The sequence below is a fragment of the Vicinamibacterales bacterium genome (assembly GCA_035699745.1).
In the GTDB taxonomy this organism is placed as follows: Bacteria; Acidobacteriota; Vicinamibacteria; order Vicinamibacterales; family 2-12-FULL-66-21; genus JAICSD01.
Genome location: DASSPH010000069.1, coordinates 230,686 through 287,408 on the forward strand (window position 1 = coordinate 230,686; position 56,723 = coordinate 287,408).

At 68.6% G+C, this 56,723-nt stretch carries 56 protein-coding genes (2 of these 56 only partly in view); 33 read left to right on the forward strand and 23 right to left on the reverse strand.

All coding sequences use genetic code 11. The features are described 5' to 3' along the window. The 8 genes in view from VFK57_16325 to VFK57_16360 are tightly spaced (at most 7 nt apart) and all read left to right on the forward strand, a layout consistent with a single transcriptional unit that may run on beyond the window. Positions 1-130 carry the final stretch of a cytochrome c gene (locus VFK57_16325; protein ID HET7697281.1) on the forward strand. The gene continues 518 nt to the left of window position 1, outside the view, so the window shows 130 of its 648 coding nt (coding positions 519-648); the start codon falls outside the window, past its left edge; its stop codon occupies positions 128-130. A gap of 7 nt (positions 131-137) precedes the next feature. After that, the gene (locus VFK57_16330; GenBank protein ID HET7697282.1) at positions 138-1,349 is read left to right on the forward strand and encodes a hypothetical protein; all 1,212 of its coding nucleotides are present in this window, start codon (positions 138-140) and stop codon (positions 1,347-1,349) included. A 1-nt stretch (position 1,350) separates the two neighbouring features. Continuing rightward, the gene (locus tag VFK57_16335) at positions 1,351-1,935 is read left to right on the forward strand and encodes a hypothetical protein (GenBank protein ID HET7697283.1); all 585 of its coding nucleotides are present in this window, start codon (positions 1,351-1,353) and stop codon (positions 1,933-1,935) included. Further along, positions 1,932-2,843 (forward strand): SCO family protein, encoded by a 912-nt coding sequence (locus VFK57_16340; GenBank protein ID HET7697284.1) that lies wholly within the window; start codon positions 1,932-1,934, stop codon positions 2,841-2,843. Before VFK57_16335 ends, VFK57_16340 begins: the two co-directional genes overlap by 4 nt. Then, positions 2,844-3,818 (forward strand): cytochrome c oxidase subunit II, encoded by a 975-nt coding sequence (gene coxB, locus VFK57_16345; GenBank protein ID HET7697285.1) that lies wholly within the window; start codon positions 2,844-2,846, stop codon positions 3,816-3,818. Between the two features lie 2 nt (positions 3,819-3,820). Beyond that, positions 3,821-5,434, forward strand: a complete 1,614-nt coding sequence (gene ctaD, locus VFK57_16350) for a cytochrome c oxidase subunit I (GenBank protein ID HET7697286.1) — start codon at positions 3,821-3,823, stop codon at positions 5,432-5,434. Further along, a complete protein-coding gene (locus VFK57_16355) occupies positions 5,427-6,152 on the forward strand; it encodes a cytochrome c oxidase subunit 3 family protein (protein ID HET7697287.1) in 726 nt (241 codons plus the stop codon). The genes ctaD and VFK57_16355 overlap by 8 nt, the downstream gene beginning before the upstream one ends. Continuing rightward, positions 6,153-6,452 (forward strand): cytochrome C oxidase subunit IV family protein, encoded by a 300-nt coding sequence (locus VFK57_16360; GenBank protein ID HET7697288.1) that lies wholly within the window; start codon positions 6,153-6,155, stop codon positions 6,450-6,452. Positions 6,453-6,488: 36 nt separating this feature from the next. Here the strand turns inward: VFK57_16360 and VFK57_16365 are convergent, their stop codons facing one another. Beyond that, positions 6,489-6,617, reverse strand: a complete 129-nt coding sequence (locus VFK57_16365) for a hypothetical protein (GenBank protein ID HET7697289.1) — start codon at positions 6,615-6,617, stop codon at positions 6,489-6,491. Positions 6,618-6,809: 192 nt separating this feature from the next. On the opposite strand from VFK57_16365, the gene VFK57_16370 reads away from it, so the two are divergent. The 5 genes from VFK57_16370 (at position 6,810) to VFK57_16390 (ending at position 11,912) form a co-directional block, all read left to right on the forward strand. Further along, entirely contained in the window at positions 6,810-8,045 is a 1,236-nt protein-coding gene (locus VFK57_16370) for an efflux RND transporter periplasmic adaptor subunit (GenBank protein HET7697290.1), read from the forward strand. After that, positions 8,046-8,738 (forward strand): ABC transporter ATP-binding protein, encoded by a 693-nt coding sequence (locus VFK57_16375; GenBank protein HET7697291.1) that lies wholly within the window; start codon positions 8,046-8,048, stop codon positions 8,736-8,738. It abuts the gene before it with no gap. Beyond that, on the forward strand, positions 8,735-9,895 hold the full coding sequence (locus tag VFK57_16380) for an FtsX-like permease family protein (GenBank protein HET7697292.1): 1,161 nt from the start codon (positions 8,735-8,737) through the stop codon (positions 9,893-9,895). Before VFK57_16375 ends, VFK57_16380 begins: the two co-directional genes overlap by 4 nt. A 3-nt stretch (positions 9,896-9,898) precedes the next feature. After that, entirely contained in the window at positions 9,899-11,080 is a 1,182-nt protein-coding gene (locus tag VFK57_16385; GenBank protein HET7697293.1) for an ABC transporter permease, read from the forward strand. A 73-nt stretch (positions 11,081-11,153) separates the two neighbouring features. Then, the gene (locus VFK57_16390) at positions 11,154-11,912 is read left to right on the forward strand and encodes a hypothetical protein (protein ID HET7697294.1); all 759 of its coding nucleotides are present in this window, start codon (positions 11,154-11,156) and stop codon (positions 11,910-11,912) included. A gap of 168 nt (positions 11,913-12,080) precedes the next feature. Here VFK57_16390 and VFK57_16395 read toward each other — a convergent pair whose 3' ends face one another. The 7 genes from VFK57_16395 to VFK57_16425 form a co-directional block, all read right to left on the reverse strand. Continuing rightward, entirely contained in the window at positions 12,081-12,308 is a 228-nt protein-coding gene (locus VFK57_16395; protein ID HET7697295.1) for a hypothetical protein, read from the reverse strand. 221 nt (positions 12,309-12,529) lie between these two features. Continuing rightward, positions 12,530-13,447 carry an MBL fold metallo-hydrolase gene (locus VFK57_16400; GenBank protein ID HET7697296.1) on the reverse strand — a complete coding sequence of 306 codons (918 nt, stop codon included), beginning with the start codon at positions 13,445-13,447 and terminating at the stop codon, positions 12,530-12,532. Positions 13,448-13,703: 256 nt separating this feature from the next. After that, positions 13,704-15,410: an acido-empty-quinoprotein group A gene (locus VFK57_16405; protein ID HET7697297.1), complete on the reverse strand. Its 1,707-nt coding sequence runs from the start codon at positions 15,408-15,410 to the stop codon at positions 13,704-13,706. Beyond that, on the reverse strand, positions 15,407-16,390 hold the full coding sequence (locus VFK57_16410; GenBank protein ID HET7697298.1) for a c-type cytochrome: 984 nt from the start codon (positions 16,388-16,390) through the stop codon (positions 15,407-15,409). The genes VFK57_16405 and VFK57_16410 overlap by 4 nt, the downstream gene beginning before the upstream one ends. 7 nt (positions 16,391-16,397) lie before the next feature. Then, positions 16,398-17,633 (reverse strand): TIM barrel protein, encoded by a 1,236-nt coding sequence (locus VFK57_16415; GenBank protein HET7697299.1) that lies wholly within the window; start codon positions 17,631-17,633, stop codon positions 16,398-16,400. 1 nt (position 17,634) lies between these two features. Continuing rightward, the gene (locus tag VFK57_16420; GenBank protein HET7697300.1) at positions 17,635-18,807 is read right to left on the reverse strand and encodes a Gfo/Idh/MocA family oxidoreductase; all 1,173 of its coding nucleotides are present in this window, start codon (positions 18,805-18,807) and stop codon (positions 17,635-17,637) included. A 55-nt stretch (positions 18,808-18,862) separates the two neighbouring features. Beyond that, positions 18,863-19,900, reverse strand: a complete 1,038-nt coding sequence (locus VFK57_16425) for a M14 family metallopeptidase (protein HET7697301.1) — start codon at positions 19,898-19,900, stop codon at positions 18,863-18,865. A gap of 54 nt (positions 19,901-19,954) precedes the next feature. Here VFK57_16425 and VFK57_16430 point away from each other — a divergent pair, with 54 nt between their 5' ends. Beyond that, complete coding sequence (locus VFK57_16430) at positions 19,955-21,463, forward strand: Gfo/Idh/MocA family oxidoreductase (GenBank protein HET7697302.1); 1,509 nt, start codon at positions 19,955-19,957, stop codon at positions 21,461-21,463. Between the two features lie 175 nt (positions 21,464-21,638). Then, positions 21,639-22,538: a PIG-L family deacetylase gene (locus tag VFK57_16435; protein HET7697303.1), complete on the forward strand. Its 900-nt coding sequence runs from the start codon at positions 21,639-21,641 to the stop codon at positions 22,536-22,538. A gap of 17 nt (positions 22,539-22,555) precedes the next feature. On the opposite strand, the gene VFK57_16440 is transcribed toward VFK57_16435, so the two are convergent. Then, entirely contained in the window at positions 22,556-23,923 is a 1,368-nt protein-coding gene (locus tag VFK57_16440) for a class I SAM-dependent methyltransferase (GenBank protein ID HET7697304.1), read from the reverse strand. A gap of 6 nt (positions 23,924-23,929) precedes the next feature. After that, positions 23,930-24,724: a creatininase family protein gene (locus VFK57_16445; GenBank protein HET7697305.1), complete on the reverse strand. Its 795-nt coding sequence runs from the start codon at positions 24,722-24,724 to the stop codon at positions 23,930-23,932. 21 nt (positions 24,725-24,745) lie between these two features. On the opposite strand from VFK57_16445, the gene VFK57_16450 reads away from it, so the two are divergent. The 7 genes from VFK57_16450 to VFK57_16480 are packed head-to-tail and all read left to right on the forward strand — an operon-like array spanning position 24,746 to position 31,413. Beyond that, positions 24,746-25,891: a TIM barrel protein gene (locus VFK57_16450; protein ID HET7697306.1), complete on the forward strand. Its 1,146-nt coding sequence runs from the start codon at positions 24,746-24,748 to the stop codon at positions 25,889-25,891. Further along, a complete protein-coding gene (locus VFK57_16455) occupies positions 25,891-26,607 on the forward strand; it encodes a DUF1080 domain-containing protein (protein ID HET7697307.1) in 717 nt (238 codons plus the stop codon). Before VFK57_16450 ends, VFK57_16455 begins: the two co-directional genes overlap by 1 nt. After that, positions 26,604-27,491, forward strand: coding sequence for a hypothetical protein (locus VFK57_16460; GenBank protein HET7697308.1), 888 nt, complete (start codon positions 26,604-26,606; stop codon positions 27,489-27,491). Before VFK57_16455 ends, VFK57_16460 begins: the two co-directional genes overlap by 4 nt. A 50-nt stretch (positions 27,492-27,541) precedes the next feature. Beyond that, positions 27,542-27,856 (forward strand): ATP-dependent Clp protease adapter ClpS, encoded by a 315-nt coding sequence (gene clpS / locus VFK57_16465; protein HET7697309.1) that lies wholly within the window; start codon positions 27,542-27,544, stop codon positions 27,854-27,856. A 15-nt stretch (positions 27,857-27,871) separates the two neighbouring features. Next, positions 27,872-30,208 carry an ATP-dependent Clp protease ATP-binding subunit ClpA gene (gene clpA, locus VFK57_16470; GenBank protein ID HET7697310.1) on the forward strand — a complete coding sequence of 779 codons (2,337 nt, stop codon included), beginning with the start codon at positions 27,872-27,874 and terminating at the stop codon, positions 30,206-30,208. After that, positions 30,201-30,812: a nucleotide exchange factor GrpE gene (locus VFK57_16475; GenBank protein HET7697311.1), complete on the forward strand. Its 612-nt coding sequence runs from the start codon at positions 30,201-30,203 to the stop codon at positions 30,810-30,812. Before clpA ends, VFK57_16475 begins: the two co-directional genes overlap by 8 nt. Before the next feature lie 37 nt (positions 30,813-30,849). Beyond that, positions 30,850-31,413, forward strand: a complete 564-nt coding sequence (locus tag VFK57_16480) for an outer membrane beta-barrel protein (GenBank protein HET7697312.1) — start codon at positions 30,850-30,852, stop codon at positions 31,411-31,413. A gap of 85 nt (positions 31,414-31,498) precedes the next feature. Here VFK57_16480 and VFK57_16485 read toward each other — a convergent pair whose 3' ends face one another. Then, a complete protein-coding gene (locus tag VFK57_16485; GenBank protein ID HET7697313.1) occupies positions 31,499-32,467 on the reverse strand; it encodes a YncE family protein in 969 nt (322 codons plus the stop codon). Between the two features lie 18 nt (positions 32,468-32,485). Next, entirely contained in the window at positions 32,486-32,662 is a 177-nt protein-coding gene (locus tag VFK57_16490) for a hypothetical protein (protein HET7697314.1), read from the reverse strand. Between the two features lie 75 nt (positions 32,663-32,737). Between VFK57_16490 and VFK57_16495 the strand changes: the two genes are divergently transcribed. The 3 genes from VFK57_16495 to VFK57_16505 are packed head-to-tail and all read left to right on the forward strand — an operon-like array spanning position 32,738 to position 34,266. Continuing rightward, on the forward strand, positions 32,738-32,959 hold the full coding sequence (locus tag VFK57_16495; GenBank protein HET7697315.1) for a zinc ribbon domain-containing protein: 222 nt from the start codon (positions 32,738-32,740) through the stop codon (positions 32,957-32,959). A 5-nt stretch (positions 32,960-32,964) separates the two neighbouring features. Further along, positions 32,965-33,831, forward strand: a complete 867-nt coding sequence (locus VFK57_16500; GenBank protein ID HET7697316.1) for a sulfurtransferase — start codon at positions 32,965-32,967, stop codon at positions 33,829-33,831. Between the two features lie 9 nt (positions 33,832-33,840). Beyond that, positions 33,841-34,266, forward strand: a complete 426-nt coding sequence (locus tag VFK57_16505) for a SufE family protein (GenBank protein HET7697317.1) — start codon at positions 33,841-33,843, stop codon at positions 34,264-34,266. Positions 34,267-34,416: 150 nt separating this feature from the next. Here VFK57_16505 and VFK57_16510 read toward each other — a convergent pair whose 3' ends face one another. Further along, positions 34,417-35,043: an alpha-ketoglutarate-dependent dioxygenase AlkB gene (locus VFK57_16510; protein HET7697318.1), complete on the reverse strand. Its 627-nt coding sequence runs from the start codon at positions 35,041-35,043 to the stop codon at positions 34,417-34,419. A 21-nt stretch (positions 35,044-35,064) separates the two neighbouring features. On the opposite strand from VFK57_16510, the gene VFK57_16515 reads away from it, so the two are divergent. After that, positions 35,065-35,901 carry a hypothetical protein gene (locus VFK57_16515; protein ID HET7697319.1) on the forward strand — a complete coding sequence of 279 codons (837 nt, stop codon included), beginning with the start codon at positions 35,065-35,067 and terminating at the stop codon, positions 35,899-35,901. Here VFK57_16515 and VFK57_16520 read toward each other — a convergent pair. The 5 genes from VFK57_16520 to VFK57_16540 form a co-directional block, all read right to left on the reverse strand. After that, a complete protein-coding gene (locus tag VFK57_16520) occupies positions 35,887-36,654 on the reverse strand; it encodes an RNA methyltransferase (GenBank protein ID HET7697320.1) in 768 nt (255 codons plus the stop codon). The two genes, VFK57_16515 and VFK57_16520, sit on opposite strands and share 15 nt — an antisense overlap. Before the next feature lie 56 nt (positions 36,655-36,710). After that, a complete protein-coding gene (locus VFK57_16525) occupies positions 36,711-37,307 on the reverse strand; it encodes a hypothetical protein (protein HET7697321.1) in 597 nt (198 codons plus the stop codon). 42 nt (positions 37,308-37,349) lie between these two features. Continuing rightward, on the reverse strand, positions 37,350-39,749 hold the full coding sequence (locus tag VFK57_16530; protein HET7697322.1) for an ABC transporter permease: 2,400 nt from the start codon (positions 39,747-39,749) through the stop codon (positions 37,350-37,352). A 187-nt stretch (positions 39,750-39,936) separates the two neighbouring features. Beyond that, positions 39,937-40,503 (reverse strand): SprT family zinc-dependent metalloprotease, encoded by a 567-nt coding sequence (locus tag VFK57_16535; protein HET7697323.1) that lies wholly within the window; start codon positions 40,501-40,503, stop codon positions 39,937-39,939. Further along, complete coding sequence (locus VFK57_16540; protein HET7697324.1) at positions 40,500-42,491, reverse strand: S9 family peptidase; 1,992 nt, start codon at positions 42,489-42,491, stop codon at positions 40,500-40,502. Before VFK57_16540 ends, VFK57_16535 begins: the two co-directional genes overlap by 4 nt. 98 nt (positions 42,492-42,589) lie before the next feature. Here VFK57_16540 and VFK57_16545 point away from each other — a divergent pair, with 98 nt between their 5' ends. Genes VFK57_16545 through VFK57_16555 form a run of 3 tightly spaced genes read left to right on the forward strand, consistent with a single transcriptional unit; the run spans position 42,590 to position 47,561 of the window. Further along, positions 42,590-43,354 (forward strand): ABC transporter ATP-binding protein, encoded by a 765-nt coding sequence (locus VFK57_16545; GenBank protein HET7697325.1) that lies wholly within the window; start codon positions 42,590-42,592, stop codon positions 43,352-43,354. Further along, entirely contained in the window at positions 43,335-45,158 is a 1,824-nt protein-coding gene (locus VFK57_16550; protein HET7697326.1) for a hypothetical protein, read from the forward strand. Before VFK57_16545 ends, VFK57_16550 begins: the two co-directional genes overlap by 20 nt. An 18-nt stretch (positions 45,159-45,176) precedes the next feature. Next, complete coding sequence (locus VFK57_16555; GenBank protein HET7697327.1) at positions 45,177-47,561, forward strand: ADOP family duplicated permease; 2,385 nt, start codon at positions 45,177-45,179, stop codon at positions 47,559-47,561. Here VFK57_16555 and VFK57_16560 read toward each other — a convergent pair. Genes VFK57_16560 through VFK57_16575 form a run of 4 tightly spaced genes read right to left on the reverse strand, consistent with a single transcriptional unit; the run spans position 47,554 to position 51,811 of the window. After that, on the reverse strand, positions 47,554-48,669 hold the full coding sequence (locus VFK57_16560) for a sterol desaturase family protein (GenBank protein HET7697328.1): 1,116 nt from the start codon (positions 48,667-48,669) through the stop codon (positions 47,554-47,556). The two genes, VFK57_16555 and VFK57_16560, sit on opposite strands and share 8 nt — an antisense overlap. Beyond that, a complete protein-coding gene (locus VFK57_16565; protein HET7697329.1) occupies positions 48,632-49,393 on the reverse strand; it encodes a fatty acid desaturase family protein in 762 nt (253 codons plus the stop codon). Before VFK57_16565 ends, VFK57_16560 begins: the two co-directional genes overlap by 38 nt. 13 nt (positions 49,394-49,406) lie before the next feature. Beyond that, a complete protein-coding gene (locus VFK57_16570) occupies positions 49,407-51,041 on the reverse strand; it encodes an amidohydrolase family protein (protein ID HET7697330.1) in 1,635 nt (544 codons plus the stop codon). Beyond that, positions 51,038-51,811 carry a phosphatase PAP2 family protein gene (locus VFK57_16575; protein HET7697331.1) on the reverse strand — a complete coding sequence of 258 codons (774 nt, stop codon included), beginning with the start codon at positions 51,809-51,811 and terminating at the stop codon, positions 51,038-51,040. Before VFK57_16575 ends, VFK57_16570 begins: the two co-directional genes overlap by 4 nt. Positions 51,812-51,906: 95 nt before the next feature. On the opposite strand from VFK57_16575, the gene VFK57_16580 reads away from it, so the two are divergent. The 4 genes from VFK57_16580 (at position 51,907) to VFK57_16595 (ending at position 56,091) form a co-directional block, all read left to right on the forward strand. Beyond that, on the forward strand, positions 51,907-52,248 hold the full coding sequence (locus tag VFK57_16580; GenBank protein HET7697332.1) for a PadR family transcriptional regulator: 342 nt from the start codon (positions 51,907-51,909) through the stop codon (positions 52,246-52,248). A 1-nt stretch (position 52,249) separates the two neighbouring features. Next, positions 52,250-54,952, forward strand: coding sequence for an ABC transporter permease (locus VFK57_16585; protein ID HET7697333.1), 2,703 nt, complete (start codon positions 52,250-52,252; stop codon positions 54,950-54,952). Positions 54,953-55,042: 90 nt separating this feature from the next. After that, positions 55,043-55,426: a VOC family protein gene (locus VFK57_16590; protein ID HET7697334.1), complete on the forward strand. Its 384-nt coding sequence runs from the start codon at positions 55,043-55,045 to the stop codon at positions 55,424-55,426. After that, positions 55,423-56,091 (forward strand): HAD-IA family hydrolase, encoded by a 669-nt coding sequence (locus VFK57_16595; GenBank protein HET7697335.1) that lies wholly within the window; start codon positions 55,423-55,425, stop codon positions 56,089-56,091. The genes VFK57_16590 and VFK57_16595 overlap by 4 nt, the downstream gene beginning before the upstream one ends. Positions 56,092-56,115: 24 nt before the next feature. On the opposite strand, the gene VFK57_16600 is transcribed toward VFK57_16595, so the two are convergent. Beyond that, a protein-coding gene (locus VFK57_16600; protein HET7697336.1) for an IMP dehydrogenase crosses the window boundary here: on the reverse strand, positions 56,116-56,723 show its 3' end. 922 nt of this gene lie beyond the right edge of the window; the window shows 608 of its 1,530 coding nt (coding positions 923-1,530); the start codon falls outside the window, past its right edge — the gene reads right to left on this strand; the stop codon is at positions 56,116-56,118.

Here is a 56,723-nt window from a genome sequence, read left to right on the forward strand (position 1 = left end):
CGCCTACGTGCGCGCGCTGCAATTGAGCCAGCACGCGACCGCCGCGGACATCCCGGCCGACGAACGGCAGAAGCTCGGACAGCCGGCGGCCAGGCCCGAAGGCGGCGCGGCGGCGGGCCAGCACAAGTAATCACTAAATGCATACACACGATCTGACGACCATCGACACGGCAGGGCTCGGCGCCCTGCAGCGGCGCGGCCTGATCGTCGGCGCGGTCGGCCTGGTGCTGGGCGCCGTCGGCGTCGTGCTGCATCCCGCGGATTTCCTGCCGTCGTGGTTGATCGGCTTCCTGTTCTTCACCGGCCTGTCGCTCGGCTGCCTCGCGCTCCTGATGCTGCAGCACATGACGGGCGGCCAGTGGGGCATGGTCGGCCGGCGCGTGTTCGAAGCGGGCAGCCGGATGCTGCCGCTCGCGGCGCTGTTCTGCGTCCCGATCGTGGTGTTCGCGCCGAAGCTGTTTCTCTGGGCGCGCCCGGAGGCGGTGCAGGCGGATCCCATCCTGCAGGCGAAGGCGCCGTACCTGAACGTCCCGTTCTTCACGGTGCGCGCGGTCATTTACTTCGCCGTGTTCCTGGGGCTCGCCTATTTCCTCAACAAGTGGTCGGCCGAGCAGGACCGCGGCGCGGTGGCGCAGACGGATGCGGACACGCGGCGGTTCCGGGTCGTCAGCGCGCCCGGACTGCTCATCTACGTCCTTTTGATGAGTCTCGCGGCGGTGGACTGGATCATGTCCCTCGACCCGCACTGGTACTCGACGATCTTCGGGCTCACCATCGTCGTCGGCCAGGGGCTCTCGGCGTTGTCGTTCACCGTGGCGGTGCTGGCACTGTTGGTCGGGCGCGAGCCGATGAACGGCGTCCTCAAGGCGCGCCACTTCCACGACTTCGGCAAGCTGATGCTGGCGCTGGTGATGCTGTGGGCCTACTTCTCCTTCTCCCAGTTCCTCATCATCTGGGCGGGCAACCTGCCGGAGGAGATTCCCTACTATCTCGAGCGGCTGCGCCACGGCTGGCAGTACCTGAGCGTGGCGCTGGTGTTCGGCCACTTCATCCTGCCGTTCTGCCTGCTGCTGTCGCAGGATCTGAAGAAGCGGCCGAAGCTGCTGTCGCGGATCGCGTGGTTCATCGTGGCGATCCGCCTCTACGACCTGATCTGGCTGGTCGCGCCGACGTTCCACCGCGAAGAGGCGTTGTTCCCGATCAGCCTTGCCAACGTCGGCGTGCCGCTGGCGCTCGGCGGCCTGTGGGTCTACCTGGTGGCGGGCCAGCTGCAGAAGCGGCCGATGCTGCCGGTGAACGATCCGCACTTCAAGGACATGCTGCTGCATGGCAACCAGGGAGGGCACTGACATGTCGGCGCATCCGCACGACGTGCACCCGCACGGCGAGCTGGTGAACGAGGACGTTCACCACGAAGAATCGGACATCAACGTCCGCGCGATCCTGTGGTTCGTCGGCATCCTGACGGCCATCACGGTGGGGATCCAGGCGGCGATGGTCGGGATGTTCAAGGGACTGGACTGGTACGAGGCGCGGAACGAACCGTACGTGACGCCGCTCTCGCGCGGGCCGGCGCAGGCGGCCGACTTTCCGGAGCCGCGGCTGCAGACGACGCCGTGGACGGACCTGCGGCTGTTCCGCGCCGAGCAGAACCAGCACCTGAACAGCTACGGCTGGGTGGACGAGAAGCTGGGCGTGGCCCGGATTCCGATCGCGAAGGCCAAGGAGCTGCTGCTGCAGCGCGGACTGCCGGTGCGTCCGGAGCTCGCCGCGGATCGCGAAGGCACCAATGTCGCCGCGACCGGCGAGTCGAGCGGCGGACGCTCGCTCCCGGGAGGACTCGCGGACAAGACCGGCCCGGCCGGCGGCGGCGGATTCGTGTCTCCCGACGCGGCGGCGACGCCGGAACCGAAGAAGCCGGGAGGCGGGCTGTGAAGCGCGCCGCCGCGTGCCTGCTCGCGGCATCGCTCTGCACGGCCGCGCCGGCGTACGCGCAGTACGCCGCGGGACCGCAGCGCCCGAACCCGGTCAATCAGAAGCCGGAGATCCTGAAGAACGTCGGCATCGATCAGAAGATCGGGCAGCAGCTGCCGCTGGATCTGACGTTCAAGAACGAGGCCGGACGCGACGTGCGCCTCGGCGAGTTCTTCACCGGCCGGCCGGTCGTGCTCGCGCTCGCCTACTACGACTGCCCGATGCTCTGCACGCAGGTGCTGAACGGCATGACCGGCGCGCTCAAGACGCTGTCGTTCGACGCCGGCAGGGACTTCGAGGTCGTCGTCGTCAGCATCGATCCGCGCGACAACTTCCAGGTCGCGGCGCACAAGAAGGCGTCGTACGTCGAGCACTACGGCCGGCCGCAGACCGCGGCGGGCTGGCACTTCCTGACCGGCGCCGAGAGCGCGATCAAGCCGCTGGCGGACGCGCTCGGCTTCCGCTACGTCTACGACGCCAACATCAAGCAGTACGCGCACGGCGCGGCGATTTACGTCGCCACGCCCAAGGGCGTGGTATCGCGCTACCTGCTGGGCATCGATTTCGCGCCGCGCGATCTGCGCCTGGCGCTGGTCGAGGCGTCGAACAACGTGCTCGGCAGCGTCGTGGATCAAGTGCTGCTGCTCTGTTATCACTACGATCCGACGACGGGGAAGTACGGCGCGGCGACGATCAACGCGGTCAGGATAGGGTTCCTCGCCACCGTCACCGGGTTCCTGGCGTTTCTGTTCGTCAGCCTGAAGCGCGAGCGGCTCCACGGGCACGGCGCTGACACGACGGCGCGCACGAGCGCAGCGAGAGAGCGTGAGGGGGAGCCCGCGGGGCGACGCCCCTCGGATATAGCCTAGATGTTCACGAACTTTCCCTTCTTCCCGCAGCAGGCGTCCGAGCAGGCCGCGACGATGGACGCGCTGTACTTCTTCCTGGTCGCGGTCACGGCGTTCTTCACGCTGCTGATCGCGGTCCTGGTCACGGTCTTCGCGATCAAGTTCCGCCGCCGACACGACACCGAGGTCGGCGAGGCGATTCACGGATCGCTGGCTCTCGAGCTGCTGTGGACCTTCATCCCGCTCGGCATCTGCATGATCATGTTCGTGTGGGGCGCGCAGGTGTTCTTCCACATGACGCGGCCGCCCAAGGGGGCGATGGAGATCTACGTCGTCGGCAAGCAGTGGATGTGGAAGGCGCAGCACATGGACGGCGCCTCCGAGATCAACGAGCTCCACGTGCCGGTCGGCCGCCCGGTGAAGCTGACGCTGGGGTCCGAGGACGTCATCCACAGCTTCTTCATTCCCGACTTCCGCGCCAAGGCCGACGTCATCCCCGGGCGCTACAACACGATGTGGTTCACCGCCAGCAAGCCGGGCAGATACCACATCTTCTGCACCCAGTACTGCGGCACCAAGCACTCGGCGATGATCGGCACGGTCACCGCGCTCGAGCCCGCGGCGTACCAGGCGTGGCTGGGCGGCGGCGCGGCCGGCGGCACGATGGCGGAGGCCGGCGCCAAGCTGTTCGCGGATCTCTCGTGCAACACCTGCCACATGGACACGAACCAGGGGCGCGGCCCGGTGCTGAAGGGCATCTACGGCAAGCAGGCGCTGCTGGCCTCGGGGCAGTCGGTGACGGTCGACGACGCCTACATCCGCGAGTCGATCCTGAATCCGCAGGCTAAGATCGTCGCCGGCTTCCAGCCGATCATGCCGACGTTCCAGGGGCTGGTCACCGAAGAGCAGATCCTGCAGTTGATCGCCTACCTGAAATCGCTCAACGGATCGACGGCCACGGCGACCACCGGCACCGGCACGCCGGAGGTGAAGTAATTATGGCAACCACAGCGGCTCCCCTGAATTACCTGAACAACGGCTACGGCGCGGCGTCGTGGCTGTTGACCAGGGATCACAAGCGCATCGCGCTGCTCTACCTGTACTCGATCACCGCCTTCTTCTTCCTCGGCGGCTTCTTCGCGCTGCTGATCCGGCTGGAGCTGCTGACGCCCGCCGCCGACATGGTCGCGCCGGACATGTACAACCGGCTGTTCACCATGCACGGCGTGGTGATGGTGTTCTTCTTCCTGATCCCGTCGATTCCCGCGGTGCTCGGCAACTTCCTGATCCCGATCATGGTCGGGGCGAAAGACCTCGCGTTCCCGCGCATCAACCTGCTCAGCTGGTACATCTACGTCCTCGGCGGGCTGTTCACGATCGTCGCGGCGATCTCGGGCGGGGTCGACACCGGGTGGACGTTCTACGCGCCCTACAGCACGAGCGCGTCGAACTCGCACGTCATCCTGGCGGGAGTCGGCATCTTCATCACCGGCTTCTCGTCGATCCTGACCGGACTGAACTTCATCGTCACGGTGCACCGGATGCGCGCGCCGGGGCTCACCTGGTTCCGCCTGCCGCTGTTCGTCTGGGCGCACTACGCGACCAGCCTGATCATGATTCTCGGCACGCCGGTGATCGCGATCACGGTGCTGCTGGTGGCGGTCGAGCGCGGCCTGCACCTCGGCATCTTCGATCCGGCGCTCGGCGGCGATCCGATCCTCTTCCAGCACCTGTTCTGGTTCTACTCGCACCCGGCGGTCTACATCATGATCCTGCCGGCGATGGGGGTGGTCAGCGAGCTGGTGCAGGCGTTCGCGCGCAAGAACATCTTCGGCTATTCGTTCGTCGCGTTCTCGAGCCTCGCGATCGCGGTGATCGGGTTCCTCGTCTGGGGGCATCACCTGTTCGTCGCCGGGCAGTCGACATACGCCGGGCTGGTGTTCTCGCTGATCAGCTTCTTCGTCGCCATTCCCTCCGCGGTGAAGGTCTTCAACTGGACGGCGACGCTCTACAAAGGATCGGTGTCGTGGGACTCGCCGATGCTCTACGCCTTCGGCTTCATCGGCCTGTTCACGATCGGCGGGCTGACGGGGCTGTTCCTGGCGACGCTCGGCATGGACATCCACATGCACGACACGTATTTCATCATCGCGCACTTCCACTACGTCATGGTCGGCGGCGCGATCTTCGGGTACCTGGGCGGCCTGCACTACTGGTGGCCCAAGATCACCGGGCGGATGTACCCGGAAGGCTGGGCCAAGTTCGCGGCGCTGAACATCTTCGTCGGGTTCAACCTGACGTTCTTCCCGCAGTTCATCGTCGGCTACCTCGGCATGCCGCGCCGCTACGCGATGTACGCGCCGGAGTTCCAGGTCTACAACGTGCTGTCCACCGCCGGAGCGACGATTCTCGGCGTCGGCTACCTGATCCCGATGATCTACTTCGCGTGGTCGCTGAAGCACGCGCCGCGCGCCGGTGACAACCCGTGGGGGGCGCGCGGGCTGGAATGGGAGATCCCGTCTCCGCCGCCGACCGAGAACTTCACCGCGACACCGATCGTGACCGAAGGCACGCACCAGTACGCGCCGAGCCGGGAGGTTGGCATTGTCTGACGCGCCGTCCGCATACCAGCCGCCGCCCGTCGCGATTCATCCGGCGGGCCACGGCCATACGCCGCATCATCCGTACCTGCAGCACCACTTCGACAGCATGGCGCAGCAGGCGGAGGCGTCCACGCTCGGCATGTGGACGTTCCTGGTCACCGAGATCATGTTCTTCGGCGGCCTGTTCATGGCGTACCTGGTCTACCGCTACTACTCGCCGATGGGATTCCAGGAGGCGAGCCACCACCTGGACGTCTTCTGGGGCACGCTCAATACCGCGCTCCTCATCATCAGCTCGCTGACCATGGCGCTGGCCGTGCGCTCGGCGCAGACCAGCCAGCCGGCGATGACGCAGGTGAAGTGGCTCGTGGCGACGATGCTGCTCGGCCTGGGGTTCCTCGGCATCAAGGTGATCGAGTACACCGACAAGTTCACCCACCACCTGGTGCCCGGTCCGAACTTCCGCTGGGAAGGGCTCTATCCGAAGCCGGCGGAGCAGTTCTATTCGCTCTACTTCGCGATGACGGGGCTCCACGCGCTGCACATGATCATCGGCATCGGCATCATGCTGGTCATCACGTGGATGGCGTGGCGCCGAACGTTCGACAGCGAATACTACACACCGGTCGAAGTCGCGGGCCTCTACTGGCACTTCGTCGACATCGTCTGGATTTTCCTGTTCCCGCTGCTCTATCTGATCGGCCGGCACTTCCATCCGGGGGCGTAGATGTCAGGGCACGTAGCGCCAAAGACCATGTATTACGCGGTGTTCGCCGCGTTGATCGTCGGCACCGCGCTGACCGTCGCGGTCGCGTTCGTCGATCTCGGCGCGCTGAACAACGTCGTCATGCTGACGATCGCGGTCACCAAGGCGACGCTGGTGGTGCTGTATTTCATGCACGTGCGCTGGAGCACGCGGCTCACCTGGGTCGTCGCCGCATCCGGCTTCTTCTGGCTGCTCATCCTGTTCGGCTTGACGATGCAGGACTATCTCACTCGAGGCTGGGTGCCCGGTACCTGGCGCTGAGCTGACCTCTGCCCGCTCGCGGGCGGCGCGAGCCTCCTACCGCGGCGGCTCCGGCGGACGTCTGGTCGAGTTGGCGTCGGTCGGCACCCGCCGGAAGGTGAACCACGCCGCCGCCGCGATGATCACCGCGGCAATCACATAAGGAAGCCACGTCAGATCGCCCATTCCGACCTCCGCGGCGGGGGAAGCGAGATCGATGCCGGGGAGACAAGCTCCGCCTTGCCGAAAGCTCCGGCGGCCGGTCCGCCGTTCGCCGCCAATCGGCCGCCACTCGCCGGGTTCGGTGACCTCTGGGCCGCTCCGGCCCGTATTGTCTATACTGATAGCTTCGCCACACTTTCGTGGTCTTCGATCTCCATGACTGACCTTTCCAAGGATCTGGCCGCGCTGCGCATCCCACAGGAAGAGCGCAGCGGCGGGCGCGGCAAGCCGCTCGTCGCCGCGATCGTCGTGCTTCTCCTGGGCGCGCTCGGCTGGGGCGGCTGGTACTGGGCCACCAGGCTGCAGGCCGCGCCGGTGAAGGCGGCCTCGGCGACCGCCAAGGCCGGAGGGCCGTCGGCCCCCGGAGCGGTGCTGAACGCGTCCGGCTACGTGACGGCGCGCCGCCGCGCGACGGTCTCGTCGAAGGTCACCGGCAAGGTGGTGAACGTCCTGATCGAGGAAGGCCAGCCGGTGAAGGCGGGGCAGATCCTCGCCACGCTCGACGACACCCAGGTTCGTGCGGCGCTGGCGCACGCGGAGGCGCAGCTCGCGTCGGCCCGCAAGAGCTTCGCGGAAGACCAGGCGCGCCTGCGGCAGGCGGAACTCAACCTCGGACGGCGGCAGCAACTGCTGAAGGAGCGCGTCGTCGGGCGCGCGGAGCTGGACGACGCGCAGGCGGAAGTCGACGCGCTGAAGGCGCGGATCGCGTACGCGGAGCAGCAGATCGGCGTCGCCGAGAGCCAGGTGAACCTGCAGAAGACCAACCTCGCCGACATGGTGGTGCGCGCGCCGTTCAGCGGCATCGCGATCTCGAAGGACGCGCAGCCGGGGGAGATGATCTCGCCGGTGTCGGCCGGCGGCGGCTTCACCCGCACCGGCATCGGGACCATCGTCGACATGTCGTCCCTCGAGATCGAGGTGGACGTCAACGAGACCTACATCAACCGCGTCAGCCGCGGCCAGAAGGTCGAGGCCGTGCTCGACGCGTATCAGGACTGGCGGATTCCGGCGCACGTGATCACGACGATTCCGACCGCCGACCGGCAGAAAGCGACGGTCCGGGTGCGGATCGGGTTCGACCAGCTCGGCGATCCGCGGATCCTGCCGGACATGGGCGTCAAGGTGTCGTTCCTCCGCGACGCCCCGGCGGCGGGGGCCGACGCCGCCCCGGTCGTACCGCGCGTGCTGGTGCCAAAGGCGGCGGTGCGGAGCGAGAACGGCCGTTCGATCGTGTTCGTCATCAAGGAGGGTCGCGTCGAGCGGCGCGCCGTGAGCGTCGGTCAGGAGACCGGCGATCAGATCGAAGTGCTCTCCGGCTTGACCGCCGGCGAGCGCGTCGTCACCGACGGACCGCCAACCCTCAAGGACGGCGACAAGGTAAAGGTGCTGTAGATGTCACAAACCCTCGTCACGGTTCGCAATCTGCACAAGGTGTTTCAGCGCGGCGGGCAGCGCATCGACGTGCTGCAGGGAGTCGACCTGGACATCCCGCAGGGGGACTACCTCGCGTTGATGGGCCCGTCGGGCTCGGGCAAGACGACGCTGCTCAACCTGCTCGGCGGCCTCGACACACCCACTGAAGGGTCGATCGAGGTCGCGGGCGACCGGCTCGACAAGCTGTCGGGCGCGAAGCTCGCGGCGTGGCGCGCGCGCCACATCGGGTTCGTGTTCCAGCTGTACAACCTGCTGCCGGTGCTGACGGCGGCGCGGAACGTCGAACTGCCGCTGCTGCTGACGAAGCTGAAGAAGGCGGATCGCATGAACCGGGTCCGGGTGGCGCTCTCCGTCGTCGGCCTCGGCGACCGCATGCACCACTATCCGCGCCAGCTGTCGGGCGGCCAGGAGCAGCGCGTCGGCATCGCGCGCGCGATCGTGACCGACCCGACGCTGCTGCTGTGCGACGAGCCGACCGGCGACCTGGATCGGAAGTCGGGGGACGAGATCCTCGAGCTGCTCGAAGTCCTCAATCGCGATCACGGCAAGACGATCGTGATGGTCACGCACGATCCGCACGCCGCGGCGCGCGCGAAGCGGACGCTGCACCTCGAGAAGGGCGTTCTGGTGAAGACGGAGGCAGCGGCATGAAGTTCCTGCACATCGTCTGGCGGAACCTGATGCGGCGGAAGATCCGGACGATCTTCACGCTGCTGTCGATCTTCGTCTCGTTCGTGCTGTTCGGCTACCTGATGGCGATCCGCAGCGCGTTCAGCATGGGCATCGACCTGGCCGGCGCCGATCGGTTGATGGTGCTGAACAAGATTTCGATCATCATGCCGCTGCCGGTGAGCTACAAGGAGCGGATCAAGCAGATCGAAGGGGTCAAGGAAGTCACGTTCGCCAACTGGTTCGGCGGCTACTACCAGGAAACCAGGAACCAGTTCCCCAACATGGCGGTGGACGCGGAGAACTGGTTCAAGATGTACAGCGAGTTCGCCGTTCCCGAAGATCAGATGAAGGCGTGGCTCGCCGACCGCCAGGGAGCGATCATCGGCGCCGATCTCGCCAGGCGCTTCGGATGGAAGGTCGGCGATCGCGTGCCGCTGCAGGCGACGATTTTCGCCCGCCCCGATCGACGCGCCTGGGAGTTCAACATCTCCGGGATCTACGACTCGCCGGTCAAGGGGACCGACAAGACGCAGTTGTTCTTCCACTGGGAGTTGCTGAACGAGGTGCTGCGGAACACGCAGTTCGGGAACCAGGTCGGCTGGTACGTGATCAAGGTGAACGATCCGGAGCAGTCACCCGGAGTGGCGAAGACGGTGGACACGATGTTCGCCAACTCGCCTACCGAGACCAAGACCGACAGCGAGAAGAACTTCATCGCCGGGTGGGCCAAGCAGATCGGCAACATCAGCCTGATCACGCAGCTGGTGGCCGCCGCGGCGCTCTTCATGATGCTGCTGGTGACCGCCAACACGATGGCGCAGTCGATCCGCGAGCGGACGAGCGAGCTGGCGGTCCTCAAGACGCTCGGCTTCGGCGACGGCCGGGTGCTGTCGCTGGTGCTGATGGAGTCGTGCGTGCTCGCCCTGGTCGGCGGCATCGCGGGCATCGCCGTGTCATGGGCGCTGGTCACGATCGGCGGCGACCCGACCGGAGCGTTTCTGCCGCAGTTCCTGTTCCCGCCGAAGGACGTGGTCATCGGCGTGCTGATGGTGGTGGCGCTCGGATTCGCCGCCGGCGCCATCCCGGCGCTGCAGGCGCAGCGCCTGCGCATCGTCGATGCGCTGAGGAGAACGTAGGGCATGCTCTCTCAGATCGTCGCGGTCTCCGCCGTCAACTTCCGATCGCTGCGGCAGCGGCTCGGGTCGTCGACCGTCGCCATCATCGGCATCGCCGGCGTGGTGGTGGTGTTCCTCGGCGTGCTGTCGATCGCCGAGGGATTCCGCGCCGCGATGGCGGGGGTCGGCGATCCGCAGACGGTCATCGTGATGCGCGCGGGCAGCGACACCGAGATGACCAGCGGGCTCAGCGGCGACACCGCCCGGCTGATCATGGACACGCCGGGAATCGCGCGCAACGAGCGCGGGCCCGTCGCCTCCCCCGAGCTGTTCGTGATCGTCGGGCACCCGACGAAGAAGGACCCGAGCGACGCCAACGTGCCGCTGCGCGGCGTGTCGAGCGCGGCGCTGCAGGTGCGCCCGGAGATCCGCATCGTCGAAGGACGGATGTTCACCGAGGGCACCAACGAGATCGTCGTCGGGCGGGCGGCGTCGCGGCAGTTCGCCAATCTCGACGTCGGCTCGCAGACCCGGTGGGGGCAGAACAACTGGAAGGTCGTCGGCATCTTCGAAGCGAACGGCAGCGCCGCCGAGTCGGAGATCTGGTGCGACGCGAGAGTGCTGCAGCCGGCGTATCAGCGCGGCAACAGCTACCAGTCGGTCTACGTCCGGCTCGAAAGCCCTGAGGGCTTCCAGGCGTTCAAGGACGCGCTGACGTCCAACCCGCAGCTCTCGGTGACGGCGATCCGCGAGCCCGATTACTTCGCGGCGCAGTCCGACGTGCTGAACAGCATCATCACGACGATCGGTTTCCTCATCGCCGGACTGATGGGCATCGGCGCCGTGTTCGGCGCGGTGAACACGATGTACACCGCGGTCGCGAGCCGCACGCGCGAGATCGCGACGCTGCGCGCCCTCGGCTTCGGCAATTTCCCCGTCGTGTTTTCGGTGCTCAGCGAGGCGGTGATCCTCAGCCTGGTGGGGGGCGTGATCGGGGGTCTGCTCGCCTGGATCGCCTTCGACGGCTACCAGACGTCGACGATGAACTTCCAGTCGTTCAGCCAGGTGGCGTTCGCGTTCGCGGTCACGCCGAAACTGCTCGGCACCGCGCTCGTCTACGCGCTGCTGATGGGCCTGGTCGGCGGGATGCTGCCGGCGATCCGCGCCGCTCGACTCCCGGTCGTAACGGCGCTTCGAGAGCTGTGAGCTGTCAGCTGGAAGCTGAGAGCTGAGAGCTGATTTCCGGCACGCCTCGTGAGTAACGCGTGGCGGAGGCTTTATGCGCACCCCAGCGCTCTCGCTTGCTCTTGCCGTCCTGCTCAGCTCACGCATCTACGCCCAGGCCACCTGGCAACCTGCGGCGCCGCCGCTGGTTACGGCCGAGAACACCACGTGGTATCAAGCGGCTGAACCTATCATCTGGAACGGCGACTACTACTATCCCGCCGGCGCCGTACAGGGCTTCAATCCGTATCAAATGGTACGGTCGGGTTCGTATCGCGGCATCCCGCTGTACACCGATGCGACGCTCGAGCCGTACAGCATCGTGTTCGTTCCCCTGAACGGCGCGCGGATGCAGCCGTACGAGCGCCGCCGCAGCGGTCAGCTCGCCGGGACGACCGGCAGCCGTACACCATCGCTTCCGACTGACATCGGCGCGGAGGGAGTCTCGCCGGCAATGACGCAGGCGCAGGGTCCGCCGGACTTCGCCCGTGCCTACGACGTGGCGCGCCTCGACGAACCGGCGCCGTTCGCCGCACCCGCCGATCTCCCGGTCGGCACCGCCGGCAGCGCCGCACCGCCCGTCCGGCCGGTCACGACGATCCTGCCGCCGACGGGCCTGAACGCGATCTGGATCGAATACAACGGCGAGCGGTGGTACGCGTCCGGACAATCGATCGCCTACGAAGCCGCCCGGCTGAACCGGGTCGGGTCCTACCGCGGATGGAGCGTCTATGCGCTGAAGAGCGATCCGCGCGCGGCGACGATCTATGTCCCGTCCATTCCCGGACGTCTGGCGCCGTATTCCAGGAAGTGATTCGAGTAGAGTCGGGAGATTGAAGGCTTTCGCCTTCAACTCCCGATCTGAGCCTGGCCGCGGGCTCCATTGGCCCGGGAACGAGGATGTGAGCCGGCCTTTTACGGCTGACGAGGCAGGTAGCCAGCCGGTCGACTCTGGTGGGATATGTGTTCGTTCGTCCCTTGGTTACGCGGCGCTCCGCGGCATCACTCGCCTCGGCCCGCCTTCGGTCCTGATGAACGATCCATCCCGGGTCTCCGAGAGGAAGTTGTCGTTCACCAGTACCCGCAACAACTGCTCGCAGGTGACGCGGTCGAGACCCCAGAGCCGCTGGGCCTGGGCCGGCGTCAGCCGAAGTCCGGGCATTTCCGCATACTCGCCCTGAATCCGCTGAAGCACGTCTTCGATACGCATGGCTTCCCCCGTCCGCGAGTCGCTTACTGGTGTTGCGTATGGGATCCAAAAGCAACCGGCGTACCGCGCCGGATGCCCGGCCGATGGGAGTGCGGCTGAGGCGCGTAAGTTCTGGCAGCGGAACGAGATCCTATAGACGTCGACGAGTGGCGGGTCGCGGCTGCCGGGGCGAGTGCGGCATATAAATCGTACGGCTAGGCCGCTGCGGTTGTTGGGATTTGCTACGCGGTCCTCTTTCGCCAGTAGCGCGCGAGGCCCTGCCACGAATAGACGAGCCCGCCGGCCCTGATGTAGTTCTCCGCTTCCTGGTCGCCGACCTGGCGGCGGATGTCCGCGAACACCTCGTTCACAAACGCAGCCTGCCGCTCGTCTTCCGGCCGCGACTCATCAGCGACGAGCCGCCGGACGATCCGGCTCCAGTCGGAGAGGTTCCCGAACATCGCCTGCAGGTGCTGGCGTGCCCCCTGCGACGGACCGAAGTGGGTCAGAAACAGGGTGTCCGGGTCCCACGCGAGGATTTTTTTCTCACTCTCGTGCCACGCCTCGATGTCGATGTCGGGCGGGGGCGTCGGCGGCATCACGTAAGTGCCGGCGCCGCGCCGAATCCCTGCGGTATCGCCCACGAACGCGACGCCCGACGCGGTGTCGAGGTACGACACGTGATGCGAGGCGTGCCCCGGCGTATAGGCGATTTTGACCTCCCGTCCGGCGATGGTGAGCGTCTCGCCGCCGCTGACGGCCTTCAACCGCGCCGGGTCGACGGCCTTCACCTCTCCCCAGAGCAGCTCCATGTCCTGCCCGTACAGCCGGCCGGCGCTGCTGAGGAGCTTCGCGGGATCCGCGAGGTGCGGCGCGCCGCGGTCGTGAACCACCACCTCGACGTGCGGATGCTTTTCGACGATGGATCCGACGGCGCCCGCATGGTCGAGGTGAATGTGCGTCACCAGGACCTGGCGCACGTCTTCGAAGCGTATCCCCTTCCGCGTCAGCTCGGTGGTCAGCTGCCCGAGCGATGTGGTGGGTCCCGGATCGACGAGGGCGACGCCGGCAGAGCCGTGCAGAATTGCGGTGGCGATGATGCCGGGGCGGCCGAGGAAGTTGAGGTCGACGTAGTCGAGGCCGGTGGCAAGGACGGGCACGCCACAATTGTAGCCCTGGGCCGAAAAGAAAACGGCCGGCGTTTCCGCCGGCCGCTCTCAACTAGGCGGGCAGTTCAGTGACTGCCCCCGATAGTGTCTGCCATGCATGCACCTCCCGGCCGCGACCGGCTACGAACGGGGCCGCCGGACAGGTGTAAGTCCGCGGCGATGGTCGCCTTGAGCCTTTGTTTGGCGTCCCTCATTGCGCAAGGGACGGTAGGTTCAGAATAGCATGCCGGGCAAGCACGACCGGCCGTCAGTACATCACGAACGCATACAGCGTCTCTCCGGTCGCCACGAGCAGGTACTGGCGGCCGTCGACCTTGTAGGTGATCGGCGCGTTCGTGACCTGCCCGATCCGGGTGTGCCACAAGGGCTTGCCGGTGCGCGCGTCATGCGCGACGAGATTGCCGCCGGCGTCGCCGGCGAACACCAGACCGCCGGCGGTCGTCAGCACTCCTCCGCCGCCGCCGTTGCCGATCGGATACCGGTGCCGCCACACGATCTTCCCGTTGCGGTAGTCAATCGCGGTCAGGTAACTGCCCGCCGACCCGACCTGGATCTCTTCCTTGCCGCCCAGCCCCATCGAGCCCCGCGGGTGGGGATCGGTGAGATAGAAGATCGAATAGGTGTTGCGCTCGGAGACGTAGAACAGGCCGGTCTGTGGCGAGTAGGCCGGCGGCTCCCAGTTCACCGTCCCGCCCGCGGTCGGCGAGACGAGCGCGCCGGGGATCGCCGGATCCTTGACGGGATTGCGCCGCACCGAGCCCCTCGCGTCCACTTCCTTCGCCCAGTTCGTCGCCAGGCCGTACTTGCTGGTGACGACGTGCTCGCCGGTGACGCGATCGAGGGTGAAGAAGTAGCCGTTGCGGGCCGCTGTCGACACCAGCTTCCGCTTGCGGCCGTTGACCATGCCGTCGATCAGAATCGGCGTCTGCGCCGAATCCCAGTCGTGCATGTCGTGCGGCGAGGTCTGGAAGTACCAGGCCATTTTTCCGGTGTCGACGTTGACCGCGATCAGCGAGCAGGTGAAGAGGTTGTCCCCCTCGCCGCGGCCGACCGTGTAGGCGGGAATGGGGTTGCCGGTGCCGAAGATGTACAGCCTGGTCTCGGGGTCGAACACGCCCGGCAGCCACGGCATGCCGCCGCCGTGCCGCGCGGCGTCGAGATTCTCCCAGGTGTCGAGCCCGGGATCCCCCGGCTCCATCGGCACGGTGTAGAACTTCCATTCGAGGGCGCCGGTTTCGGCGTTGAACGACTGCAGAAAGCCCGGCGTGTCGAGATCGTTCCCGACCCCCACGATCACATGGTTGTCGACGACGAGCGGCGCGGTCGTCGAGAAGTACTGCTGGCTGAAGTCGGCGATTTCCTTGTTCCAGCGCTCCCGTCCGGTCTTCGCGTCGAGCGAAACGAGGTAGTTGTCCGGCGTCACCGTGTAGAGATAGCCGTTCCACATGCCGACGCCGCGGTTGGCGATGTGGGTGCCGCCGCGGGTCTTCCAGTAGTACTGCCAGAGCACGCGGCCGTCCCGCGCGTCCATCGCCCAGACGTTGTCCGGCATGGTCACGTAGAGCGTGCCGTCGACGAGAAGCGGCGTGCCCTTGATCCCCGAGCTGCCGGGGACGATGTCGCCGGGGCCCGGACCGCCCACGATCAGATTGGCGCCGCCGCCACCGCCGCCGCGGCCTCCGCCGCCGCGGCCGCCGCCCGATGCGAGCGGACTTGGATTGAGATTGGCCACCCAGGCCAGCGTGAGGTTCTTCACCGTGAGCCGGTTGATGTCGGCGAGCGCGCTGTACCGGCGTCCCGTGTAGTCCCCCGAGTAGCTCGTCCACCATTCGCCGAGCGGCTTGAGAAGCTCCTTCGGTTCGATGCCGCGCCCCTGCCCTTCCACCGCGACGGAGCCAACGGCGAGCGGTGCGAGCGCAACCGCCGCGGCGAGCAGCAGCTTCTTGATCGTCATTTGAGCGTCACGAGGTACGCGGTCACGTCGTGCATGTTCTTGTCGGTGAGCTCGGCGAGCAGCTTGCGATGCCCTTCCAGCGGATCCTTCAGCTCGAGCTTCGGGGTCCCGTCACGGCGCGTGAAGCTGCGGACCGTGCCGTCCGGCTGCGCGATCGCGACGTAGAAATCGTCGAGGCGGAGCAGCCGCCCTTCGACCTTTTCACCGGACGCGGTCACCACCGTAGCGGTTACCGCGCGCCCGTTCGCGCTCGCGCCCGCCGGACCCGTACCGCGGCCGCGGCCGCCGGCTGCGCCGCCCGACACCCACGTGTTCTGCAGGGTCTTCGGGTCGGTAATGCGGCTCGCGATCCCCTGCAGGTCGCCGGCCGTCGAGTGGCACGCGCTGCACTTCGCGGCGAAGTACTTCTCCCCTTCGGCGACGTCGCCGACGACGATGTCGAGGACCACCGGTTCCTCGCCGGGCGGCGGCATGCCCTGCCGCGGCGACAGCGCCAGCGTGCTGTGGATGTACTCGGCGACGGCACGGATGTCGTCGTCGCTCATCTGGATCGGCGGCATTCCCTTGTCGGCGCGCGCGCCGCGGACGATCGGCGCGATCTTCTCGCCCGCGGTGTCGGTCAACGTCACTTCCGAGCGGAGCAGGTTGGGGCCGCCGTTCTCTCCCCCCCGCATGTCCTTGCCGTGGCAGAACGCGCAGGTCGCGTCGAACAGCGTCTTGCCGCGCGTGATCAGGGCGGGGTCGCCGGGCGGACGCTGCTGCGCCGGGAACGATTCGGGACGCGCCCCGCGCCCTTGCCCCCGCCCGGCCGGCGGCTGCGGCTGCTGCGCGCCTCCCTGCGGCGGCGTGCCGGCGGGAGGCTGGGCCGGCGGCGGCGGCGGCGCCGGATTCTGCGAGTCTGCGCGCGCGACGACCAGCATGCTGGCAACGAGTCCCGAGGCGGCAACGACATGGGCAAGCTTGGCGAGTCTGATCGGCATTACACCCCTAGGACCGGTACGCCTGCCGCCCGATGCCCTGCGCCTTGAGTCCCTGCGCCGCGAGCACTTCGTGCTGCAGCGCGTACATGCAGGCCGCGGCCTCGTCGATGCGCCGCACGAAGGCCATCGAGCCCTGGAGGATCGGCGTCACGCGCTGGCGATCCTGGATGCGGGCGGGCGGGAACTCGTGCTCGACCACCAGGTGCGTGTTCTTGACGTCGAGCTGCAGCAGTTCGCGCGCGGCGAGCTGATGATCCAGCCAGTCGACGGTGCGGTTCTGCAGGTACGCCAGCGGATCGTGGCGCGCCGTGCCGGGCAGCTCGTGCTCGCAGAGCACGGTCTGCTTCTTCCAGGCGTTCACCTGATCGGCCGGATTCTCGGACGCCTTGCCGTTCACCCAGTCGCCGCGCTCGACGGTCTGGCCGCCGTAGCCCCAGGCGGACACCCCCTTCGCATCGATGACCTGCCCCTTCACGTGGAAGCCGCCGATGAGGAAGTTGTACCCCGCGTCCTTCAGGTATTGAAAAATGGACCGCGTGTCCTGGCCCATGAGGATCGCATGCGACGGATCGTAGTGGATGCGGAACTGGTCGCCGACGCCGTGCTTCTCGCAGATACGATGCAGCGCGATCCAGGTGCCGGGCGTGTAGGCGATGTTGTTGTGGAAGTTGTCTCCCGTCGTCCAGCCCGGCATCGGACACTGCTCGACCCTGAACGTGAGGCCGCGCGACTTGGCGTCCTGGAGCAGCGGAACGAAGTGTTCCTCGAAATCGACGAGGTTCTCGTCCATGCTGTGCCGCTGATTGCGGCCGACGAACCCGCAGACCGCGTTCACGCCCAGCAGCGTCGCCGCCTCGAAGACGCGCCGCATGAAGTCGTGCTTCTTCTTCCGCACCTCGGGGTCGTGGTGCAGCATATTGTCGAAGTAGCCGACATCCGACAGCCCGATGCCGCTCGCGTCCAGCGCCTTGGTCACGCGGCGGGCGCGATCCTTGTCGAAGGGCTTCCGCAGGTCGAGCGTATTCGCCACCGGATCGAGCATCGCCTCGGGCGGGATGTCCGTCTCGGTCGGATGCAGCGCCGCCGACAGCTGCATGTAGTCCGCGCCGATCTCGCGCGCGAACTGCGCCCAGTCCTCGATCGCCCGATCGGGATCCGGATCGCGAACCTCGCGCGGCGTCAGCTCCTGCAGTGCCGCAGTGAGGACGCCGACCTTCATGAACTTGGGCTCGAATGCCTTCATATCAGTAACTCACCTGCGTCCATACGCTGCCCGCGTGCGAGCTCTTCAGGATCGCCTCGACGACGCAGTTGGCGCGATAACCGTCCTCGAACGTGGCGAAGGCGGGCGGCTTCGGCGCGTCGGCGGGCTTTCCCTCCGCGATGAAGCCATAGATATCACGCATCAAGTTGCAGAAGGCGTCGGCCCACGCCTCCTGGTGCCCGCCGGGCAGGTGCGTGTAGCGCTGCGCCGTGCGATCCAGGAGCGACGGATCCTTCGCGAGCACCTGATTGGCCCCGTCGCGATGCCCGATCCACAGTTCGTTCTGCTCTTCCTGGCGCCATCGCATGGACGAGGTCGCGCCGCAGACTTCGAGCACGACGTCGTTCTTGTGGCCGGCGCAGACCTGGCCGACGGAGAACGCCCCTTTCGCGCCCCCTTCGAAGCGGACCAGCACGGACGCGAGGTCTTCGACGGTGATGTCGACGACCTCGGTCTCTTCCGCCCCGGCGGCGGCGAACGCTTCGCGCGATCCCTTCGCCTTCGGCCGCTTGCGCTTCGGGATCGTGGTGGTCAGATCGCCGAGCACGTGGGTGATCCGCAGGCCGCTGACGTGCTGGGCGAGGTCGCACCAGTGCGATCCGATGTCGCCGAGCGCCGACGACGCGCCCCCCTTGTCGGGCTCGAGCCGCCAGGAATAGTCGGTGTCCTTGATCAGCCAGTCCTGCAGGTAATGGCCGTGGATGAACCGCGGCGTGCCGATGTCGCCGCGCGCGATCGCGGTCCGCGCGTGCTGGACGATCGGGTTGCCGCGGTAATTGAAGGTCACGGCATGGACGATCCCGGCCTTCCGCGCCTGGTCGAGCAGCGACCGTGCTTCCGCGGCGGTCATCGCCAGCGGCTTGTCGGAAACGACGTGTTTCCGCCTGGCGATGGCTGCCGCGTTCACCTCGTAGTGGAGGTAGTTCGGCGTCGCGTTGTGAATGACCTGGATGCGCGGATCGTCGAGCAGCTCCTGGTAGCTGCCGTAGGCCTGCTCGACGTGCAGCGCGTCGGCCTTGGCGCGCGCCGACGCCGCACTGCTGCCGGCCACCGCGACGATGTCGACGAATCCCAGACGCCGGACGGCGTCCACGTGGTGCGGCCCGACGAACCCGGCGCCGACCAGTCCCATGCCAATGCGTTTCGTAGCCACGGGCGCATCATACTCACAGCGCATCCCCCGTTGCTACCCCCCCGGGGCGTGCGAATCAGCGGCCGCCGATCATCGCCACCGGCTCTCCCTTCGTGACCGGCGGCGTGCCGACGACATAGAGGATCTGACCGTCGAACGGCGCGATCACCTCCTCGATCGTCCGGCCGTGAAAGTCCGTGATGTGGCCGAGCCGCGCCCCCTTCTTGACCTCGCGCCCCTTCTCCACCGCGGCGTAGAAGATGCCGGTCGCGCCGGCGCGCAGCACTTCGTTGCGCTCGAACAGCACCGGGGCGGCGACCGGCGCCGGACCGTCGGTGCGCATGCCGAGGTGCTTCATCAGCCCTGCGACGCCGCGCCGGACCAGCTCGATCGAGGCCTCGTCGACGATCGCCATGCCGCCGGTTTCCGTGGTCAGCGCCGGCTTGCCGCGGGTGATCGCGGTGTTGGAGGTGTACACCGAGTTGGCGGGATCGGTCGGACGCTCGCGATCGACCACGATGTGCTCGAGGCCGAAGGCGAGCGCCATCGCGCGCCCGGCCTGCGCGACCTTCGGGTCGCCGGTAGTGATCCAGTAGCTGTACGGGCGGAGCGATTCGTTGCCGTCGCCGCAGTGCAGATCGACGACGTGGGTGGCGCGCGCGATCACTTCGCGGGTGATCGTCTCGGCGATGCGCTCCGAGATGGTGCCATCCGCCTTGCCGGGATAGACGCGGTTGAGGTTCTTGCCGTCGACCGGTGAGTAGTAGATCGTGCGGCCCAGGAACGACGGCATGTTGGCGACGTGAACCATGATCACGGCGCCCGTGATCGCCTTCGCGTCGATGGCCGTCCGCAGCCGCTGGAGCGCGACGATGGGCACGTATTCCATCCCGTGCGTGCCGGCGATCAGCGCCAGCACCGGGCCGGAAGACGCCCCGTTGATCACAGTGACGGGGATGGTGGTGCCGCTGTCGCCGGCACGTGCGGGGACATCGAGCGTGCCGCTCGCCACCGCACCAGGTGCGGCAGTGACGCCGCCGACGGTGATGGGCTGCTGCGCCGCGGCGGATCGGGAAACGGCGAGCAGCAGGATCAGGAGCGCGATGCGTCGCATTTTTTCAGCCTCCGGGGGCGGATTGTATGGCAGGTTATAGCGGCGGGAGGTCATATGAACCGGCGGGAGTTCATCGGCACGGTCACGGCAGCGTCGGCCTGGACCATCGTCCCGCGGCGGGTGCTCGGCGGCCGCGGCTATGTCCCCCCCAGCGACATGATCCTGCTGGCACAGGTCGGCTGCGGCATGCAGGCGCAGCGGCAGGTGAACACCGGGTTCGTGCGCCGCGAGGACCTGCAGTTCGTCGCGGTGGTCGATCCCAACCGCGACTCGCAGGACTACGTGGACTGGGAGAACTTCGGCAACCGCAACCGCATCCGCCGCTTCATCGAGGAGCCGGCGTGGGGCGAAGGGGACACCGGCATCCGCGGCGGCCGCGACATCGCGAAGCAGATCATGGAGATCTACTATCGCAAGCACGAGCGCCCCGCCGCAGGCATCCGCGCCTACGAAGACTTCCGCGAGATGCTGGAGAAGGAAGCCGACATCCAGGGGATCGTCAACATCACGCCCGATCACCAGCACGCCGCGATCAACATCGCCGCGCTGAAGAAAGGCCGGGCGGCGATCGCGCACAAGCCCGTCGCGCTGCTCCCCTACGAGCTGCGCCGGACCCTCGAGGCCGGCGCGGCGAGCGCCGCGGCGACGCACCTGCTCGCCTACAGCAACAGTCCGGATCGTCACACCCTCGCGGCCTGGATCAAGGCGGGCGTGATCGGCAGCGTGCGTGAAGTGCACAACTGGACCAACCGTCCGTTCTGGCCGCAGGGCTGGCAGGAGTACTACACCGCGGGCCCGCCCGTTCCGGATGGATTCAACTGGCAGTTGTGGCAGGGACCGGTGCCCGATCGCCCGTACCATCCCAATTACACACACTGCCTCTATCGCGGGTGGTACGCCTACGGCAGCGGCTGTCTCGGGGACATGGGCCTGTACTCGCTCTGGCAGCCGTACCGGATCCTCGAGCTCGGCATTCCCGAATGGGTCGAAGGGCGTCCCAACAACGACGCCGCGGTCAACGAACGCCGCGTCAGCACCGGCGGGCGCGTGTCGCAGGTGGGGTTGCCCAAGTCGAGCACGCTTCGCTGGCGGCATCCCGCGACTCCCTCCCGGCCGGCGGTCGACACCTTCTGGTACGACGGCGGCAACAAGCCGCAGACGCCGGAGGAGCTGTACCAGGACAAACTGGATCTCGCCGACGAAGGCATGCTCTTCATCGGCGACAAGGGAAAGATCCTGTGCGACTTCCGTGCGACCAATCCGCGGCTCATCCCGCAGGCGCGGCATCGCGCATTCGAGGGCTCGATCGCGACGCCGGAGTTCGACGCCACGTCCCCCGAGGACGAGTGGGTGAACGCGCTGAAGCAGAAGGCGAAGTCGTCCAAGGGCAGCTTCGAGAACGTCGCCGCTCTCGCCGAAGCGGTGACGCTGGCGACGATCGCGCTGCGCGTGCCCTACAAGCGCCTGGTGTGGGATTCGGCGAAGCTGGAGTTCACCAACTCACCGGAGGCAACCAGGCTCGTCCGCCGCGAGCAGACCCGTTCGGGGTGGGAGCTGACGTAGCCAGAGCCGCCGGCGGCCACGGCTCACGCCGGCACCAGGGCCACGAAGCCCACGAAGCGAGCGGCGCATTCGATGTCGCGCATCCGGGCAGCGGAGTGCCGGTCGCCCGCGGGCTCACGCCCTGCGTTCGTTCGCAGAAGACCGCGGATTATACTTCGCGGCTGAGGGGTATCCCGTGACGCACAAACTCATCATCCGCAGCCTGGCTTTCGCGCTCGCGGCCGCCGGCGTTCAGCATCTCGCAGCTCAGACTCCCGCCCCGCGCGTCCTCCGCGTCGTCGCCTTCGGCGCGCATCCCGACGATGCGGAATTGAAGTTCGCCGGCACCGCGGCGCTGATGGCGGCGCAGGGACACAAGATCAAGCTCGTCGCGCTGACCAACGGCGACGTCGGGCACTTCGCCCAGGCCGGCGGACCGCTCGCGCAGCGGCGTAAGGCGGAGGTGACGGCGTGCCACAAGAAGGTCGGCGTCGAGACGGACGTGCTCGACATCCACGACGGCGAGCTGATGCCGGATCTCGAAACCCGTAAGAAGGTGGCGAACATCATCCGCGAATGGCAGGCCGACATCGTCCTCTCCCACCGGCCGTGGGACTACCACCCCGATCACCGCGCCGTCGGCAAGCTGGCGGAAGACTCGGCGGTCGTCGTCGCCGCGCCGTTCTTCGCGCCATACACGCCGCCGACCAGGCGCAACCCGATCTTCCTCTTCTATTCCGACAACTTCCAGAAGCCGTATCCATTCGATCCGATCGTGGCGGTGGGAATCGACGACGTGGCGGAGAAGAAGTGGGCCTGCATCGGCGACATGCCGTCGCAGTTCGCGGACGCCGATTCGTGGCAGGCGCGGTACCGCGGCAACGCGCCCGCGGATCCGGCGGCGCGCGCGGCGCAGATACTGGACGGCGTGAAGCAGCGCGACGCCGGGATCGCCGAGAAGTACCGCTCGCTGCTCGTGAAGCTGTACGGCGACCAGAAGGGGAAGGCGATCAAGTATGCCGAGGCGTTCGAGCTGAATCAGTACGGCAGCGGCGCCACGGCGGACGAGCTCAAACAGATGTTCGGCATCCGGTAAGCGTCAGCCGTCGGCGTCTACCGCCGCCTGTAACAGAACACCGAATCCCCGTTGCCCTGCCTGTCGAAGAACACGCGCGTCGTCAACTGAGGCAGCGCTTCCATTCGGGCCGATGCCGCGATCCGGTAGTTCGTCAGGAAGATGCCGCCGGGACGGAGCATGCTGGCGATGTTCGCGAGAGCGAGCCCCTGTTCGAAGCTGTCGTAGTAGACGAGGACGTTGGTCGCGACGATCAGGTCGAACCGCTCGGATTCGCCGAGCGGCTCGCGCTGCAGCACGATGTTGAGATCCCTGGGCGAGATCACGCGCACGCGCGCCGCCGGCACGGTGATGCTGCGGACGCGAACGCCGGCGGCCGCCTCGGGCCGCGGCGGCGGCTTGCCCTCCCGTCCGACCCGGGCGCCGAAGCGCTCCCAATAGCCGACCAGCGCGGGCTGCCACTCGTGCGATGGGTCGCCGCCGGCCAGGGGAAGATGCAGGGTGTAGCCCGCTCCTCTCGCGGCGCGCTGCACCGCGGCCGCGAGGTGGGCGTTCACGCGCGGACTCAGATCGTAGGTCGTCAATCGAAACGCACTGGCCGGTGCGAGATCCAGGCGCAGCAAGGAGTCGATCAAGGCGAACGGCTGAATCGTCTGCTGCGGATAGAAATCGTAGCCCTCGGCCTTGTCGGTGAAATCGAGCCCGGGCCCGACGATGGCGGCGCGCCGGACGCTGAAGGCCGGGAGCACGGCGCTCTGAGCGACTGCCGCAAGCGCGGCGTCGATGGCGAAGCTCGCGGTGAGCCGTGTGTCGGACGAGAGGCCGCGATCGCGAAAGAGCGTGGCGTAGGCCGCCAGCGCGGCGTCCGCGTCCGTCGAGCGCCTGGCCGCCTCCGCGGCACGGCCGAACTCCGCGTTCTCGGCGATCACGCGCTCGCGGGCCTCGACGAGGAACTCGCGCGCCTTCATTCGCCCCGCCTCGGTGCGGACGTCGATCCCCCGTCCGGAGAGATGGCGCCGGGCGAACAGGAGGCGCTCGTTCGTGCCGGGTGCGGCGATGGCGGACACCAGATCGTCGAGGCGGTCGATCAGCAGCGCTTCCGCTTTCCCTGAATCGCGCAGCCGATCGATCTGCTCGGCCGTGGCGCGCGGCTGCTTCGTGAACGCGGTGCCGTAGAGCCACAGGTAGACGAGCGAATCCTCGTCACCGCGCACGAGCCGCGCGCGGATCTCGGCGTCCCGCTTCGCGACCCAGGCCGGCCAGTCCGTCGCGGAGATCCGCAGGCGGCTCGCGGCTTCCGCCGGACGATCCGCGTCCGGCCGGCGATCCACCTCGTCATACGGAATGTAGATCGGCGCCGCCTGCAGCAGCGCCGCGGCGACGAGCGGGAGCAGCCAGCGGAGCACGCGCGCTCAGCGAGGCGGCATCGCCTCGAACGTCCTGGCGATGTTGTCGAGCAGGGCGAGCGTCGAGCGAACGCCGGCCTCGAGATACCGCTCCCCCGCTTCAGGCGTCGACTTTCGCGCGTCGCCCCACGTGCCCGACCTGGTGGCCCAATACACCGATCCCGGGTGCGAGAAGAAGTACGCGGTGTGCACGCCGCCGGTCGGAATCCGGTAGTCGGGAAACGGCGGGAATTCGGCGTTGGCGTTGTCGAGATCGACCAGCGCCGGATTGATCCGCATGACCGCCGACGTCTCGCCGAGGTTGGCGTGCAGCCCGTTCTTCAAGCCCGAGAACTCGTCGACGTCCTCCGCCGTGAACGCGTCCCAGTAGTTGATCGGAAAGGCCTGCACGGTATGTTTCGGGATGCGCTCCTGCGCGTTGGCGCAGGCATAGGCAATGGCGTAGGTATTGTCGTAGTGGCCGTTGAGGAAGACGATCTTCCGGAAGCCGGAGGACGCGAACGAAACGCAGAGGTCTTCGATCAGCGCCATGAACGTCGGAATCCGGATGTGCATCATGCCGGGGAAGCCGACGTGAGGATAGGACAGGGTGTAGTTGATCGGCGGGGCGACGACGGCGCCGATCCGCGGCGCGACGCGGCGGGCGATTTCCTGGGGAATCAGCACGTCGGTCAGCAGCGGCCCGTGCGGGCCGTGCTGCTCGACGGCGCCCACGGGAACGATGACGGTCTGATGTTGCTTCAGGAACTCGATGACTTCCGGGTTCGTCATCTCGCCAAGAAAAACGGTCGGGGGCTTCATGGTTGGCTAGAATACACAACCATGTCCATGGACCGGCGCGACTTTCTCTCGACCTTCTCAGCCGTCGCCGCGGGCACGGCTTCGGCGGGACTTTCGGCGCAAACGCCGCCCCCCGCCTCGGGTCAGAGCCCCGCGCAGCCTCCCGCCACGGCGGTGACCGCACCGGGCGCGGGCCCGGGCAAGCTGAGCGAGAAGGATCGGCTGCTGCGAATCGCGTCGAACTCCTACGCCGTCCGTGCGCTGTTCAAGTCACGCACTGCCGGCCGCGGCGGCGGCCCGGGCGAGGCGATGAAGAAGCAGTACGGCGAAATCACGATGCTGGACTTCCCGCAGTTCACCAAGAACACCTATCCCGGCGTCACCCACATGGACATCTTCTCGTCCCTCATGGGCGACATCACCGACGACAGCATGTTCACCAGGCGGCCCGACGGCGGGCCCGGCACGTTCGATCCCTCGACGCCGTCCGGGCGCAAGTGGCTCGACCAGCTCGCCGCGAAGAGCGCCGCGGCCGGGGTGAAAGTCCACCACGTGTCCAACAACGCCCCGACCAATCTCGCCTCGACCGACGACGCGCTGCGCAAGGAAGGTGTGGCGATCGCCAAGCGGTGGCTGGACGCCTGCGCGGTGCTCGGCGTGCGATCGATGCGGATGAATTCCGTCACCGCGCTCGGCCCGGCGCTGCGGCCGCAGGCGATCGCGCGCTCCTCGGACGGCTATCCGCGCAACACCGACATCGTCCTGCCGCTGGCGAAGGCGATCGAGTCGTACAAGGAGATGGCGGACCATGGCGGCAATCTCGGCATCAAGGTGACCATCGAGAACCATTGGGGGCTTGCCGCGGACCCGATCAACATCCGCATCATCCTCGACGAGGTGAATCACCCGTACTGCGAGGCGTCGCCCGACTTCTGCAACTGGGAATACGAGTACATGCTGGTCAGCGGGTTGAAGGCGGTGGCGCCGTACGCGCACACCAACGTCCACGCCAAGTACTGGGAACGCTGGGGGAGCTACAACGACGTGCGGCGGTCGACCAGGATCATGCTCGCCGCCGGCTTCAAGGGGACCTTCGCGCTCGAGTACGAGACCGGCCCGCTGAACGGCGTCGAGGGATCGAAGTATCTGTTCAAGGAAGTCATGGCTGCCCTGGAGGAGTTCGCCTGATGCCGCGCTCCGCTTTCGTGCTCGCCGTCGCGCTGACTGTCGTCTCGCACCCGGCTGCGCCCGCCGCGGCGCAGAAGCCGCCGCAGGGGTTCGTGTCGTTGTTCAACGGGAAGGATCTCAGCGGATGGCGCGGCCGCCAGCCGAACTACAACCCGGCGGACGAAGCGAAGCTGACCAGGGAAGAGCGCGCCGAGAAGCAGGCCAAGTGGAACGCCGAGCGCGACGCGCACTGGCGCGTCGATGCGGCGAAGAAGGAGATCGTCTCCGACGGTCAGAGCCCCCACCTCGCCACCGTGAAAGACTACGGCGACTTCGAGTTCCACGTCGACTGGCTGATGGTCAGCCCGAACGGCGACTCCGGCATCTACCTGCGCGGCATTCCGCAGGTGCAGATCTGGGATCCCTCGAATCCGCGCGAGGCGAGGAACGGCGCCGACAAGGGCTCCGGCGCGCTGTGGAACAACCGCGCCGACAGCCCCGGGAGGTTTCCCCTCGTCAAGGCCGACAAGCCGATCGGGCAGTGGAACACTCTGAAGATTCGCATGGTGGGGGAGAAAGTCTGGGTCTGGCTGAACGATCAGCTGACCGTCGACGGCCAGGTGATGCACAACTACTTCGACAAGACCGGGCCGGTGCCCGCGCGCGGCCCGATCGAGCTCCAGACGCACGGCTCCGAGATGCGGTTCAAGAACATCTACCTGAAAGAGCTCAAATGACTGTCATCCCGCTCCTCGCCTCCGCGCTCGCGCTCGTCACCCTCGATGCCGCGACCGTCGAGGAGCGGACCCGGCGCGTCCACGTCAGCGCGTTCGATCGCAACGGCGCGGTCGTCGCCGATCTCGTCGCGGGCGATGTTGCCGTTAAGGAAGGAGGCAAGAGCCGCCAGGTGACCGCGCTCCGGCCGGCCACCGGCGCGCTGCAGATCGCCATCCTCGTCGACGACAACGGCACGGGCCTGTTCCGCGTCGCGGTTGGCCGCTTCATCGAGGCGCTCCTCGGCCGCGCCGAGTTCTCCATCATCAGCGTCACCGGCCAGCCGAGGAAGCTGACGCCGTTCACCGGCAGCGCCGACCTCCTGAGCGCGGCGGTGAGCCAGCTCATCGCCCGCCCGGGCTCGCCGGACGGCGGCCAGCTGCTCTCGGGGATCTACGAGAGCGCGCTCGACTTCGAGCGCCGCCGGGTCGAGCGGCCGGTGATCCTCGCGCTCACTGTCGGCGGCGAGGAGCACACGCCGCTGCCGCCCGACCACGTGCTCAGCGAGCTGCGCAAGAGCGGAGCGGCGCTGCACGTCGTCTCGGTGCTCGGATCGACGCTCCGGCCGACGGCGCCGACAAATCGCCCCAGCGACCTGCTGAACGAGAACCTCGGGCTGAACGAAGTGCTCGGCGACGGACCGAAGCGCTCCGGCGGGCGCCGGGAGGAAGTGCCGGCCATCGCCGGCGCGATGACCGGGCTGCAGCAGCTCGCCGAATCCCTCAAGCGCCAGTACGTCGTCGAGTACACCCTTCCCGACGGCGTCAGGGCGTCCGACCGCTTCAGCATCACCACCACGCGGCGGGACGTGACGCTGCGCGCCCCGACGCACATTCCGGACAAGTAGGCCGCGCCCACCGGGGTGCTTGTTGCGGCTGGTACAATGGATCCAGTTGTATGCCCGGCACCGAGCGGCGCGTCGACGGGGAAGTCCTCGAACGGACCAGGCAGGAAACAAAGAAGCCCGAGCTCTTCAAGGTGCTTCTCCTGAACGACGACTACACGACGATGGACTTCGTCGTCGAGATTCTGGAGACGGTGTTCAACAAGGCGCCGGCAGAGGCGTACCGCATCATGATGGCGGTGCACACGCAGGGGCAGGGCCTCTGCGGCGTGTATCCGTACGAGGTGGCGGAAACCAAGGTCGCGACGGTCGTCGATCTGGCGCGCGGGAACGGGTTTCCGCTGCGCGCGACGATGGAACCGGAGTAAGAAGGAAGACGGCAGTTGTTCAGTCCCTCTCTTGAAGTGATCCTGACCGTCGCCTACCGCGAGGCGGCTGCGCGGCGTCATACGCACCTGACGCTGGAGCACCTGCTGTACGCGCTGGCGCACGATCCGGACGGCGAGCGCATCCTGGCCGCCTGCGGCGCCGATCTGCCGCAGCTCCGCCGCGACCTCGACAAGTATCTCGACGAACACATCGAACAGTTCTCGCGCGGCCAGCAGAAGGAGCCGGAGCAGACGATGGCGTTCCGCCGCGTGCTGCAGACGGCGGTGCTGCACGTGCAGAGCGCCGGCCGGCAGGAAGTGCAGTCGGGCGACGTGCTCGCCGCCACCTTGCAGCAGTCGAAGTCCTACGCCGCGCAACTGCTCGCGAACCAGGGCGTGTCGCGCCTCGACATCCTGGAGTACATCACCCACGGCATCAGCAAGGTTCCCCCGCACGGCGCCACGCCGGCCGGCGGCGACGCCGAAGCGCCGCAGGGGGACGCCGACGCCGGGATCGGCGAGCGCGGCGGCGGCACCGCGCGAGATCCGCTCGGCGCGTATGCCTTGAACCTGACCGAGCGGGCCCGCGAGGGGGCGCTCGACCCCCTGATCGGGCGGACCACCGAGCTGCAGCGCACGCTCGAGATCCTCTGCCGCCGTCGCAAGAACAACCCGGTGTTCGTCGGCGACGCCGGCGTCGGCAAGACCGCGCTGGCCGAAGGGCTGGCGCAGCGGCTGCTGCAGGAGGACGTGCCGGAAGTGCTGCAGGGAGCCGAGGTGTTCTCGCTGGACTCGGCCGCGCTGCTCGCCGGGACGCGCTTCCGCGGCGACTTCGAGGAGCGGTTCAAGGCGGTGATCACCGCGCTCTCGAAGCGGCCGCTGCCGATCCTCTTCATCGACGAGATCCACTCGACGGTGGGCGCCGGCGCGACCACCGGCGGCACGATGGATCTCGCCACGCTGATCAAGCCGATCCTCACCGCCGGCCAGCTCCGCGTCGTCGGTTCGACGACGCACGAAGAGTTCAAGCACATCGAGAAGGACCGCGCCCTCGCGCGGCGGCTGCAGAAGGTCTCGATCGACGAACCGTCGATTCAGGAGACCGTGCGCATCCTGCAGGGGCTGCGCTCGCGGTACGAGTCGCATCACCGCGTGAAGTACGCCGACGACGCGCTCGAAGCGGCGGCGAAGCTCGCGTCGCGCCACCTCCGCGACTACCGCCTGCCGGACAGCGCGATCGACGTGCTCGACGAAGCCGGCGCGAAGGCGCGGCTCGGCGCGCCGCCGGCGCCCTCACCGGAGGCGGGGGCGGCGAAACCCGCCGCCGTGATCGTCGACGTCGGAGTGCCGCAGATCGAAGAAGTGGTGGCGCGCATGGCGCGCATCCCCGCCAAGCAGGCGTCCTCGTCCGATCGCGATCGGCTGCGAACGCTCGAGGAATCGCTCGCGCGCGTGGTGTTCGGCCAGGAAGAAGCGGTTCGGCTCGTGGCGCGCGCCATCAAGCGGTCGCGCGCCGGGCTCGGGCAGCCGGATCGTCCCGCCGGCGCGTTCCTGTTCACCGGACCGACCGGCGTCGGCAAGACCGAGCTCGCCAAGCAGCTGGCGCTGCATCTCGGCAACGAGTTCCAGCGCTACGACATGAGCGAGTACATGGAGAAGCACGCGGTGGCGCGGCTGATCGGCGCGCCGCCCGGGTACGTCGGCTTCGAACAGGGCGGCCTGCTGGTCGATGCCGTGCGCACCCATCCCTACAGCGTCGTCCTGCTCGACGAGATCGAGAAGGCACACCCCGACATCTTCAACATCCTGCTGCAGGTGATGGATCACGCCACGCTGACCGACAACAACGGGCGCAAGGCGGACTTCCGTCAGGTCGTGCTGATCATGACCTCCAACGCCGGGTCGCGCGAGATGAGCGCCGGCAGCATGGGGTTCGCCAACGTCCCGGCGCAGGGCGGGGTCGATCATCGCGTGCGGCAGGCGCAGGCGCGCTCGAAGTCGGCGATCGAGCGGGTGTTCAGCCCCGAGTTCCGCAACCGGCTCGATGCGATCGTCAACTTCCAGCCGCTGTCGCCGGAGGTGATGGAGACGATCGTCGACAAGTTCATCATCCAGCTCGAGGAGCAGCTGGCCGAGCGCCGCATCGCGATCACGCTGCTGCCCGACGCCCGCCAGTACCTCGCGACCAAGGGCTACGACCGCGTCTTCGGCGCGCGTCCGCTCGCCCGCGTGATCCAGACCGAAGTGCGCGATCGGCTCACCGACGAGATCCTGTTCGGCAGGCTCGAACAGGGGGGCACGGTGACGATCGGCATGAACGGCGACGGGTTGACCTTCGACTTCAATGGCTGACGAACACGAGATTCCGGTAAAAGTCGTCGATCGGCGGTGGTGGGCGCGCGAGAAGGATGCGCCGGGCAGCGACGAGCCGCGCGGCTCCAAGCCGTCGTATGTCGAGGAGCTGGAACGCCGGGTCGCCGAGGCCGAGAAACAGGCGCAGGACTACCTCGCCAAATACCGCCAGTCCGCCCACGAGTTCGAGGACGCGCGGGCGCGCATGCGCAAGGAGCTGGCGAAGGACGCCGAGCGCAGCCGCCGCGAGGTGCTCGTCAGCCTGCTCGAGGTGATCGACAATCTCGATCGCGCGATCGAGGCTGCAAAGTCCACAGCCCGATCGGCCGATACTGCTTCAGAGACGGCCGCCGACCCGCTGCTCCAGGGGGTCGAAATGGTACGCCGGCTGTTCCTTGCCAAGCTCGAAGGCTTCGGCGTGAAGCGGATCGAGAGCCAGGGTGCGCTCTTCGATCCGCGCCTGCACGAAGCGGTGACCACCGTGGATGCCGCCGGACCCGACGCCGACGGACGGATCGTCGGTGTCATCGCGCACGGCTACCGGATCGGCGACGACGTGCTGCGGCCGGCCCTCGTCGCGGTCGGCCAGCTGCAACCGCGCTGATCGATCGAACGTCCTAGTCTTCGTGCAGGAGGCCTTCATGTTCAGACAGGCAGTGAAATACGTGTGCGCGATCGCCGGTTTTCTCGTCATCACCGGCATCGCCGCGCCGTCCGCCGCGGCGGCGCAGGGAGTCGACTTCGCGGCCGGCTACTCGTTTCTGCGCGACAACGAGCTTGCCAACAGCGGCGAAGTGTCGGGCAACCTGGCGAAGGGCATCTTCGCGTCGCTGGGCGTCGGCGTCGGGCCTTGGCTCTCCCTGGTCGGCGAAGTCGCGAGCAACCGGCGGACCTTCGACGAGCTGGGCACCGAAATCGAGTTGAAGGTGGACTTCTACGGCGCCGGCGTGCGGGTCCGCGGCCGCAGCGGCGCGGCGCGGCCGTACGGGCAGGTGCTGTTCGGCGCGGCGCGCGGACGCCTGTCAGGATTCGGCCTGAGCGAGTCGGGCAGCGAGTTCGCCTGGCAGCCCGGCGCCGGCGTCGACGCCTACTTCTCGCGCAGCGTCGGTCTCCGCTTCGGAGTCAACGGCCGCTTCATCCAGGCCGAAGACCTCACCGCGAAAGAATTCCAGGTCATCGTCGGCCTGGTGTTCGGCGGCCGCTGAGCGCCGCGCCGGCAACGCCCTACGAGGGCCTTCCGTCCATGCCGAGGGAGGCCCGCCGCGCAGTCTCATAGCCGCGGCGAAGCAGCTACTTCACCCACGCCATGCCGTCCGGTCCTTTGCCCGGCTCGATGCGGCTGGTCACTTCGAGTGTCTTCAGATCGATGACGGCAATCTGATGGTCTCCGGTCACGGCGACGTACGCCCGCGCGCCGTCCGGCGGAACCAGGATTCCCTCCACCATCCGGCCGAGCGGCACGCGCCGGCTGACCCTCCGCGCCGCGACGTCGATCACGACGAGGTCGCCGCTGTCGAGATCGGAGATCAACGCGAGCCTCCCGTCCGGCGTGAACTTCAGCCGGTTCGAGCGCTTCGTCTGCGCATCGATGGTTCCGGTCACCTTCTTGTCGGCGAGGTTGATGATCGACACGCCGCCATCGCGCGAGTGCGCGACCCACAGCTCGCGGCCGTCCGGCGTCACGTCAAAGCCCTCCGGCCCCCTGCCGACCGCGATCGTCGTGACGTTCCACGCGAGCGGATTGCTGCCGCGCTCCATGATCGTCATGCTGTCCGAGCCGATGTTGCAGGTATAGATCCGCGACGCGTCCGGACTCACCCAGACCATGTGCGTGCCGGCCTGTCCGGTGCCCTGCACCCAGTCGATCTGTCCCGACGCGGGATCGAGACGCGCGATGGCGCGGTTGGCTTCGGCGGTGAAGTACACCTTGCCATCCGCGAACCACATGCCGTGCGGCCGCCGGAAGGCTCCGAGTTCCACGCGGCGCAGCTCCTTCATCGCCCCCAGATCGATGATCGAGATCGTCGCGCCCGGCGTCTGCGCGCCGTAGTTCCCGACGAAGGCGGTCCGGCCGTCGGGCGACACCGTCACTTCGTGCGGTCCTTCTCCGGTCGGCACGCGTCCGAGGAGCTTGCCGCTGCCGGGATCCACGACGACCAGCGTGGCGTCTTCCTTGTTGAGTACGACGAGGCGGCTGCTCTGGGCGGCCGCCGGGAGCGGGAGCGCGAGGGCCAGCAGGACGGTGAGGAGGCGCGTCATGCGCCTCATACTACCGCCTCAGCCGCGCCTCTGCGCACGGAGCGCCGCGCCTTTGCCGGCGCGCGCCGTCGCCGTGCCCGGCTCCTTGCGGCGGCGGCGCGGTTCCTGGCCGTCCGCGCCGGGGACGGGGCCCGCCGCCGGGTGCGGATCGAAGCCGTGACGGCTCGCGTCGAGCTTCTTTGCTGATGACTTCACGCCGGCTTTGCCGGGAAGGTTGTTGGCCATGCCGGCGGAAGCAGCAAACGGGGTACCTGATAGAATCGCTCTGTTATGCCCATGTTCGAGTACGCATGCCGCGGCTGCGGGCGGCATTTCGAAGCGTTCGTCACCGCCGACCGGGCGGCCGCGTGTCCCGCCTGTCACGGCGCGGATCTGCAGAAACTGCTGTCGTCGCCGGGAATGGTCGGGACTGGCGGGCGGAAAGAGACGGAAGCTCTGCCCGCCTGCAGGTCCCAGGGCGGCCACTGCGGCTGCTCGCACAACGTGAATTGAGCACTATGGCTACGCCAATCGAACAGCGCGGCTACGCGCATCCGGAAGCGCTCGTCTCGACCGACTGGGTCGAGCAGCATCTCAACGATCCGTCGATTCGGCTCGTCGAGTCGAACGAGGACACACTGCTCTACTCGTCGGGCCACATTCCCGGCGCGGTCCACGTCGACTGGACGTCGGATCTCAACGACCAGCTGCGCCGCGATTACATCACCCGTGAAGGCTTCGAATCGCTGATGTCGCGCATCGGCGCGACCAGAGACACGACCGTCGTCTTCTACGGCGACAAGAACAACTGGTGGGCGTGTTACGCGTTCTGGGTGTTCCAGCTGTTCGGCCACACCAATGCCAGGGTGATGGACGGCGGACGCATCAAGTGGCAGAAGGAGAGCCGGCCGCTCTCGCGGGACGTGCCGTCGTATCCGCGCACCGATTACAAGGCGTCCGAGCGCAACGATCCGCCGCACCGCGCGTATCGCGACGACGTGATGGCGCACCTGAAGAAGCAGGGGCAGCTCGTCGACGTGCGCAGTCCGGAGGAATACGCCGGCACGCGCATGCACATGCCCGACTACCCGAACGAAGGGGCGCTGCGGGGCGGGCACATCCCCACCGCGAAGAGCGTGCCGTGGGCCAAGGCGATCAACCCGGACGACGGGACGTTCAAGACCGCCGACGAACTGAAGAAGCTCTACTGCGACGACAACAAGCTGTCGCCGTCGAAGGAGACCATCGCCTACTGCCGGATCGGCGAGCGCAGCAGCCACACCTGGTTCGCGCTGAAGTACCTGCTCGGCTTCGAGCACGTCCGCAACTACGACGGCAGCTGGACCGAGTGGGGCAACATGGTGAACGTGCCCATCGAGAAGTAGCCGCGCCTCTTGCCCGACAAACTGCAGCAGCTCGTCGAGACGTTCCAGATGTTCGACCCGGCGGATCGCACGAGCATGCTGCTCTCGTACGCGGATCAGTTCAAGGAAGTGCCGCCGTCGGTTGCCACGCGGCCGTTTGCCAGGTCGCACCAGGTGCCGCAGTGCGAGTCGGATGCGTACGTGTGGGCGCAGAAGATGCCCGACGGGACGTTGAAGCTCTACTTCGCCGTCGAGAACCCGTCGGGGATTTCCGCCAAGGCGCTCGCCGCGATCCTCGACCGGACGCTCTCCGGCCTTCCTGCCGCTGACATCGCCACCATCACCCCCGACATCGTCGAGAAGATTTTCCGGCAGAACATTTCGATGGGAAAGGGGATGGGGCTGATGTCGATGGTGGATGCGGTGCGCGCGCTGGCGAAGGCTGCGGCGAAGTAGCTGCCGCGGAGCCGCCGGCCGCTTTCCGCTTTCCGCTTTCCGCTGGCGGCTCTCATCACGCCTGCTTACTCCGCGCCTCGCACCTCGCACCGTGAACCGCGCACCGCGCACCGCGCACCTCGATCCTCGATCCTCGAACCTCGAACTTCCCTACCACTGGCGAAACGTCAGATTGAACCGGCCCGGACCGGTGCCTTCGGGCGCCGTGCCGGGCAGGATCCGCGTGACCCCGTGATAGCGCAGGCGCGACGGGCCGCCCATCACCAGCACGTCGCCCGAACGCAGCACGATCGGGCTGGTCGGATCGCGCCGCGACAGGCCGCCGATCACGAAGCGCGCCGCGTCACCCAGCGAGATCGACACGATCGGGACGCCGGCGGCGATCGTTTCCGGACGCTCGTCCTTGTCCTGGTGCACGCCCATCTTCGCATCCGCGTCGTAGTAGTTCATGATGCAGAGGTCCGGCGACATCTCGAACCCCGCGTCCGCAGCCGCGCCGCGCGCGATCTCGACGAAGCGGGACGGAAGCGGGGGCACCGCCAGACCGTCGAAGTCGGACCGCGTGGCCTCGTAGCGGTAGGTGAGCCCGTTCCAGTGCCTGCCGAGGCACAGCATGCCGACGCTCATCTTCCTGCCGCCGCGGACGGTCGGCACGTACATCGGGACGGGACCATCGGCCAGCGCGCGGCACGTGGCCCATAGCTCCCGCTGTGCGGCAGAGGGGAGGCGCGACGGAAAGAGCGTCAGCCCCTCGCCGATTTGCACGCGTGGCAGCACCTGACGATACTCTCACTTCTTATGAATCGAATGCTCGTGCTGCCGCTGGTCCTGCTGACCACCGCAACCGTGACCGCCCGGCCGCGCGCCGACGTCACCCGCACCGTCTATTTCTCTGCCGTCGATTCGAAAGGCGGCCACGTCACCGACCTGGCGGCGGCCGACCTCGCGGTCAAGGAGGGCGGGAAGGACCGCGTCATCGAGGCGGTCGGCCCCGCCACGGCGCCGATGCAGCTGTCGATTCTCGTCGACGACGGCGGCACCGGCGGATTTCAGGGCGCGGTCTCCCAGCTGATCCAGGCGACGTTCGGGAAGGCGGCGTACACGATCCGGCTGCTGAGTCCGCAAGCCATCAAGGTGCTGGATTTCACCGAGAGCGGCGACGACCTGCGCGAGGCGGTGAGGCGCATGGGCCCGCGCGGGAGAGTCCTGGCCGATACCGAGCAGATCATCGCCGGCGTCAACGACGCCGCCCGGGAACTGCAGCAGCTCAGGGCGCGGCGTCCGTTGATCATCGTGCTGTCGGCGACGGGCGAAAAGACGCAGTCCGACCTGGCCGACGAGGCGATGAGGGCGCTGACGAGCAGCGGCGCCAGCCTGAGCGTCGTCTACGTCACGGGGGCCGAACTCGGACGGGTGCTCGGCGACGGGCCGAGGCAGAGCGGCGGGATGATCGAGCAGGTGACCGGCAATACCGCACTGACGCCGGCGATCGCGAAGCTCACGAACCACCTGCGGAATCAATACGTGCTGACCTACGCCGTGCCTGAGAGCGTCAAGCTGAACGAACGGTTCTCTCTGTCCACGACGAGAAAGGGCGTGAAGCTGATCGCCCCCACTCGCCTACCGGACCGATAGCCGGCTCAGCGCGATTCCGGCGGCGACGACCACGTTCAGCGAATCGGCGCGCGGGTCGATCGGAATGCGCACCGCGAGATCCGACTGCGCCAGGGCACCGTCCGTCAGTCCGTAGCCTTCGGATCCGACGACGATCACGAGCGGGTCGTCGTCGGTCACCTTCACCGCCGGCAGCGGCACTGCGTCGGGGTGCGGCGTCAACGCCAGTACGCGGAATCCGCGCGATCGCAGTGTCTGCAGATCGTCCGCCCACGCCTCGAGGCGCAGGAACGGCAGCCGCAGCGTCGCGCCCATCGAGGTCCGAATCGCCTTCCGATAGAGCGGGTCCGCGGTCCGGCGATCGATCAGGACGGCGTCGATGCCAAGCGCAAAAGCGGTGCGGAACAGTCCGCCGACGTTGTCCGGGTTACCGACGCTCTCGAGCGCCAGTACTCTCCGCGCTCCGGCCAGACTGTCGAGCGTGATGGCCGGCGGCTGCCGCCAGGCCAGCGCGAGACAGCCGCGATGAAAGTCGAACCCGGTGAGGGCTTCCAGCTCCCGGGGATCGCAGAGATGCACCGCCACGTCCGGACGCTGAGCGAAGACGGACGCCAGGGCTGCCGCCGCCGGCGGCGTGACGGCGACGGAGTGGACGCGAAACCGCAGATCGAGGAGCAGCCGTTCGACGATGAGGCGGCCTTCGGCGACGAACAGTCCGGCGCGCTCGAGCGCCGCAGGATCGCCGACCAGCCGATACGCCTCGATGCCGATCATGCCCGCGAAGGAATCGTCAGGCGGTCAGGCGGGGGGTCCGACCTCCCGCCGGGCGCTCACGTGTCGCGCCGCGTCAGGGACCGCCGGCTGCGATGCGTGTCGAGCACGTGCTGGCCGAGACGCTTGCTCAGGAACACCTTCGACTCGCCGGTGGCGGTCGTCGACGGCACGAAGCGGATCACGTGATAGTGCAGCTGCGCCAGGGCGGCGCGCATCTCGTAGAACTTGTTCTTCGTCTTGACCAGGATCTCGTCGAAGCCGTTGCTCAGCGCCCAGACTTCCTGCTCCTCGGTGAGGGCGCGGAAGTGCCCCTGGCCGCGCCAGTCGCTGCGCGTGCCGCCGATCCATTGATAGAGGACGCGGCGGCCGTCGAATTCGACCACGTCCTCGAGCTGGGCGACCAGGTCGGCAAGCTTCGGATCGTTCTCGTTGGCGCGCAGCTCGTGCGCGACCTTGAACGACACCGGCACCACCGTGCCCCTGTCGTCGGGCAGCGGGGCCTCGGCCATGAGAATCTGGTGATCGCGGTTGCTCAGGCGGGCGATGACCTCGCTCGCCGTCTTCTTCCTCGGAAAATCGAGAAAGAACTCCTCGATGTACTGGATCTCGAGCGCTCCCTGGTGGAGCCCGTACTGTTTGAGCGAATACTCCACGGCCAGAAGAGGCCAACTATATCAGGCTTCCGGCCCGCCGGACTACTCGGCGCGGAGGGCGACGACCGGGTCGACGCGCGTGGCGCGGCGCGCCGGAATGTAGGCGGCCAGGAGCGCCACGGCCATCAGGAGGCCGGCCACGGCCGCAAATGTCACCGGGTCCGCCGGCGTGATGCTGAAGAGCATCCTGGTCATGGTCTCGGACAGGAACCGCGCCGCCAGCGTGCCGAGCACGACGCCGGACGCCACCAGGATCATCGCCTCGCGGACGATCAGCGCAATCACCGTGCGTTCCTGCGCGCCGAGCGCCATGCGAATGCCGATCTCGCGAGTGCGCTGGGCCACGGCATACGAGAGGACGCCGAAGATGCCGATGGCGGCCAGCGCCAGCGCCACGCCGGCGAAAGCGGTGAGCAGCGTCAGATAGAACCGCTCCTGGGAAATCGAGCGCGCCACGACCGCGTCCAATGTGCTCGCTTCCGACAACGGCAGGTTCGGATCGATGGCGGCCAGCTGGGCGCGCGCCGCGTCGGCGAGCGACGCCGGCGGCACCGACGTCTTCATGACCACGGTCATGAACGACACCGGCCACTGCCGCAGCGGCATGTAGATCTGCGGCGGGTTGGGCTCGTCGAGCGCCGCGTCCTTGACGTCGCCGACGATCCCAATCACTTCGCCGCCGGCCCGCTCGCCGCCGGGGGCGCGCCGCCAGCCGAGGGTGATCGTCTTGCCGATCGGATCCTCGCCGGGGAAGAACTGCCGCGCCGCCGCTGCGGTGATGAGGACGACCCGCGGGGTGCCGATCCGATCCGCTTCGGTGAAGCCGCGCCCGCGCTCGAGCGGAATGCCGATGGCGTCGAAGTAGTCCGGCGTCGCGACCCGCACCTGGATCGCCGGCTGCTGCGACGGCGGCACCGGCGGGCGGCCGCTCACCTCGAAGCTGATGATGAAATCGAGCCCGCTCAGCGGCAGTCCCATCACCGCCGACGCGCTGCGCACGCCAGGCAGCGCGCGCAGCCGGCCGAGCAGTTGATCGAAGAACTGAATCCGCGCCTCGTCCCGCTCGTACCGCGAATCCGACAGCGTCAGCTCGAACGTCAGCGCCTGCGCGCTGTCGAATCCGGGATCGACGGCCTGCAGCTTCAGGAAGCTGCGCATCAGCAGCCCCGCACCGGCCAGCAGCATGACGGCAAGCGCGAGCTCGGCGATCACCAGCAGGCCGCGGACGTGCACGCCGGCGCGGCTGGTCACCGCACCGCGCCCCGCTTCCCTGAGCGACGCCGAGATCCCGCGCGTCGCGGTGAACGCCGGGACGAGGCCGACGAGCACGCCCGTCACCAGCGCGATCACCGTGCCGTCCACCTGCACGTTGCTCAGCCGCGGAATCCCTTCCGGTTTCAGGCTGACCAGCAGCTCGACGCCCCACACCGCGAGCAGCAGGCCGAAGCCCGCGCCGAGCAGCGACAGCACGACGCTCTCGGTGAGCAGCTGGCGCACCAGACGTCCGCGCCCCGCGCCGAGCGCGGCCCGCACCGCCATCTCCGACTCGCGCGCGGCGGCGCGCGCCAGCAGCAGGTTCGCCACGTTCGTGCAGGCGATCAGCAGCACGAAGCCGACGGCGCCGAGCAGGATCAGGACCGAGCGCCTGATCTCCCCCACCGTCGCCTCCAGGAGCGGCATCGTGGTCATGCCGATCTCGCCGTTGGCGTCCGGGTACTGCCGCGCGAGATTGCGGCCGAGCGTCTCCACTTCCGCGGCGGACTGCCCCGGCGTGATCCCGCCCTTCAGGCGCGCGACGACCCCGAGGAACCACGCGCCGCGCTGGCGGCTGACGAAGTTCCCGTCGTACTCGAGCGGCACCCAGATCTCGCGGCCCGACGGATACGAGAAGCCCCGCGGCATGACGCCCACGACCTCGCGCGGCACGCCGTCGAGCACGACGCGTCGGCCGATCACCGCCGGATCGCCGCCGAAACGCTGCTCCCACAAGCCATGCGAGAGGATCGCCACGTTGGTGCGTCCCGGTGTGTTCTCGTCAGCGGCGAAGGATCGCCCCAGCGCGGGGCGGACGTAGAGGACGTTGAACAGCGAGGCGCTGACCTCCGCCGCCTGCAGCCGCACCGCGTCCCCTTCGCCGGTGAGGATCATGCGAGAGGTGTTGTAGGCAGCCGAGTTCTCGAAGCTCGTCGCCAGCCGCGCGACGTCGGTGTAGTTCGGTCCCGACATCACGGTGCGCCCCCCCTCGCTCGTGTGGTACACGCCGACGAGCCGGTCCGCCTGCGGATACGGCAGCGGCTCGAGCAGCACGCCGTTCACGACGCTGAAGATGGCGCTGTTGGCCCCGATGCCGAGCGCGAGCGTGAGCACGGCGACGCCGGTGAAGCCGGGAGACTTGATCAGGCGGCGGAGGGCGTAGTGGATGTCTTGCGTCAGGTGATCCATCGTTTCATCGCGTGCTGGCTGCCGGTGTCCGGCTCGTGGCTGGAGGCGCGTGCGTCGGGGCAAAAGCGACGGTCGTGCCAGGCCGGCGGTGCGGGATCGGGCCTGTTTTCAGGTCAACGCAGGCGGCAGGCGTCCGGATTCGCGAGCGGACGCCCGGATCCGGACACGGCGGAGGGCGCGGGGGACGCTAGAACAGCGCGGGGCCGTGCCGCTTGAGCCACCGCTCCGCCTCACGAAAGCCGGGACATGCCGCTTCGACCAGCCGCCAGAAGCGAATCGAATGATTCGCCTGCCGCAGGTGCATCAGCTCGTGGATCAGGATGTATTCGCGCACGTCCGCCGGCATCAGCAGCAGGCGGAAGTTGAGCGAGATGTGTCCGCCCGGCGAGCACGAGCCCCAGCGCGACCGCTGGTTGCGGATCGACACCCGCCGCACCTCGAGACCGTGCTGCGCCGCCAGCGCGAGCAGCTGCGGCGGCAGCTCGTGCCGCGCCCGGTCGCGCAGCTCCCGATCCAGCGAGGCCGGGCGCTTCGCCGCGAGCAGCCGGGAACGCTGGCGCCGCGCCCACTCGAGATGGCGGCCGGCGAAGCGCAGCGCTTCAGCCTTGGAGCCGCCGCGAGGAATGGTGACGCGGAGGTCGCCGTCCGGCCGCACCCGCATCACGTAGCGCCGCGCCCGCCGCATGCGCACGAAATGGATGCGGAACTCGTCGGGCGGCGGCGCGTCGAACGGGAGCCCCGGTTGATCGCTCAATTCGACAGGTGGGTCCGCAGCCAGCGGAACACGGCTTCGTGCCACGTCCTGCTGTTCTGCGCCTTCAGCACCCAGTGCCCCTCGTCGGCGAAGATCAGCATCTCGCTCGGGACGCCGTGGCGGCGCAGCGCGGTGAAGAGCTGCATCCCCTGATCGACCGGCACGCGGAAGTCGAGCTCGTTGGTGATCACCAGCGTCGGGGTCCTGATGCGATCGGCGAAGAGGTGCGGCGACCACTTCGCAAACTGCGCCCGGGCGCGCGCGCTCGTCGCCGGTCCGCCGAACTCCCACTCGGTGAACCACAGCTCCTCGGTCGACAGCGCCATCGATTCGAGGTTGAACACCCCGTCGTGACTGACCGCGGCCTTGAAACGGTCGCCGTGCCCGATGATCCAGTTGACCGCGTAGCCCCCGTAGCTGGCGCCGGCGATCCCCTGCCGCGCGGCATCCACGTACGGCAGCTTCGCCACCGCGTTGAACACCGCGTCGAGATCGGTCATGACCTTGCCGCCCCAGTCCTGCGAGATCTCGTCGGTGAAGCGCTGCCCGAACCCGGTGGAGCCGCGCGGATTCGGCGCCGCCACCACCCAGCCTTGCGCGGCCCACAGCGACGGGTTCCACCGGGTCGACCAGGCATCCCCCCACGCCCCCTGCGGGCCGCCGTGAATCAGGAACACCACCGGGTACTTCTTCGACGCATCGAACCCCGGCGGCTTGATCAGCCAGTACTGAATCGGCGTGCCGCCGGCGCCGGCGACGCTCAGGCTCTCGGGTTTCTGGAACTGCACCGCCTGCATCCATGCGTCGTGCTCGCGCGTCAGCTGCACCGCGGCGCGCCCGTCGGCGTCGAGACGGATGGCATGAAGATCGGGCGGTGAGGTCATGGTGGACCGCACGAAGGCGACGATGCCGCGTCCGATCGTCAAGGAGCCGATCGACCCGCCGCGCTGCCGTTCCACCGGCGTTCCCCCGGCGAGCGGCACGCTGTAGAGATTGTCGGTTCCATTCGCCGAGGCGGTGAAATAGATCGTCTGCCCGTCACCCGAGAGCCGGAAATCGCTCACGGACAGGTCAGGCGTCTCGAACACGGTGCGCCTCTGCCAGGTGGACGTGTCGTAGACGTCGAGGTACGAACGGTCGGACTCGAAGCCCGCCCGCCGCTGCGCGCGGACGATCATCTGCTTCCCGTCGGGCGTGAACGCCGGCTGCGCGTCCGCCGCGGGGTTCGACGTCAGCTTCTTCGCCGGGCCGCCGCTCACCGGCACCGACCACACGTCGCTGTTCGTCGACCAGGCTTCCCTGTCGGCGCCGTCGCGGTTCGATACGAAGACCAGCTCGCGGCCGTCAGGCGTGAAGGCGACCGCGGCGTCCTCCTGCTGCCCCGGCGGCGAATCGAAGTCTCCCGGCGTCAGATCGCGCGGCTCGCCGCCGGCGACCGGCGCGACGAAGATGTGGTGGCGGATGTTCTCGCGCCACTCGTCCCAGTGCCGGTAGAGCAGCCGCGTCACGCGGTGCACGCTGCCCGGCGGCGCCGTCCCCTGCTTCACGTCGGACACGAAGGCGAGCATCGAGCCGTCGGGAGAGAAGACGAGCGGCGGCTGCACGCCGCCGGCGGCCCTGGTCACCGCGCGGACGTTGCCGCCGTCGGCATCGGCGACGTAGACATTCGCATCGCCGTCGCGCGTCGAGATGAACGCCAGGCGCTTCCCGTCCGGCGACCAGCGCGGCGTGTTCTCGGTCTTGTCGCCGCCGACCAGCAGCTTCGGCGCCGACGTGCCGTCGGCGGCGACGACCCAGATGTCGGCGTTGCGCGCGCCGGTGCTCGCGTTCGTCGTCGTCCGCACGAACGCAACCGCGCGTCCGTCGGGTGACAGCTGCGGATCGGCCACGCGCACCGCGCCGATCAGATCCTCAATCGTCATCGCCCGCTGAGCCGACGCCGGGGCCGCGAGCGCCGCCAGGGCGGCGGCGAAAAGCGAAGCTCTCATGGCTCAATCTTATCGAAGCTCACCCGGCCCGCAGCGCCACCAGCGGATGCCGGATTCCACGCGGGGAACATCCGCGGCGTTCCGGTGTCCGATGGTGCATGCTCGAAGCCCGGGGCCTGACGAAGTACTACTCGGCCATTACGGGTGTGCGGGACGTGAACTTCCGGATCGAGCGGGGGGCGGTCCTCGGCCTGCTCGGGCCGAACGGATCCGGCAAGTCCACCACCGTCGGCATGCTCACGGGGCTGCTCGATCCCTCCGGCGGAACCGTGACGCTGGACGGCGCCGACGTCCGCAGCGACATCCTGCGCTACAAGGCGGGGCTCGGCTACGTCCCCGAGGAGGCGCAGCTCTACACCTGGATGAGCGGCGCCGAGTACCTGACGTTCTGCGCGCGGCTGCGCGGCCTGCCCGAAGCAGATACGAGGCGCCGCATCGACGCGCTGCTCGGCATCTTCGGTCTGCAGACCGATCGCGACGCGCCGATGAGCGCGTACTCCAAGGGGATGCGGCAGAAGATCCTGCTCTCCGCCGCGCTCATCCACAATCCGTCGATCATCATCCTCGACGAGCCGTGCTCGGGGCTGGACGTCGGCGCCACGCTGGTCGTGCGCAGCCTGATCCAGCGGCTCGCCGCAAGCGGACGGATCGTCATCTACAGCTCGCACGAGCTCGAGATGGTCGAGCGCGTCTGCAGCGAAGTGCTGATCCTGAAAGAAGGCCGCGTGGCCGCGCACGCGGCGATTGCGCTGGTCCGCCAGCAGGTCAACGCGGCCTCGCTGGAGGACGCGTTCCGGGCGCTGGTGTTCACGACCGACGTGGACGCGGTTGCCGGAGAGATCGTTGACGCCATCAGCCACTGAACCGGAGCGGCAGCCGTGCCAGGCGTCCGGCGCCGGCCGCGCCACCGTCGAAGGGCAGGTCAGGACGATCGCGCGCGCGACGTTCGACGGTTTCCTTCAGAGCGACCTGATGCCCACCGGCATGCAGGCCCCGGCGATCATCTGGGCCACCGCGTTCCTCGTCGCTCCCTCGCTGCTCTTCCCCGTCGCCCAGCTCTACAAGTACTCGTTCCTGCGCACCTACTTCCCCGAGCTGATCGAGCGGACGATGTGGAGCGATCGGATGATCTTCCTGGTGATGTCCGCGGGGGCGGTCGGGCTCGTCTCGGTGGTCCTGTGGGACACGCTCTTCCCGGCGCGGCGCGACGCGTTCGTGCTCACGCCGATGCCGGTTTCGCTGCCGGTGCAGATGATCGGCCGCCTCGCCGGACTGATGGCCCTTTGCGTCGTCTTCGTCATCGGCCTGAACGCCCTGCCATCGCTGATCTTCCCGGTCGTCGCGCTCGGCCAGGCGTCGGCGATGCCGCGCGCGATGCTGGCCCACTTCATCGCCACCGCCGCGGCGGACGTGTTCGTCTTCTTCAGCGTGACGTCGCTGCAGGGGATCGTCATCCTCGGACTCGGGCGGCGCACGGCCGCCCGCCTCGCGTCGCTGGCGCAGGTGTCGTCGGTGCTGATTCTGCTGGTGTCGCTGCTGTTCATCGGCGGCATTCGCGGCGTCACCGTCGACGCGTTCCTGCGCGGGGACGCCGCGGATCCGGTTCTCCGCTTTTCCCCCTCTGCCTGGTTCCTCGGCCTGTACGAATACCTGGCCGGCACGGCTCGCGGCGTGATGCCGGCGCTGGCGCTGCGCGGCGCGGCGGCCGCGATCGTTCCGCTCGCCGTCACGATCGGCATCTACGCGTTCGGCTACAAGCGGCTGCTCGCCAGGGCGATGGAAACGCCGCCGCGATCCACGCGCTTCATCGGCGTCACGCTCGCGTCGTGGCTGCTCCGCCGGGTGATTCGCCGCCCGGCGGAACAGGCAGTGGCGGCATTCGTGCTGCGCGCCATCTCCCGCAGCGGCCGGCACAGCATGCTGATGTCGATCTACGTCGGCGCCGGGCTGGCGATGATGGTTACCTTTGTACTGCCGGAGATCCTGCGCAGCGGCGCCAGCGCATTCGCCGAGCCGTCCGTGTTCGCCCTCGCGCTGCCGCTGGTGCTGAGCGCCGCGCTGGCGGTCGGATTTCGAATCCTGATCACGATTCCGGCGGAGATGCCGGCGCGCTGGGTGTTCCAGACCACCGCGATCGAGCCGCGGCGCGTCGACGCCGCCGTACACAAGACGATGCTGCTCGTGGTCGCCGTCCCGACGGCGCTGACCGCGGCGATGACCGCGGGCGCGCTGTGGGGCCCTCGCGTCGCGGCACAGCATGCCGCCTACTGTTTCGCGCTGGCGGCCGTGCTGTGCGAGTTGATGCTCCTGCGGTATCGAGGGATTCCGCTGACGCGTCCGTACGTCCCCGGCGCGTCGCAGTTTCATCTGCTCTGGGCGCTCTATCTCACCGCCTTCACGACCTACACGATGACATCGGCGAATCTGGAACGGGAGCTGATGCGATCGGGCGGGACGAGCGGCATCGCCTGGGCGGTGGCGATTTTCGGCGCGATCGCGCTCGCGCTGTGGGCGCGCCGCAAGTGGAAGGTGCGGGCGTGGACGGACGTGCCGTTCGAGGCGGAGATGCCCGACGACCAGATGTTCCAGGGCTTCAACCTGTCCGAGATCCACGCGGCGCAGGCAGTCGCCTCGCGCGCTAACGGCGAAGGCACCCGCCCCGTCTAAACCGTCCGGAGGTCCCGGATGGTGCTTCACACGCTGCGCATGGCGATGCGCGCCCTTCGACGTCGGCCGGGGTTCAGCGCGGTCGCGGTCGCGACGATCGCACTCGGCGCCGGGACCAATGCGGCGGTCGGGTCCGCCGCTTACGGCATCCTGCTCAAGCCGCTGCCGTTCGCCGAACCGGATCGCGTCGTGGCGGTATGGCCGGGCCGGTTCATGTCCCAGGTCGATCTGCGGTACCTGCGCGAACGCGCCGCCGGCCTCGACGCGATCGCGGCCGTCGCTCCGGGATGGACGTTCGCGATGACCGGGGCCGGCGATCCATCGCGCATCACCGTCGATCGCGTTTCGGGCAATCTGTTCGAACTGCTCGGCGCCCGTCCCTATCTCGGCCGGCTGGTTCGCTCCGGCGACGAACGTCCCGGCTCGCCGCGCGTGCTCGCGCTGACCTACCGGTTCTGGCGGACGCGCTTCGGCGGCGATCCGGCCGCCGTCGGCCGCACCGTCAGACTGGACGACGTGCCGCACGAGATCGTGGCGGTGATGCCGCCGGGATTCGAGGTCATGACGCCGCGGACGGACGCGTGGTCGCCGCTCCCTGCCGATCGCGCCGCCTTCTACGATCGGCTGAACTTCTCGCTGCTGATCGGCCGTCTGGCGGATGGAGTGACGGTGGAGCGGGCGGACGGTGCGTTCAGGGCGCTGATGCCGGCGATGCGCGCCGACCTGAAGTACCCGGCCAGCTTCGGGCAGACGGCGCGAATCGAGGATCTGCGCGCGGCGACCACCGGCGACGTGCGCGGCTCCGTGATCGTGCTCGGCGCGGCGGTCGCCTTCATGCTCCTGATCGCCGGCGCCAATCTCGGGACGCTGCTGATTGCCGGCGGGATCTCTCGCGCGCGTGAGTTCGCCGTCCACGCGGCGCTCGGCGCCTCGCGAGGAGCGCTCGTGCGGCTGCAGGTCGCGGAAGGATTGCTCGTCACCGGCGCCGGCGCCGCCATCGGCGTCGCGGTGGCCGCCGCCGCGATGCCGGCAGTGGTCCGGCTGCTGCCGCGCGACACACCTCGCATTGGCGAGATCCGCGTGGACGCGGTCGTCGCGGGGGCGATCGTCTGCGCCGCGATCGCGGTGGCGATGCTGTGCGCGATCCTGCCGGCGATTGCCGCCGGCCGCCGCCGCTTCGGCACCCTGCTTCGCGAAGGGGCCTCGAGTGAATCATCCGCCGCACGCCGCGCCCGCGGCGTGATGGTCGCAGTGCAGATCGCGCTCGCGCTGGTGCTGACCATCGGCGCCGGGCTGATGACCCGCACCCTGATGCAGCTCAATCGGGTCGACGCCGGAATCGACGTCGACCGGCTGCTCACGCTGCGCGTGCAGCCGGCCGGCGCGCGTTATCGCGAACCGGCCGCCATCGGGTCCTATTACGATCTGGTGCTCGAACGAATCGGCTCGGTGCCGGGCGTGCAGCGCGCGGGCGCGATCCAGCACCTGCCGTTCAGCGGCATCAACTGGGTCGAGGCCTACGAAGTGGAGGGCCAGCCCCTGGGCGCGGCAGAGGCGCGTCCCACCGCGAACGTCAAGCTCGTGCGCGGCGCGTATTTCGAAGCCGTCGGACAACCGCTGCTCGCAGGACGTGTGTTCGGAGCGATCGACCGCGCGGCAACTCGCGCGGGTGTGATCGTGAACCGCGCGTTCGCGCAGCGGCACTTCGGCGGCGCCGCGGGGGCGGTCGGCCGGCGCATCCGGACCGGCCGCACCGCGGGACCCTGGACGCCGATCGTCGGCGTGGTCGGCGACGTGCATACCGCCGCTCTCGACGTGGCGCCCGCGCCGGAGTTCTACAGGTTCGCGGACGGCAGCAACAATCCGGCGCTGATGCTCGCCGTCCGGACGTCGGGCGACCCGCTCGCCGTCGCCGCGGCGGTGCGGGAAGCTGTGTGGTCGGTCGACCGCGGCGTGCCGATCGCGGAACTGCAGACGATGCGGGCGCTGGTGGGGACCACGCTCGGCCGTCCGCGGCTCCTCGCCGCGCTCCTGACGGCGTTCGCCGCCGCGGGCCTGGCCCTGGGCGGGATCGGCGTCTACGGCATCGTCCGGTTCGCCGTCACCCGGCGGCGGCGCGAGATCGGAATCCGCATGGCCCTCGGCGCCGATCGCGCGTCGGTCGTGCGCCTCATGCTGCGTGAGACGGCGGGCTACGCCGCGGCGGGCGTGATCGGCGGAACGGCGATCGCGGCGGCATCGAGCCGCGTGCTCGAGGGGCTGCTGTTCGGCGTTGCCGCCACCGATCCGCTGACGTATGGCGCGCTCGCCGCTGCGGTTGCGGCACTGGTCGCGCTGGCGAGTTACGCGCCCGCACGCCGCGCCGCCGCCATCGCGCCCGCGGAGGCGCTGCGCACTATTTAGCGCTGCGAAACGGATAGAGCAGCTGCGTCAGCCAGCGGGACGGCACTTTGCGGCCGCCGGCGAGCCCGTAGGCCGACGGCCAGCGGTCCGGCAGGTAGTAGGTGCCGAACAGCAGATCCCAGAGCGGCGTGTGCACGGCGAAGTTCCTGTCGATCGCTTCGCGCTCGGCCGCGTGATGCCAGTGATGGAACGCGGGGGTGGCGATCAGCCGGCGGATCGGGCGGAACTCCCAGCGTACGTTGGCGTGGATGAAGGTCGCCTGCACGGCGACCAGGAAGACGTAGATCATCAGCGCCCGCTCCGAGAACTCGAGCAGGAAGATGGGCACGTAGGTCAGTCCGCGCGTGACGATCACGTCGACCAGGTGGAGGCGTGACCCGGCCAGCCAGTCCATCTCCTCGATCGAGTGGTGAATCGCGTGGAACGGCCACAGCCACGGCACGGTGTGGAACGTGCGGTGCACCCAGTACTGCGTGAAGTCGGCGACGAGCAGCAGCAGCGGCACCTGAGCGGCCAGCGGCAGCGATCCGAGCAGCCATCCCGGGCGGGCCCAGTCGAACAGGATCAGCGCCGGCTTCAGCGTGAGAATCGTCAGCACCTCGATCAGCAGGGAATTGACGAAGAAGTAGGTCAGGTCGACCGGCCACTGCCGCCTGAACACCGGCTGCTCGGCGCGCAGCGCGAACCAGCGCTCCAGCGGCACGAACACCGCCGAGTAGAGCAGCAGATTCAGGACGAAGAAGTCCACCCCGAACCAGGCCCGGCCGGACGGATCGGCGCCGGCCGATGCCTGCGATCCGCCGAGCAGCGCCGCCGCCAGGGTGAAGCCGATCCCGACCAGCGCCAGCGTCTTGTTGGCGCGCAGGAACGCGCTGACGGTGCCGAGGACGAACGCCGCGACCAGCGTGACGTGCACCACGGCGCGGACGTACGGCATCACGTAGAGCGGCCGCAGGTCGGCGAACGTCAGGTACTCGGGAAAACGCAGGCACAGCACGGCGCCGAAGCCGGCGATTCCCAGAATGGCGGACAGCAGGCCGCTGGTGAATCCTGTCCCGAGCCCGGTCGGCTCAGTCGTGTGCAGCGAAAGATGGGATCCCGCGGCCATACCGTTCTTCGTATCGCTCGTCGTCGTGCCGCGGCCGCGCGCCGGTGACGCGCGTCACGATCCGCTCGAGCGCGCGGAAGAAGCCGATCGCCTCGAGCGGCCGGTTGCACCAGCCGGTCGTGATGCAGTAGTGCGCGTCGTACGGCCGCGCATGATGCGTCGCGTGCGCGTCTCGGCCGAGGATCAGGCCGGCGTCCTGCAGCACGCGAACGAGCGCCGGCGGCGACGGCATGTGCGCCCACTGGTGAATCTGATTGGTCATCATGCCGACGCCGCAGAGCGCGAGCCCGAACATCGCCAGCGGCACCGCCCACGGCGGATCGAGCGGCATCGCCAGCAGCCCCGTCAGGACGAGGGCGGTGATGAACGCGACGTCGCCGTTGGTGTCGACGAACGTCCGGCGCAGAAAGTCGTCCGGGTTGATGTGGTGCACGCGAAAGGGCACCAGCAACCGGTGCCCGATGACCGGCAGGTCGTCGCGTCCCCACGTATCGGCGCCCCAGTGCACCAGCCCGGAGCCGAGATCCGCGGCGATCACACCGCAGGCGAGCGCCAGCGGCGTCCACCACGGCCACGCTTCATGGCGCAAGCCCAGGCGGACCGCGAGCGCCGCGAGTCCGGCGAACGCCGCGGCGATGGAGACCGCCGAGAGGGCGAACTGCCCGCGCGTGGTCTCGTAGTGAGCCGGCAGCACGTCATCGTCTCCGCCTCGTGCCGGGGTCATCGGGCGAGCAGCGCTACCGCAGGGCCGCGGCCGGCGTCGTCGTCTTGCCGCGTTCCTTCTTCTGCTTCTCGACCATCGCGGCCACCTGCGCGAGGAGCTGCTTCGCGTCGTAGACCACGCCGTCCTTGATCGTGTACTTCACGCCGCCGACGTGCTCCGCCTTTCCCGTCCTGTCGTTCAGCCGCACGGCGCCGGTGCCGTAGAGGACCTTGAAGTTCTGCAGCGGGTTCTGATCGACGATCACCATGTCGGCGAGCATTCCGGCGCGCACGACGCCGAACTCGAGCGGCTTGGCTTGCGGTTCGTGCAGCGTCAGGGCGCCGTTCATCGTCGCCGACTGGATGACCTCGAGCGGATGGAAGCCGGCTTCCTGCAGCATCTCGAGCTCGTTGACGTAACCGAAGCCGTAGGTCTGGTAAATGAACCCGGAGTCGGACCCGGTGGTGACGCGGCCGCCCATCTTCTTGTAGTCGTTCATCAGGCGGAACCAGACCTGATAGAAGTTGCGCCAGGCGACTTCGTCTTCGGTGGTCCAGTCGAACCAGTACGAACCGTGCGCTTCGCGGCTCGGGGCGTAGAAGTCCATCAGCGTGGGCAGGGTGTACCTGTCGTGCCACTCGGCGGCGCGGAAACGCATCACGTCGCGGCCGGCGGAGTAGATCGTCAGCGTCGGATCGAAGGTCGTGCCCAGCCGGAGGTGCTCGGCCAGATAGGCCTTCCACTCGGGTCCGCCGGGTTCGTGGATCTTGTCCCACAGCCGCGCGACCTGTCCGAAGCGCATGTACTCGTCGTTCATGTTGTGTTCGACCGGGTACGGCTGGACGACGTAGTCCTTCAGCAGCGATTCGAAGTGGCCGTAGAAGTGGGTCACCGTCCCGAGGCCGAGGCGCGCCGCCTTGATCGCGTTCATCTGCGCGACGCCCCCCTGATCGAGATGCGCGGTTGAGCCCATCTGGTTCTTCTTCGCTTCGTCGAGCAGCGCCGCCATGATGTCGGGCTGCTGGGCGCCGAGCTTCAGGCCGTCGATGCCGTTGGCCTTGGCCCAGCGCACCCATTCGCGCGCCTTTTCCGGGCTGTCGACCGGTCCGCGATCCCAGCCCGCGCCGGGCCGCTGATAGTTGAAGATGCGCGGCGCAGCGATCTCGTTCCTTGCGCTGCGCGCCTTCTCGGCGACCGTGAAGGCGTTCGCGGCCAGCGGCACTCCGCGCACGGTCGTGACGCCGTGCGCCAGCCACAGCTTGTAGGCGTACTCCGCCTCGACGTTCTTCGGCGCGCCTCCAGCATGCACGTGCATGTCGACGAAGCCGGGCATCACATACATGCCGGTACCGTCGATCTCGTGCTCGGGATTCTGCGGCGCGCGGTTGGCGCGCAGCGGCAGGCCGGGGTTGCCCGCGCTGCGCACCGCGCTGATCCGGTTCCCCTCGACGACGATGTCGACCGGACCGCGGGCGGGAGCGCCGCTTCCGTCGATCAGCATCGCGCCGCGGATCACCAGCGTCTTGAACGGCCCCTTGCCCTCCGCGCCGCGGCTCGACGCGGGACGGATCGAATCGTCCTGGGCCTGACGGGCGGGCGTCGCGGCCCGCTGTTGCGCGGCGACGGGAACGCAGAACAGAACTGCGGCGACGAGCGCGAGCTTCTTCATCGTGTCATCCCCCAGACAAGCAGTGCCACCAGCCAGCCGGCGAGCGCGTCGGCGGCGTAATGATACCTCCCCAGCACCGCTCCCGCAGAGATCGCGGCGGCATTGACGAACATCCAGACCACCAGCGGCGCCGGCGCGTCGAGGACGAGCAGCGCCAGCGCGAGCCCCTCCGCGGCGTGGCCGCTCGGAAACGTGTTCACCCGCACGCTGCCCGCCTCGAGCAGCCGCTCGTTCACCGGACGCCAGGTCGATCGCCAGGGCACCGCGAAGCCCAGCGACCGCGGCGGGCGTGTCTGGAGCCATGGCAGCATGCCGAAGCAGATGTAGTCGGTGATGAGGATCGTCGCCCAGAAGCGCTCGGCGGTGACGCCGCTGCCGAGCGCGACGACCAGGGCGACGGGAACGAGAGGATAGACCGCGGCGTACGCGAATTCGAGCAGCTCGGCGACGGCGCGCGGGCAGCGCGACGCGAGCGGCTGGATTGCGAGCCGGCGATCGAACGCGGCCAGCGCCTGTTCGAGCCGCGGCATCGGCGCGACGAACAGCTGGCCGCTCGCCCAATAGCCGAGCAGCAGCAGCGCCGGAGGCAGGAGCCACTGGTTGAAGACGCTGTCGCGGGGCAGGGCCGCCGACACCCAGACGATCCCGGCGCCTGTGGCGGCACCGGCCAGCGCGTCGAGCCGGCGCCTCCGCTCGAGGCCGCGCGGCAGGACGGCGGCGAGCGCGACGTACCCGAAGAACGCCGCCGACGCGAGCTGCCAGATGGTCACGTTCCTGCCAACTTCTATCGCACATTGCGCAGGATGCCCGCCGTCCGGCTCACGGTAGTTTGACTTCACAGGTATAAACCTGTAGAGATATACGCGTGAGCCCCGGCGCACCCGTTCCGCTGCCTCCGCACTGGTTTCAGATCCTGCTCGCGGTCGCCGACCAGGACCGGCACGGCCTCGGCATCATGACCGACGTGCTCGAGCGCACCGGCGGGGCGATGAAACTGTGGCCCGGGATGCTGTACCGGAACCTCGGCAAGCTGGTCGAGGACGGGCTGCTCGTCGAAGTCGAGGCGCCCGCCGGCGCCGAGACCGCCGGGGGGCGGCCGCGCTTCTACCGGCTGACCGCGGCGGGGCGCCGCGCCTGTGCCGCCGAGGCCGAGCGTCTCGCCGGGTTCGTCGAGGCCGCCCGCCGCAAGAAGCTGCTCAAGGCCTGAGATGACGCGCCGGCCGTTCTGGATCGCGGCGCTGCTTCGTCTGTATCCGCGCGCCTGCCGCGAGCGCTACGGCGACGAGCTGGCCGAGGCGATGCGCGCCTGCGTCCGCCGCGAGCGCGCCGCCGGAAGGCGGGCGCCGCTGATCGCCGTTCGTCTGCTGATCGACGCCGCCTCGGCCGGCCTGCTCATCCGCGGCGATCGCGCATCCACCGGAGATCCTGCCATGCGCACCATGCTCTACGACCTCCGTCACTCGCTCCGGCTGCTCCGCCGCGCGCCGCTCTTCAGCGCGCTGGTCGTCGCCACGCTGGCGCTCGCGATCGGCGCCAACACCGCCATCTTCAGCGTCGTCAACGGCGTGCTGCTGCGGCCGCTGCCCTACACCGAGCCGGATCGCCTCGTGCTGCTCTACGAGCGGATCCCGGGAGCGACCGAGCCGTTCGGCTTCTCCGCGCCGGACCTGGCGGCGTTCCGGGAACGCGCGCGCAGCTACACCTCGCTGGCCGCGTTCCGCAGCGTGGAGTTCGAACTCTCGGGGATCGACCAGCCGGAGCGGATCGCGGCGGCGCGCATCTCGGCATCGCTGATGGACGTGCTCGGGGTCGCGCCGGCGCTCGGCCGCACGTTCACCGCGGCCGAAGACACCGGACGTCAGCCGGTGGCGATTCTCTCGGACGGGCTGTGGCGTCGCACGTTCGGCGGGGATGCCGCGGTGCTGGGGCGCTCCGTGTCACTGGATCGCCGGGCCTACACGATCGTCGGTGTCATGCCGCCCCAGTTCTCGTTCCCGAACCGCGGGCCGCGGCTGAACAACGTGCCGGCGGAGATCTTCGTGCCGATCTCGTTCAGCGACGCGCAGCTGCGCGCGTTCGGCGCCATGTTCAACAACTCGGTCGTGGCGAGGCTGGCGCCCGGCGTGACGGTGCCGCAGGCCAACGCCGAAGCCGGCACGATCGCGGCGCAGATCGTCGCGCAGGTCTATCCGGCGGAGCTGCGCGAGATGGGGTTGAACGTCGGCGCCACGGCGACGCCGATGCGCGAGGAGGTGGTCGGCAACGTGCGGCGGCTGCTGATCGTCCTGCTCGCCGCCGTAGGCGTCCTTCTGCTGATTGCATGCGCCGACATCGCGTGCCTGATGTTGACGCGGGCGGCGGCGCGGACGCGGGAAATGGCGATCCGGACGGCGCTCGGCGCCGGACGCGGACGGGTGATGCGGCTCGTCCTGATCGAGACCGGGGTGCTCGCCGCGGCCGGCGGCGCGGCGGGCCTGGGTGTGGCGTGGCTGGTCAAACGCGCGCTGCTCGGGCCGGTCAGCGGCGGGCTGCCGCGCGCCGCTGAAATCGCGCTCGACGGCCGCGTCCTCGCCTTCACCGCGGCGGCGTCGATCTGCGCCGCGCTCGTGTGCGGGCTGCTGCCCGCATTCGAGTCCTCACGGCACCAGTCGTCCCGCGCGCTCAAGGAAAGCGGCCGCAGCGCCACCGGCGGCCTCCGTCAGCGTCGCATCTTCTCGGTGCTGGTGGCGGCGCAGTTCGCCTGCGCCGTGGTGCTGCTGGCTTCCGGCGCTCTTCTGATCCGCAGCTTCGCCCGGCTCGTCGCCACCGACCCGGGGTTCCCGACCGATCGGGTTGTGTCGGTCTCCACCAGCCTGCCGCAGCGCAGCTATCCCGACGCGGCCGGCGTTCGCACGTTCTACGCGAGGCTCTTCGAGCGCGTCGCCGCCCTGCCGGGTGTCAGCGCGGTCGGGGCGTCCACGGAACTGCCGTTGAGCGTGCGCGAGCGGCGGGTGTTCACGGTTGAAAACCCGGCGCCCGCGGTTCCGGCCAGCGGTGGTGTGGCAAACGACTGGGTGACGGGGCAGTATTTCGAGGCGCTCGGCGCGCGCGTGATGCGCGGCCGCGCGCTCGGACCAGCCGACACGCAAACCTCCGAGCCGGTCGTGGTGATCAACGAGACGCTGGCGCGGAAGTACTTCCCTGGCGAGGATCCGGTGAACCGCCGGCTGGCGTGGGGCGGCGTCAAGAATCACGGTCCCTGGATGCGCATCGTCGGGGTGATCGGGGATGTCAAGCAGGCCGGACTTGCCCGCGAGACTGAACCGCAGACCTGGCAGCCGTGGGCGCAGCTGCCGGATGCGGTCGTGGCCAACAACCCGACCGGCCTGTTCCGCACGCTGAACCTCATGGTACGGACCAACGTGCCGCCGCTCTCGATGGTGCCGGCAATTCGCGGCGAGGTGCGGCAACTCGATCCGGCGCTGCCGGTGACGGGCGTGCAGACGCTGGACGAGATCGTGGGCGCGTCGGCGTCGGCGCAGCGATTCAACGCGGCGGTGCTCGGCGGCTTCGCGGGCGCCGCGCTGCTGCTGGCGGCGGTCGGCATCGCCGGCGTCCTGGCGATCTCGGTCGCCCAGCGGCGGCAGGAGATCGGCATCCGTCTCGCGCTCGGCGCGCAGCCGCGCCGGGTCACGGGGATGATCGTGCGCGAGGGGATGGTGCTGGTCGCGGCCGGCCTCGCCATCGGCCTGCCCGCGGCGTTCGCGGCGGCGCGCCTGCTGCGGTCGCTGCTGTTCGAGACCGCGCCGCACGATGCGGTGTCGTTCGTCGCGGCGGCGATCGTCCTGTGCGCAGTGGCGGCCGTCGCGTGCGCGGTTCCCGCGGTGCGCGCCAGCCGGGTCGATCCGGTGACGGCGCTGCGAATCGACTGAAGCTGGTCTTCTCAGCGGCGCGGGCGAGTACGCTGCAGGGCGGTCCGAGGGGCGAAGCCTCCCCGAAGAAATCGACTAAAATGCGGCGGAATGAGCGTGACGCCGGGCCCCGGCACCATATCCTGGCAGGATCTGACGGTCGCTGACGCCGAATCGGTCCGCGACTTCTACGCCGCCGTCGTCGGCTGGGAGCCGGAGACGGTCAGCATGGGCGGCTACGCCGACTTCGTGATGAATGCCGAGGGCAGCGGCGTCGCGGGCATCTGCCACGCCCGCGGCGTGAACGCCGAGCTGCCGCCGGTGTGGCTCATCTACATCACCGTCGAGGATCTCGATCACAGCATTGCCGAGTGCCAGCGCCTCGGCGGCTCGCTGATCGGCACGCCGCGCAGCTACGGCGGCGGGCGCTACTGCGTCATCAAGGATCCCGCCGGCGCGTTCTGCGCGCTCTACCAGCCCCCCGACGCGGCGTGAGCCTCGTCGTCTTCGATCTCGATGGCACGCTGATCGACTCGCGCCAGGACCTCGCGGACGCCGCCAATGCGCTGATCGTGGAACGCGGCGGCGCGCCGCTGGCCGTCGAGACGATTACGGGGATGGTTGGCGAGGGGGCGGCATTGCTCGTACGCCGCGCCCTGACCGCAGCCGGGCTCGAGCCGGAACTCGAGACGGCGCTTCCCCGGTTTCTGCAGCTGTACGACGAGCGGCTGCTGGCGCACACACGGCTGTATCCGGGCACGCTGGAAGCGCTGGACGCACTGGCGCGGCAGTTCACTCTCGCGGTGCTCACCAACAAACCGCAGCGGCCCACGGAAACGATCCTGCGCGGACTGAACGTGCTGGCGTACTTCGCGCACGTGGTCGGCGGCGACACGGCGTTCGGGCGGAAGCCGGAGCCCGCCGGACTGCGGCACCTCATGACGGCGGCGGGCGCGTCGCGGGGCGCGACGGTCCTCGTCGGCGACTCGGCAATCGACCTGCGGACCGCGCGCGCCGCCGGCGTTCGCGTCTGTCTCGTGAAGTACGGGTTCGGCTTTCCGCTCGCGGCTGCGGAGCTGTCGGGGGACGAGCAGCTGGCCGACAGTCCGGCGCATCTCGAGACGATGCTGCTCTCCCGGTTCCGGGGCGGCGCTGCCTGACCATCGCCCCGGCGGCGCGTCACATCAGCGATCGTACGATTCGCGGCGCGACGACGCGGAGAGTTTGATCAGGTACGCGTCGGGGTCGGCCCAGAACTTCTCCCGCAGCTCGCGCAGGCTCGCCGCGCCGCCGTAGCTGATCGACGAGCACAGGTGTTTGAACATCTCGCGCACCACGGTCCGCGCCGAGCCGCGCGCCGGCACGCTGATCTCCATGCCTTCGGCGCCGATCGCTTCCAGCTCCACCTGATCGGCATCCTCGACGTCGAGCCGATCGCGGATGGCTTCGATCGATGCCATTCCGCGCAGCACCTTGAATGGCACCTTCACGGTCTTCTGTGATTCGGGCAGGACCACCGCCTTGTGGACGATCTCACCGGGGGTTTCTTCCGTGCCGGCGAACGCGCTGCCGAGCATCACGCAGTCGCCGCCGAACATCAGCGCCAGTGCCAGCCCCCCGTGCCGTTTGATGCCGCCGTCGGCGATGAGCGGCACGTCCGCCTCGAGCGAGGCGATCCGGCAGTCGACCAGCGCCTGCGCCTGCGGCACGCCGAAGCTGGTCGTCATGCGCGTCGTGCAGCCGCCGCCGGGACCGATGCCGACCTTCACCGCGTTGGCGCCGCGCTCGATCA

What these genes read in the sequence shown, in the direction of transcription:
- coxB (HET7697285.1), top strand. Translation starts at nt 2,844, where the DNA reads ATGTTCACGAACTTTCCCTTCTTCCCGCAGCAGGCGTCCGAGCAGGCC.
- VFK57_16495 (HET7697315.1), top strand. Translation starts at nt 32,738, where the DNA reads ATGCCCATGTTCGAGTACGCATGCCGCGGCTGCGGGCGGCATTTCGAA.
- VFK57_16415 (HET7697299.1), bottom strand. Translation starts at nt 17,633, where the DNA reads ATGAAGGCATTCGAGCCCAAGTTCATGAAGGTCGGCGTCCTCACTGCG.
- VFK57_16445 (HET7697305.1), bottom strand. Translation starts at nt 24,724, where the DNA reads ATGAAGCCCCCGACCGTTTTTCTTGGCGAGATGACGAACCCGGAAGTC.
- VFK57_16360 (HET7697288.1), top strand. Translation starts at nt 6,153, where the DNA reads ATGTCAGGGCACGTAGCGCCAAAGACCATGTATTACGCGGTGTTCGCC.
- VFK57_16485 (HET7697313.1), bottom strand. Translation starts at nt 32,467, where the DNA reads ATGACGCGCCTCCTCACCGTCCTGCTGGCCCTCGCGCTCCCGCTCCCG.
- VFK57_16450 (HET7697306.1), top strand. Translation starts at nt 24,746, where the DNA reads ATGTCCATGGACCGGCGCGACTTTCTCTCGACCTTCTCAGCCGTCGCC.
- clpS (HET7697309.1), top strand. Translation starts at nt 27,542, where the DNA reads ATGCCCGGCACCGAGCGGCGCGTCGACGGGGAAGTCCTCGAACGGACC.
- VFK57_16370 (HET7697290.1), top strand. Translation starts at nt 6,810, where the DNA reads ATGACTGACCTTTCCAAGGATCTGGCCGCGCTGCGCATCCCACAGGAA.
- VFK57_16410 (HET7697298.1), bottom strand. Translation starts at nt 16,390, where the DNA reads ATGCCGATCAGACTCGCCAAGCTTGCCCATGTCGTTGCCGCCTCGGGA.
- VFK57_16500 (HET7697316.1), top strand. Translation starts at nt 32,965, where the DNA reads ATGGCTACGCCAATCGAACAGCGCGGCTACGCGCATCCGGAAGCGCTC.
- VFK57_16555 (HET7697327.1), top strand. Translation starts at nt 45,177, where the DNA reads ATGGTGCTTCACACGCTGCGCATGGCGATGCGCGCCCTTCGACGTCGG.
- VFK57_16540 (HET7697324.1), bottom strand. Translation starts at nt 42,491, where the DNA reads ATGAGAGCTTCGCTTTTCGCCGCCGCCCTGGCGGCGCTCGCGGCCCCG.
- VFK57_16530 (HET7697322.1), bottom strand. Translation starts at nt 39,749, where the DNA reads ATGGATCACCTGACGCAAGACATCCACTACGCCCTCCGCCGCCTGATC.
- VFK57_16460 (HET7697308.1), top strand. Translation starts at nt 26,604, where the DNA reads ATGACTGTCATCCCGCTCCTCGCCTCCGCGCTCGCGCTCGTCACCCTC.
- VFK57_16365 (HET7697289.1), bottom strand. Translation starts at nt 6,617, where the DNA reads ATGGGCGATCTGACGTGGCTTCCTTATGTGATTGCCGCGGTGATCATC.
- VFK57_16480 (HET7697312.1), top strand. Translation starts at nt 30,850, where the DNA reads ATGTTCAGACAGGCAGTGAAATACGTGTGCGCGATCGCCGGTTTTCTC.
- VFK57_16430 (HET7697302.1), top strand. Translation starts at nt 19,955, where the DNA reads ATGAACCGGCGGGAGTTCATCGGCACGGTCACGGCAGCGTCGGCCTGG.
- VFK57_16560 (HET7697328.1), bottom strand. Translation starts at nt 48,669, where the DNA reads ATGGCCGCGGGATCCCATCTTTCGCTGCACACGACTGAGCCGACCGGG.
- VFK57_16590 (HET7697334.1), top strand. Translation starts at nt 55,043, where the DNA reads ATGAGCGTGACGCCGGGCCCCGGCACCATATCCTGGCAGGATCTGACG.
- VFK57_16385 (HET7697293.1), top strand. Translation starts at nt 9,899, where the DNA reads ATGCTCTCTCAGATCGTCGCGGTCTCCGCCGTCAACTTCCGATCGCTG.
- VFK57_16425 (HET7697301.1), bottom strand. Translation starts at nt 19,900, where the DNA reads ATGCGACGCATCGCGCTCCTGATCCTGCTGCTCGCCGTTTCCCGATCC.
- VFK57_16405 (HET7697297.1), bottom strand. Translation starts at nt 15,410, where the DNA reads ATGACGATCAAGAAGCTGCTGCTCGCCGCGGCGGTTGCGCTCGCACCG.
- VFK57_16475 (HET7697311.1), top strand. Translation starts at nt 30,201, where the DNA reads ATGGCTGACGAACACGAGATTCCGGTAAAAGTCGTCGATCGGCGGTGG.
- VFK57_16570 (HET7697330.1), bottom strand. Translation starts at nt 51,041, where the DNA reads ATGAAGAAGCTCGCGCTCGTCGCCGCAGTTCTGTTCTGCGTTCCCGTC.
- VFK57_16380 (HET7697292.1), top strand. Translation starts at nt 8,735, where the DNA reads ATGAAGTTCCTGCACATCGTCTGGCGGAACCTGATGCGGCGGAAGATC.
- VFK57_16335 (HET7697283.1), top strand. Translation starts at nt 1,351, where the DNA reads ATGTCGGCGCATCCGCACGACGTGCACCCGCACGGCGAGCTGGTGAAC.
- VFK57_16390 (HET7697294.1), top strand. Translation starts at nt 11,154, where the DNA reads ATGCGCACCCCAGCGCTCTCGCTTGCTCTTGCCGTCCTGCTCAGCTCA.
- VFK57_16585 (HET7697333.1), top strand. Translation starts at nt 52,250, where the DNA reads ATGACGCGCCGGCCGTTCTGGATCGCGGCGCTGCTTCGTCTGTATCCG.
- VFK57_16545 (HET7697325.1), top strand. Translation starts at nt 42,590, where the DNA reads ATGCTCGAAGCCCGGGGCCTGACGAAGTACTACTCGGCCATTACGGGT.
- VFK57_16330 (HET7697282.1), top strand. Translation starts at nt 138, where the DNA reads ATGCATACACACGATCTGACGACCATCGACACGGCAGGGCTCGGCGCC.
- ctaD (HET7697286.1), top strand. Translation starts at nt 3,821, where the DNA reads ATGGCAACCACAGCGGCTCCCCTGAATTACCTGAACAACGGCTACGGC.
- VFK57_16395 (HET7697295.1), bottom strand. Translation starts at nt 12,308, where the DNA reads ATGCGTATCGAAGACGTGCTTCAGCGGATTCAGGGCGAGTATGCGGAA.
- VFK57_16520 (HET7697320.1), bottom strand. Translation starts at nt 36,654, where the DNA reads ATGATCGGCATCGAGGCGTATCGGCTGGTCGGCGATCCTGCGGCGCTC.
- VFK57_16455 (HET7697307.1), top strand. Translation starts at nt 25,891, where the DNA reads ATGCCGCGCTCCGCTTTCGTGCTCGCCGTCGCGCTGACTGTCGTCTCG.
- VFK57_16565 (HET7697329.1), bottom strand. Translation starts at nt 49,393, where the DNA reads ATGACCCCGGCACGAGGCGGAGACGATGACGTGCTGCCGGCTCACTAC.
- VFK57_16515 (HET7697319.1), top strand. Translation starts at nt 35,065, where the DNA reads ATGAATCGAATGCTCGTGCTGCCGCTGGTCCTGCTGACCACCGCAACC.
- VFK57_16375 (HET7697291.1), top strand. Translation starts at nt 8,046, where the DNA reads ATGTCACAAACCCTCGTCACGGTTCGCAATCTGCACAAGGTGTTTCAG.